The organism is Mesorhizobium zhangyense (assembly GCF_011045115.1).
Taxonomy (GTDB): Bacteria; Pseudomonadota; Alphaproteobacteria; order Rhizobiales; family Rhizobiaceae; genus Mesorhizobium_M; species Mesorhizobium_M zhangyense.
On the sequence record NZ_JAAKZG010000004.1, the window covers coordinates 576,716 to 632,613 of the forward strand.

47 protein-coding genes and 6 pseudogenes (1 of these 53 cut by a window edge) are annotated in these 55,898 nt (G+C 59.5%); 19 read left to right on the top strand and 34 right to left on the bottom strand.

Annotated features, from left to right (window positions below; translation table 11 throughout):
• The 12 genes from G6N74_RS12500 to G6N74_RS31500 form a co-directional block, all read left to right on the top strand.
• Positions 1-1,035 carry the 3' portion of a dipeptide ABC transporter ATP-binding protein gene (locus G6N74_RS12500; protein ID WP_165117732.1) on the top strand. The gene continues 648 nt to the left of window position 1, outside the view, so only the last 1,035 of its 1,683 coding nucleotides appear in the window; its start codon lies off the left edge, out of view; the stop codon is at positions 1,033-1,035.
• A gap of 98 nt (positions 1,036-1,133) precedes the next feature.
• Positions 1,134-2,369 carry a CapA family protein gene (locus G6N74_RS12505; RefSeq protein ID WP_165117734.1) on the top strand — a complete coding sequence of 412 codons (1,236 nt, stop codon included), beginning with the start codon at positions 1,134-1,136 and terminating at the stop codon, positions 2,367-2,369.
• A gap of 118 nt (positions 2,370-2,487) precedes the next feature.
• Complete coding sequence (gene pepT / locus G6N74_RS12510; RefSeq protein ID WP_165117736.1) at positions 2,488-3,702, top strand: peptidase T; 1,215 nt, start codon at positions 2,488-2,490, stop codon at positions 3,700-3,702.
• 505 nt (positions 3,703-4,207) lie between these two features.
• A complete protein-coding gene (locus tag G6N74_RS12515) occupies positions 4,208-5,104 on the top strand; it encodes a LysR family transcriptional regulator (protein WP_165117738.1) in 897 nt (298 codons plus the stop codon).
• Between the two features lie 124 nt (positions 5,105-5,228).
• Positions 5,229-6,272, top strand: coding sequence for an ABC transporter substrate-binding protein (locus G6N74_RS12520; protein WP_165117740.1), 1,044 nt, complete (start codon positions 5,229-5,231; stop codon positions 6,270-6,272).
• A gap of 10 nt (positions 6,273-6,282) precedes the next feature.
• Positions 6,283-7,164: an ABC transporter permease gene (locus G6N74_RS12525; RefSeq protein ID WP_165117742.1), complete on the top strand. Its 882-nt coding sequence runs from the start codon at positions 6,283-6,285 to the stop codon at positions 7,162-7,164.
• Between the two features lie 12 nt (positions 7,165-7,176).
• Positions 7,177-7,980 (top strand): ABC transporter permease, encoded by an 804-nt coding sequence (locus G6N74_RS12530; RefSeq protein WP_165117744.1) that lies wholly within the window; start codon positions 7,177-7,179, stop codon positions 7,978-7,980.
• A complete protein-coding gene (locus G6N74_RS12535) occupies positions 7,977-9,065 on the top strand; it encodes an ABC transporter ATP-binding protein (RefSeq protein ID WP_165117746.1) in 1,089 nt (362 codons plus the stop codon). Before G6N74_RS12530 ends, G6N74_RS12535 begins: the two co-directional genes overlap by 4 nt.
• Before the next feature lie 120 nt (positions 9,066-9,185).
• Positions 9,186-10,052, top strand: coding sequence for a TauD/TfdA dioxygenase family protein (locus G6N74_RS12540; protein WP_165117748.1), 867 nt, complete (start codon positions 9,186-9,188; stop codon positions 10,050-10,052).
• Between the two features lie 43 nt (positions 10,053-10,095).
• The gene (locus G6N74_RS12545; RefSeq protein ID WP_165117750.1) at positions 10,096-10,734 is read left to right on the top strand and encodes an RraA family protein; all 639 of its coding nucleotides are present in this window, start codon (positions 10,096-10,098) and stop codon (positions 10,732-10,734) included.
• Between the two features lie 8 nt (positions 10,735-10,742).
• Positions 10,743-11,621 (top strand): carbon-nitrogen hydrolase family protein, encoded by an 879-nt coding sequence (locus G6N74_RS12550; RefSeq protein ID WP_165117857.1) that lies wholly within the window; start codon positions 10,743-10,745, stop codon positions 11,619-11,621.
• The gene (locus tag G6N74_RS31500; protein WP_165117752.1) at positions 11,611-11,997 is read left to right on the top strand and encodes an MmgE/PrpD family protein; all 387 of its coding nucleotides are present in this window, start codon (positions 11,611-11,613) and stop codon (positions 11,995-11,997) included. The genes G6N74_RS12550 and G6N74_RS31500 overlap by 11 nt, the downstream gene beginning before the upstream one ends.
• Here G6N74_RS31500 and G6N74_RS12560 read toward each other — a convergent pair.
• From G6N74_RS12560 to G6N74_RS12575, 4 genes and pseudogenes are all read right to left on the bottom strand, one after another.
• Positions 11,911-12,519, bottom strand: a pseudogene (locus G6N74_RS12560) (ABC transporter ATP-binding protein); the annotation flags it as partial. The gene G6N74_RS31500 and the pseudogene G6N74_RS12560 sit on opposite strands and share 87 nt — an antisense overlap.
• Positions 12,520-13,071: 552 nt before the next feature.
• Positions 13,072-14,073 (bottom strand): NADP-dependent oxidoreductase, encoded by a 1,002-nt coding sequence (locus G6N74_RS12565; RefSeq protein ID WP_165117754.1) that lies wholly within the window; start codon positions 14,071-14,073, stop codon positions 13,072-13,074.
• Positions 14,074-14,103: 30 nt separating this feature from the next.
• Positions 14,104-15,198, bottom strand: coding sequence for an alkene reductase (locus G6N74_RS12570; protein WP_165117756.1), 1,095 nt, complete (start codon positions 15,196-15,198; stop codon positions 14,104-14,106).
• A gap of 56 nt (positions 15,199-15,254) precedes the next feature.
• On the bottom strand, positions 15,255-16,043 hold the full coding sequence (locus G6N74_RS12575; RefSeq protein ID WP_165117861.1) for an SDR family NAD(P)-dependent oxidoreductase: 789 nt from the start codon (positions 16,041-16,043) through the stop codon (positions 15,255-15,257).
• A 108-nt stretch (positions 16,044-16,151) separates the two neighbouring features.
• On the opposite strand from G6N74_RS12575, the gene G6N74_RS12580 reads away from it, so the two are divergent.
• Positions 16,152-16,712, top strand: a complete 561-nt coding sequence (locus G6N74_RS12580; protein WP_165117863.1) for a TetR/AcrR family transcriptional regulator — start codon at positions 16,152-16,154, stop codon at positions 16,710-16,712.
• Positions 16,713-16,968: 256 nt separating this feature from the next.
• Here G6N74_RS12580 and G6N74_RS12585 read toward each other — a convergent pair whose 3' ends face one another.
• The 10 genes from G6N74_RS12585 to G6N74_RS12630 form a co-directional block, all read right to left on the bottom strand.
• Positions 16,969-17,844, bottom strand: a complete 876-nt coding sequence (locus tag G6N74_RS12585) for a sugar phosphate isomerase/epimerase family protein (RefSeq protein WP_165117758.1) — start codon at positions 17,842-17,844, stop codon at positions 16,969-16,971.
• Positions 17,841-19,550, bottom strand: a complete 1,710-nt coding sequence (locus tag G6N74_RS12590) for a dihydroxyacetone kinase family protein (RefSeq protein WP_165117760.1) — start codon at positions 19,548-19,550, stop codon at positions 17,841-17,843. The genes G6N74_RS12585 and G6N74_RS12590 overlap by 4 nt, the downstream gene beginning before the upstream one ends.
• Before the next feature lie 12 nt (positions 19,551-19,562).
• On the bottom strand, positions 19,563-20,957 hold the full coding sequence (locus G6N74_RS12595; RefSeq protein WP_165117762.1) for an FGGY-family carbohydrate kinase: 1,395 nt from the start codon (positions 20,955-20,957) through the stop codon (positions 19,563-19,565).
• A gap of 9 nt (positions 20,958-20,966) precedes the next feature.
• Positions 20,967-21,761, bottom strand: coding sequence for a class I fructose-bisphosphate aldolase (locus tag G6N74_RS12600; RefSeq protein ID WP_165117764.1), 795 nt, complete (start codon positions 21,759-21,761; stop codon positions 20,967-20,969).
• Positions 21,762-21,805: 44 nt separating this feature from the next.
• Entirely contained in the window at positions 21,806-22,834 is a 1,029-nt protein-coding gene (locus G6N74_RS12605) for an alcohol dehydrogenase catalytic domain-containing protein (RefSeq protein ID WP_205826644.1), read from the bottom strand.
• A gap of 117 nt (positions 22,835-22,951) precedes the next feature.
• Complete coding sequence (locus G6N74_RS12610; protein WP_165117766.1) at positions 22,952-23,917, bottom strand: ABC transporter permease; 966 nt, start codon at positions 23,915-23,917, stop codon at positions 22,952-22,954.
• An 18-nt stretch (positions 23,918-23,935) separates the two neighbouring features.
• A complete protein-coding gene (locus G6N74_RS12615) occupies positions 23,936-25,426 on the bottom strand; it encodes a sugar ABC transporter ATP-binding protein (protein ID WP_165117768.1) in 1,491 nt (496 codons plus the stop codon).
• Between the two features lie 80 nt (positions 25,427-25,506).
• Positions 25,507-26,466 carry a substrate-binding domain-containing protein gene (locus G6N74_RS12620; protein ID WP_165117770.1) on the bottom strand — a complete coding sequence of 320 codons (960 nt, stop codon included), beginning with the start codon at positions 26,464-26,466 and terminating at the stop codon, positions 25,507-25,509.
• Between the two features lie 269 nt (positions 26,467-26,735).
• Positions 26,736-27,503: an SDR family oxidoreductase gene (locus G6N74_RS12625; protein ID WP_165117772.1), complete on the bottom strand. Its 768-nt coding sequence runs from the start codon at positions 27,501-27,503 to the stop codon at positions 26,736-26,738.
• Between the two features lie 114 nt (positions 27,504-27,617).
• Positions 27,618-28,388: a GntR family transcriptional regulator gene (locus G6N74_RS12630; protein WP_165117774.1), complete on the bottom strand. Its 771-nt coding sequence runs from the start codon at positions 28,386-28,388 to the stop codon at positions 27,618-27,620.
• A gap of 234 nt (positions 28,389-28,622) precedes the next feature.
• Between G6N74_RS12630 and G6N74_RS30495 the strand changes: the two genes are divergently transcribed.
• Positions 28,623-29,012, top strand: coding sequence for a TetR/AcrR family transcriptional regulator (locus G6N74_RS30495; RefSeq protein ID WP_205826645.1), 390 nt, complete (start codon positions 28,623-28,625; stop codon positions 29,010-29,012).
• Positions 29,013-29,201: 189 nt separating this feature from the next.
• On the opposite strand, the gene G6N74_RS12640 is transcribed toward G6N74_RS30495, so the two are convergent.
• Positions 29,202-30,242, bottom strand: coding sequence for a nucleotidyltransferase family protein (locus G6N74_RS12640; RefSeq protein WP_165117776.1), 1,041 nt, complete (start codon positions 30,240-30,242; stop codon positions 29,202-29,204).
• A gap of 426 nt (positions 30,243-30,668) precedes the next feature.
• Here G6N74_RS12640 and G6N74_RS12645 point away from each other — a divergent pair, with 426 nt between their 5' ends.
• Positions 30,669-32,897: an adenylate/guanylate cyclase domain-containing protein gene (locus tag G6N74_RS12645; RefSeq protein ID WP_165117778.1), complete on the top strand. Its 2,229-nt coding sequence runs from the start codon at positions 30,669-30,671 to the stop codon at positions 32,895-32,897.
• Positions 32,898-32,919: 22 nt separating this feature from the next.
• On the opposite strand, the gene G6N74_RS12650 is transcribed toward G6N74_RS12645, so the two are convergent.
• The 6 genes from G6N74_RS12650 to G6N74_RS12675 form a co-directional block, all read right to left on the bottom strand.
• Entirely contained in the window at positions 32,920-33,441 is a 522-nt protein-coding gene (locus tag G6N74_RS12650; protein ID WP_165117780.1) for a YHS domain-containing (seleno)protein, read from the bottom strand.
• A gap of 45 nt (positions 33,442-33,486) precedes the next feature.
• On the bottom strand, positions 33,487-34,044 hold the full coding sequence (locus G6N74_RS12655; protein ID WP_165117867.1) for an ankyrin repeat domain-containing protein: 558 nt from the start codon (positions 34,042-34,044) through the stop codon (positions 33,487-33,489).
• Between the two features lie 337 nt (positions 34,045-34,381).
• Positions 34,382-35,719, bottom strand: coding sequence for an HlyD family type I secretion periplasmic adaptor subunit (locus G6N74_RS12660; protein ID WP_165117782.1), 1,338 nt, complete (start codon positions 35,717-35,719; stop codon positions 34,382-34,384).
• Between the two features lie 13 nt (positions 35,720-35,732).
• Positions 35,733-37,835, bottom strand: a complete 2,103-nt coding sequence (locus G6N74_RS12665) for a type I secretion system permease/ATPase (RefSeq protein WP_446685576.1) — start codon at positions 37,833-37,835, stop codon at positions 35,733-35,735.
• Between the two features lie 264 nt (positions 37,836-38,099).
• A complete protein-coding gene (locus G6N74_RS12670; protein ID WP_165117784.1) occupies positions 38,100-40,088 on the bottom strand; it encodes a type I secretion protein in 1,989 nt (662 codons plus the stop codon).
• Positions 40,089-40,216: 128 nt separating this feature from the next.
• Positions 40,217-42,067: a hypothetical protein gene (locus tag G6N74_RS12675; RefSeq protein WP_246245734.1), complete on the bottom strand. Its 1,851-nt coding sequence runs from the start codon at positions 42,065-42,067 to the stop codon at positions 40,217-40,219.
• Positions 42,068-42,961: 894 nt separating this feature from the next.
• On the opposite strand from G6N74_RS12675, the gene G6N74_RS12680 reads away from it, so the two are divergent.
• Entirely contained in the window at positions 42,962-43,456 is a 495-nt protein-coding gene (locus G6N74_RS12680) for a hypothetical protein (protein WP_165117786.1), read from the top strand.
• Positions 43,457-44,269: 813 nt separating this feature from the next.
• On the opposite strand, the gene G6N74_RS30735 is transcribed toward G6N74_RS12680, so the two are convergent.
• Both G6N74_RS30735 and G6N74_RS31505 read right to left on the bottom strand, forming a co-directional pair.
• Positions 44,270-44,764: a nucleotidyl transferase AbiEii/AbiGii toxin family protein gene (locus G6N74_RS30735; protein ID WP_312857867.1), complete on the bottom strand. Its 495-nt coding sequence runs from the start codon at positions 44,762-44,764 to the stop codon at positions 44,270-44,272.
• Positions 44,653-44,907 (bottom strand): hypothetical protein, encoded by a 255-nt coding sequence (locus G6N74_RS31505; protein WP_376767705.1) that lies wholly within the window; start codon positions 44,905-44,907, stop codon positions 44,653-44,655. Before G6N74_RS31505 ends, G6N74_RS30735 begins: the two co-directional genes overlap by 112 nt.
• 296 nt (positions 44,908-45,203) lie before the next feature.
• Here G6N74_RS31505 and G6N74_RS31630 point away from each other — a divergent pair.
• Positions 45,204-45,344, top strand: a pseudogene (locus tag G6N74_RS31630) (IS30 family transposase); the annotation flags it as partial.
• 135 nt (positions 45,345-45,479) lie between these two features.
• Here G6N74_RS31630 and G6N74_RS12695 read toward each other — a convergent pair.
• The 8 genes and pseudogenes from G6N74_RS12695 to G6N74_RS12730 all read right to left on the bottom strand — a co-directional run.
• The gene (locus tag G6N74_RS12695; RefSeq protein WP_165117788.1) at positions 45,480-46,379 is read right to left on the bottom strand and encodes a homocysteine S-methyltransferase family protein; all 900 of its coding nucleotides are present in this window, start codon (positions 46,377-46,379) and stop codon (positions 45,480-45,482) included.
• Positions 46,376-47,068: a GntR family transcriptional regulator gene (locus tag G6N74_RS12700; RefSeq protein ID WP_165117790.1), complete on the bottom strand. Its 693-nt coding sequence runs from the start codon at positions 47,066-47,068 to the stop codon at positions 46,376-46,378. The genes G6N74_RS12695 and G6N74_RS12700 overlap by 4 nt, the downstream gene beginning before the upstream one ends.
• Before the next feature lie 9 nt (positions 47,069-47,077).
• Complete coding sequence (locus tag G6N74_RS12705) at positions 47,078-47,854, bottom strand: ABC transporter ATP-binding protein (RefSeq protein ID WP_165117792.1); 777 nt, start codon at positions 47,852-47,854, stop codon at positions 47,078-47,080.
• The gene (locus G6N74_RS12710; protein WP_165117794.1) at positions 47,851-48,537 is read right to left on the bottom strand and encodes an ABC transporter permease; all 687 of its coding nucleotides are present in this window, start codon (positions 48,535-48,537) and stop codon (positions 47,851-47,853) included. The genes G6N74_RS12705 and G6N74_RS12710 overlap by 4 nt, the downstream gene beginning before the upstream one ends.
• A 1-nt stretch (position 48,538) precedes the next feature.
• Positions 48,539-49,258 (bottom strand): ABC transporter permease, encoded by a 720-nt coding sequence (locus tag G6N74_RS12715; RefSeq protein WP_281353972.1) that lies wholly within the window; start codon positions 49,256-49,258, stop codon positions 48,539-48,541.
• 7 nt (positions 49,259-49,265) lie between these two features.
• Positions 49,266-50,123 carry a transporter substrate-binding domain-containing protein gene (locus G6N74_RS12720; RefSeq protein WP_165117796.1) on the bottom strand — a complete coding sequence of 286 codons (858 nt, stop codon included), beginning with the start codon at positions 50,121-50,123 and terminating at the stop codon, positions 49,266-49,268.
• Positions 50,124-50,171: 48 nt separating this feature from the next.
• Positions 50,172-51,359: a M20 metallopeptidase family protein gene (locus tag G6N74_RS12725; protein ID WP_165117798.1), complete on the bottom strand. Its 1,188-nt coding sequence runs from the start codon at positions 51,357-51,359 to the stop codon at positions 50,172-50,174.
• A 356-nt stretch (positions 51,360-51,715) separates the two neighbouring features.
• Positions 51,716-52,144, bottom strand: a pseudogene (locus G6N74_RS12730) (DUF4189 domain-containing protein); the annotation flags it as partial.
• Positions 52,145-52,223: 79 nt separating this feature from the next.
• Between G6N74_RS12730 and G6N74_RS12735 the strand changes: the two are divergent.
• Positions 52,224-52,499 carry an SDR family NAD(P)-dependent oxidoreductase gene (locus tag G6N74_RS12735; RefSeq protein WP_312857870.1) on the top strand — a complete coding sequence of 92 codons (276 nt, stop codon included), beginning with the start codon at positions 52,224-52,226 and terminating at the stop codon, positions 52,497-52,499.
• Here G6N74_RS12735 and G6N74_RS31635 read toward each other — a convergent pair.
• Positions 52,431-53,123 (bottom strand): annotated as a pseudogene (locus tag G6N74_RS31635) (IS5 family transposase). The gene G6N74_RS12735 and the pseudogene G6N74_RS31635 overlap by 69 nt on opposite strands.
• 315 nt (positions 53,124-53,438) lie before the next feature.
• Between G6N74_RS31635 and fic the strand changes: the two are divergent.
• Positions 53,439-54,530, top strand: coding sequence for a protein adenylyltransferase Fic (gene fic / locus G6N74_RS12745; RefSeq protein ID WP_165117875.1), 1,092 nt, complete (start codon positions 53,439-53,441; stop codon positions 54,528-54,530).
• A 36-nt stretch (positions 54,531-54,566) separates the two neighbouring features.
• Here fic and scpB read toward each other — a convergent pair.
• Together scpB and G6N74_RS30500 are read right to left on the bottom strand one after the other, a co-directional pair.
• Positions 54,567-55,165, bottom strand: a pseudogene (gene scpB, locus G6N74_RS12750) (SMC-Scp complex subunit ScpB).
• Between the two features lie 300 nt (positions 55,166-55,465).
• A pseudogene (locus tag G6N74_RS30500) lies at positions 55,466-55,819 on the bottom strand (LysR family transcriptional regulator); the annotation flags it as partial.
• Between the last annotated feature and the right edge of the window lie 79 nt (positions 55,820-55,898).

A 55,898-nucleotide genomic window follows, 5' to 3' on the forward strand; every position in this document is an offset into this window, starting at 1 on the left:
CTCATCACCCACGACATGAGTGTAATCGCAGAAATTGCCGACAGCGTCCTCGTCATGAAGGACGGCGAAGTGATTGAGCACAACGCAACGGCAGCACTTCTCGACAACCCGCAGAACGCCTATACGCGAAGCCTCCTGTCAGCGGTCCCGCGATTGCGCCTTTCACACGAGGCTCCCGCAATCGGTCAAGGCGGGCCCGATGAAGAAGCCGCACAGTGCGACGAAGCGTCAGAAGCCGACGGGCCGGTCCTTGTTGTCGAGAACCTGTCCAAGACATTTGGCAATCATGGCCTGCAGGCATTGTTCGGCATAGGGTCCGCGACATTCGCCTTGCGGAACGTCAGCCTCCAGTTGCGCCGCGGCGGCGTCCTTGGGATTGTCGGGGAGAGCGGCAGCGGCAAGTCGACGATTGGCCGCATCCTCGCCGGCCTGGAGACCGGCAGCGCCGACAAGGTCGTGATGAACGGGAGGGTCTGCGATGTCGGCAGTCGAGGCCGTAGCGGCGGCCTGCTCGGCCGCATCCAGATGGTCTTTCAAGATCCCGCGTCTTCACTCAATCCGAGGCTGACGGTGGCCGAGACGCTGATGGAGTGCGTCCGGTTCACGGCTAGAACCGAGCATGACCGTCACCCGTCGCGCGTGACCGAGACAGTCGAGAGACTTGGGCTGTCGAAGGTTCTGTTGACTCGCTATCCCCACCAGCTTTCCGGCGGGCAGAAGCAGCGTGTCTGCATCGCGCGCGCACTCCTTGCAGGGCCGGAAATCATGATTGCCGACGAGCCGACGTCAGCTCTCGATGTGTCCGTCCAGGCAGAGATACTGGCGCTGCTCAAGCAGGCCGTGTCCGAGCGCAATCTGTCCATGATCTTCATCTCGCACGATCTCGCGGTGGTTCAGGACATATGTGACGCCGTCTGCGTGATGAAGGATGGCCGGATCGAAGATTACGGAGCGTCGGACTTCATATTCGGCAGATCGGACAACCCCTACACCCGGCATCTGATCAACGCTCGGCCGAAAATATTCACTCTCTGACGGAATGGCGGATGAACGCTCGGCTCTCGCGAGCGCCTCGCGTTTTCCGCAAGCGTGCTTCGAACTGCAACAAAGCCTCTCGAGACAAGGTATTGGAAATGGAAGAAAACTTCACTTTGGCGGTAACCGGCCAATCGCTCATCAAACATGACACGAGAAAACTCGGCAGCCCAGAGTTCGACCACGTAAGCACGATCCTGCGGGGCGCAGACCTTGCATTCACGAACTTTGAGGGCACGATATATGGCGCCCATGGCGGGTGGCCTCTGAAGGGATTTTATTTCGGCAGCAGCAAGCCGTTTGTCCTGGACGCTCTTGGAGAGATCGGCTTCCGAGCCCTTTCTCTCTCTAACAACCATTCATTCGATCTTGGACCCTCCGGGATTCTTTCAACGCTGGAGGAAGTCGAGAAGCGAGGCTTTCTGCACGCGGGTATCGGCCGCAACAAAAGGGAAGCCTCCGGTCCGTCTACCGCAGCATTCGGACAGCGAGCTGTGTCCATGGTGGCGATGGATGGAGGTCCCGGTCCGGATTTCATGTATGCGGCCGATGGCACCGACAACCGTGCCGAACGGCCTGGTGTCAACCGACTTCGGTTGTCGCGCATCCTCGAAGTCGATGAGGCTGCGTTCGAAAAATTGCAGGAAATCCGCGACAAGGCCGAATATTCAGCTCTGGATTTCCTGATGGACAATCAGCCTGACGATGAACCCGCGCTCGGGGTCATGGACATGGGCATCGGTCGCGCCATATTCCAGCGATCAAACCGGTTCAAGCGCACCATCAGAATTGACGAAGACGATCTGGCGAGAAATCTTCAGGCAATAGAGACCGCCGCCAAATCGGGTAGCTTGGTCATCGCCTATCTGCATCATCATCACTGGGCAGCGGATTGGTTGAAATCTCCCGACTGGATCAGCACCTTCGCTCGACAGTGCATCGACGCTGGCGCTACCGTCTTCGTCAGTCATGGGGTGCCGGTGCTTCTGCCGATCGAGATCTATAAGGGCCGGCCGATCTTCCACAGCCTCGGCAACTTCATCTTCCACACCAGGTCTGAAATCTCACTGTGGTCACGAAACGAAGTGTGGGAGAGTGTTGTCGGTCTATGTTCATTTGACCGGGACAATCGGCTGACCTCGTTGAAACTGCATCCGGTGGTCATCGGCGGCGAAGAGGGCCTGAAGGACGACGCTCTGGAACGTCGGCTCGTACCGCATCTCGCGACCGGCGCTGCCGCAGAGCGAATCCTCCACCGGGTTGCCGCTGAGTCCAAGGAATACGGCTCCCGGATCGCAGTCGTCGATGGCACCGGCGTATTCGAGCTGGCCTGATAAATTCGGCGTAGTATGACCATACTACGCCGCAATCATCATCGCCGTCCCTTCGAGAGCCTACGCCTCCTACCAGATGACCGGCAAGCTCTCCACGCGTTGCAATGCAGGAATGAGCATGGATATTCGCAACGAGCTGATCGGGCGGTTTTTCCGCTATCTCGCAATAGACAGCCAGAGTGATGCGAATTCTCAGGTCTTGCCGTCAACGCCCGGCCAGCAGAGCTTGGCCGCGCTGTTGGCGGGCGAGTTACGAGAACTCGGACTGGACGACGTGCTTCTCGACGAGCACGCGACCGTAACGGCGGTGAAACGTGGCAACAGGCCTGATGCCCCGAAGATCGGGTTCATTGCGCATCTCGATACGGTTGACGTTGGCCTTTCTCCCATAATCCGGCCGCAGATCATGCGCTTTGAGGGAGCAGATCTCTGCCTCAATGCGGAAAAAGATATCTGGCTGCGGATTGAAGAGCACCCCGAAATATGCATCTGGAACGGGCAGGATATTATCGTTGGCGATGGCACGAGCGTCCTTGGCGCCGACAACAAGGCGGCGATCGCGGTGATCATGACACTTCTTGCGCGGCTCGACTCCGACGTTGAGCATGGCGATATCTTCGTTGCCTTTGTTCCTGATGAGGAGATCGGGCTCCGAGGTGCAAAGGCGCTCGACCTCGCTCGTTTCCCCTGTGATTTCGCTTACACGATCGACTGCTGCGAGCTCGGCGAAGTCGTCATCGAAAATTTCAACGCTGCCGCAGCCGATATCGAATTCACCGGTGTTAGCGCCCATCCTATGTCTGCAAAGGACGTCCTGGTAAATCCGCTGCTTATGGCGTTCGATTTCGTCGCCACTTTTGACCGGGCAGAGACGCCTGAGCGCACTGAGGGACGCGAGGGATATTTCTGGTTCAAGGATCTCGTCGCAAACGACAGCAACGCACGGCTTAAAGTCTTGATTCGGGATTTCGACAAAACAGGATTCGAGCGTCGCAAAGAGCAATTGGGCAAGGCCGTCGAAGTAATCAGATCACGCTACCCGACGGGGCGCGTCAGCTGCAGCATTGCCGACACCTACGAAAACATTGGAGACCGCTTGGGCAGCGACAGCCGCCCCGTAGAATTGCTCTTCGCCGCACTCGAAACGCTGCACATCGAACCCAAACGCATTCCGATGCGTGGAGGAACAGATGGCGCTGCCTTGTCTGCCAAAGGCATAGCCACGCCGAATTTTTTTACCGGCGCTTATAATTTTCATTCGCGCTTTGAATTTCTTCCCGTTCTCGCATTCGAGAAATCGTATGATGTGGCTCGAAAGATCTGCACTTTGTGAAATGCTTCGTCCGGATGGGCAGTGCGGCGATGTAGTCCGTTTCGATCTCACCGATCTCAGTGTCACCGGGAATACCCAAGCGCCACGTGGCGGCGAGACGGCCAGCAACGTGCGGCGCTATAACTAATCTTGCCGCTGAAGGGCTCACGAAAAGCCCGGACGGTACGCTTGTTGCGACCGGCAATATGCGCGGCACGGCCTTTCCACTGGAGTCGCCCCGCTTCCAGTCGGAGAGGATGGTAACGCTGCTCACCTTCAACTCCGAAACCGGCTCCATAACCAAGTTGGCTGACTATCCGTTCAGCGGCGTGCTCCCGGAGGGAGGAACACTCAATCTCAAGGGGATCATTTCCTGATGAAGGTATTCCATGGCCATGAGGGTGCGCATTGATTGGTGATTCATATTAGTTCGTCCAATTAAGAACTTTGACAGCAAAGTTTCTTCCGTGCAGCTTGACGACGCAAACCCGATCATTCGACCAGTCCCTGTCCGGATCGCCGCGCTATGGAACTACGCCACATCAACTACTTTGTCGCAGTTGCCGAAGAACTCCACTTCGGTCGTGCGGCCAACAGGTTGAGCATCGCTCAGCCGGCTCTGAGTTTACAAATTCAGTCGCTGGAAAAGGAGCTCGGCGTCAAATTGCTTGTCCGCAGTACACGCCGTGTACAGTTGACGCCTGCGGGGTCCGTTTTCTACGCCCGATGTATCGACATACTCAAAGGTATCGAAACCACAAAGGCGTTGACGCAAGCAGCAGCCGGTAAAGACATCAACAAGATTACGATAGGTACAATCTATCCGGCGACATTTGGCATTCTGCCTGGGTTTCTTTCCAGGATCAGCGGGCGCTATCGGGACATCCAGATTCATATCAAGAATGGGACAACCGACAGTATCATCCGAGATCTTGAACGGGGACATATCAATGTCGGGTTCATTCGCCCCTTCGAAAACATTGGCTCACTGAGATACCAGAGTATCGCCGTCGAGCGGTATCTCCTGGCGATATCCAACAAGAATTCTCTTGCCGCCGCCGAGAAGATCAGCCTTGACGATCTTCATGACCAGAAAATCATCTCTTTCTCACGGTCCAATTTGTCTTACACAGAGAAGTATTTCTTTGAGAAATTTCAGAAATATGGGCTTTCGGAGAATATCGCCTACACTTGCGACGACACGATGTCTCTGGTTTCCCTCGTCTCGGCAGGGATCGGCATCGGTTTCGTTCCGGAATGGACGCAGGACCTGCCGAACCGCAATTTCTTCCTGAGGAAAGTGGAAGGCATCGACTTCAACATCGGCTTGGGCATCGCGTGGAACAAGGAGGATCCGACAGCCAACCGCGATGACATCATCCAGATTGCCCGCTCGCTGGCATCGGCAGCGCGGGTCAAGTAACCCGGTGCGTCCGAGCCACCATTGATATGCATGTGTTATCAATAGAGGCCAGATTATATTAGACGACGCGGGCTGAACGCGCGATTTTGTCCCCCGGGAACAATAATGAAAACAGGGACAGACCATGACCACCCTCAAGACTCTCACCGTTGCTGCGGCTGCGCTTTTCACAACGATTGGAGCAGGTCGTGCCGAACAACTGATCGTCAACAGCTATGGCGGCCCGTATGAGGCAATCATCATGGAACGGATCATCAAGCCGTTCGAGGACCGAACCGGCATAACAGTTGTCTATGATCCAGTAGGCTCCGCGTCGCAGGACTATGCCAAGATCAAGGCGACGAAGGGCAGGCCAGGTTTTGACGTGGCAGTCATGACGGCATCCCAGTCCCTCGACGGCTGCAGGGACGGCCTACTCGAGAAGTTCACGACAGATACGGTGCCTAACCTTGCAAAGCTCAACCCAGCAGTCAGCAGGATGGCCGGTGAGTGTGGTGCCGTGCACGAGGTTCAATATCTGTCCCTATTGTGGCGAACCGACAAGCTGAAGGCTGCGCCGACATCCTGGAATGCGCTCTTCGAGCAGGAGCTTAAAGGCAAGATCATTCTTCCGACCTTTCAGAACATCATGGCTGCCAATCTTATGCAGGTGTTGTCGGTCAAGAACGGCGGCGATCTTCTAGAAAATGTCGATCCCGGCTTCAAGGCCATGGCCGTTCTCGCAAAGCAGACGATCGGTTTTGAACAGTCCTCGGCGGTAATGGAGACATATGTGAAGGGTGGCCAGGTGTGGGCAATGCCCTACTGGAATGGGCGGGCGCAGCTCCTCATGGATAGCGGTGTACCTGTCGATTTCGTCAAGCCGACAGAAGGTACCATCCCCCTGATTGCAACCCTGAACGTACCCGTCGGAGCCGAGAACAAAGCGGCCGCGATGAAGTTCGTCGATTTCTTTCTCGAGAAGGCCAGCCAGGAAGCGTGGGTGACGGGTTACAAAGTCGGAAGCGCTCGCAGTGACATTGAAGTTCCAGAAGCTGTGCGGTCAAGGCAGATCACAACAGAAGGCGATCTGGAAAAACTCCTCCTGCCCGATCTCTCGATAACCGCCGCAAAGCTGCCGGAATGGGGCGATCGATGGGAACGCGAAGTCGTTTCCGCAGCGAATTGAGATCATCGCCATGACGATAGCCGAAACGGGTTCGGCCGCGACCCGGTTGCGCCGAAGATTCGCGTTACGCGGATATATTCCGCTAGTTCCTCCCATTACCTTTCTCATGATCTTCTTCGCCGTGCCGATCGGAATGATGATCGGCATCAGCTTTCAGGATTCAAAAACCCTCGCGTTCAGCCTAGGGAGCTACGAGCGGGTTTTTACCGATGATCTGATCCTGGCCGGCATATTTCGAACGATGTTGATGTCTGGCCTGGTCGCAATATGCGTGACCGTGATGGCTTATCCGGTGGCCTACTTTCTGGCCCGTTCCACGTCCCGTTGGCGCACAGTCGTCTTTGCTCTGGCAATCGCGCCCGAACTGGCTGGCGTGGTTTTGCGGACATATGGCTGGCTGATCATTCTGGAAGACAGGGGATTCATCAACGACGCCTTGATCTGGCTCGGAGTGATCTCATCGCCGCTGCCGTTGGCAAAGAACCTCTTCGGCGTCGTCGTGGGCCTCACCCATGTCGTGCTGCCGTTTGGGATTCTGGCGCTTCTCACGAGCATTCAGGGGATCGACCCGAATATTGAAAAGGCCGCACAAATTCTTGGTGCTTCGCGGGCCTCGGTAATCCGCCATATCCTATTGCCACTTTCGATCCCCGGGATTGTCAGCTCCCTGCTGATTTCCTTCACGATGGCGGCCAGCGCCTATGCTACCCCCGCCCTGCTCGGCGGCGCCCGCTTCAAGGTGCTGGCGACAATGATCTACGAGCAGATCATGTTCTACATCAACTGGCCCTTGGCGGCCGTCATGGCGATCGTGATGCTGGTCATGATGCTTGCCATCTCCTTTGCCGGGGCACGGATTGAAACTCGCCTTCACAAGAAACTAAACGTCTAGGAGGCAAGGGACATGAACCGTTTTCTCGCCGGCTTGTTCTGGCTTTCGCTTTGCCTGATCCTGGCCTTCATCACGCTCCCCTTGCTCGTCGTTGTGGCAGCATCCGTGAGCCCGTCATCGACCGTAACCTTTGCTCCAGGGGATTGGACATTAACCTGGTATAGTGCAGTTTGGACGGCAAAATGGCTCGACCCGTTTGTGCTGAGCCTGAAGATCGCGGTGATTGTTTCCTTGGCCAGCGGCGTATTGGGAGCTTTGGGCGCCTATGCCGTTGCATACGAGAAATGTCCAGGCAGTGACGCCATCATGTCGTTTCTGCTGTCACCACTGGCGGTGCCCCAGATCGTCAAGGGCGTCGCAATCGTGCTCTTTCTGTCTTCGGCCGGCTTTTACGTCTTTCTCGGAACTTCGGGCCTCATCGCCGCGCACATCGTCCTGACCCTTCCGTTTGCGGCCAGAATGATCGCGACATCAATCCATAACTTCGACAAGAATCTCGATCGCGCAGCGCAGATCTTGGGCGCCAGCAAATGGCAGAGGATGTGGCATATCCTGTTTCCTTTGATCAAGCCGGGGGTCTTTTCAGGCATGACCTTTGCCTTCATCATATCTTTCAACAACATCCCGCTTTCGGTTTTTCTCGTTCGGCCCGGCCAGACGACACTCCCGATCACGGTCATCAACTACATGGAATACAGCCTCGATCCCGTTCTGGCCGCAGTCAACGTCGCGTCACTGATCTTCATCCTGGCAACCATATTCCTCTTCGAAAAATTTGGCGGCTTTTCCGCCCAAATTCATGGTGGAAGCAAATGAGTGATATCGACATCGAGCTTGTTTCGGTTCGCAAGACCTTTGGCCACAACCTTGTCGTAAATGACGTGAGCCTGTCGATTCCGAAGGGCGAGTTTGTAAGCATTCTCGGGCCTTCCGGCTGCGGCAAGACCACAACGCTGAACATGATCGCCGGTTTTCAAGAGCCAACCGCAGGCCAGATCCGCATCCGCGGAAAAAATCAGAATGGCGTTGCGCCGGAAAGGCGCAACATCGGCCTGGTCTTTCAAAACTATGCTCTCTTTCCCCATATGACGGTCGCCGAAAACGTGGGATTCGGCCTGAAGATGAAGGGCATGCCGCGTTTCGAGATCGAAGAGACTGTAAAAAGCGCACTCAAAAGCGTGCACCTCGAAGGGTTCGATGCGCGCTATCCCAAGGAGCTTTCTGGCGGACAGCAGCAGCGCACAGCGCTTGCACGCGCAATCGCCCCGAGGCCATCTGTGCTCCTGCTCGACGAACCGCTTTCAAATCTCGACCTGAAACTACGAGAGGCCATGCGTATTGAGCTCAAGGAGATTCAGGAACAGCTCGGGATGACTTTTGTCTATGTCACCCACGATCAGGAGGAGGCTATGGCGATGTCTGACCGTATCGTGGTCATGTCCGGCGGGAGTGTCGCGCAGCAGGGCAAGCCAGCCTCGATCTACAACCGTCCGAGCACAAGCTTCGTTGCGGACTTTATCGGCAAGTCCAATATCCTGCCGATAGGTAGCGCAAAATCGGACAACGCCCGAATCGAGATCAGCGTGCGCGGCAGCAATCTTTCTCTCGCGGCCCAAACCGATCCACTTCTTGCGCCGGAAAAAGTAAAATTCTGCTGCATCCGACCGGAAGACGTTCGAATCGTCGAGCGCGAGAAGCCACCGCGCGACGATCTCAACATTCTTGACGGTACGATCTCCAAAATCGTCAATCTGGGTGCGCATCTGGACCTTTGGGTTACCTTGGCCAGCAATGTGGTCATCAAGGCTCTCGTTCGTTCTGCGCGCTCGGGCGCGCTGAAAACCGGTAATCCCGTGACCATCTCGATCGCTCCGGACGCCATTCAGTTGCTCGCCGATTGAGACGTTGGGACTAATAAGCTGCCAATATCAATGCACAGCAACTGATATTTGAGGGCGGCATCCAGACCGACCTAAAGTGCTCCTGACCTCTTGAGGGTCTAAAGCAAAGGAGATCGAGCGATGCTCACCAAGGAAAGAATTACAGCGGTCCAGCATTCAAGCAATGTGTGCGCCGACATCGAAGGTTTCGATTTCGACGACTACGACGCCAACGACATCGCGGAAATACGCAGGCTCTGGCTCCAGTATGGCGTTCTCCGCTTCAAGAAGACGAACATCAGCGACGCGCAGCAGGTCAAGTTCTCCCGCAATTTCGGCGAATTCGTTATCCACCCGAAGCAGTTGCAGGAGGGTGGTCACCCGACACAGCCGGAAATCCTCGTCATCAGCAATGCGATGAAGGATGGTAAACCGAGTGGTGCTATGGGCAACAGCGAAGCTACCTGGCACACCGACACGTGGTTCTATGAAAAGCCGCCGGCAGGCGCCATCCTGCGTGCTGTCCAAGTGCCGCCGTCCGGTGGAGACACCTATTTCCTATCCACCTACATTGCATATGAGACACTGCCCGAAGCCATGCGCAAACAGGTCGACGGCCGGCAGATCTTCTTCCAGAACGTATACGACAAGACCGGCAAGCTTCGTCTTGGCAAGACAGAACCGAAGAGCAAGGACTTCCGCGAGTGGAACGGTATTGCTCACCCGCTCGTGCGTGTGCACGGCGAGACCGGACGCAAGGCGCTTTATCTCGGCGGTACGTCCGAAGGCGCTTGGATCGTTGGCATGACACTTGAGGAGAGCAACGATCTTATCGCAAAGCTTTGGGACCACACCACCGGATCGGACCATGTCTTCGTTCAGAAATGGGATCAGGGCGATATCATGATGTGGGACAATCGCTGCACCATGCATCGGCGCGACTCCTTCGACCCGAATACCATCCGCATCATGCATCGCACGACCACGTCCGGCGAGCGCCCGATCTGATTGCGCAAACCCGCTCGAATCCACCATCGCAGGCAAAAGTCCAATGATCGAGAAATACCGGGTGATGAAGAATTACCCTCCCCTTCCCGCTGACCTTCGCGACCTTCTGGTTGACGTGGAAACCGCAACGATCGGTCACTTCGAGCATTTGGGTTTCGTAAGCGACAACATTCGCCCGGTGGTCCCCTCCAAAGCCGTCGGAAGCGCTGTGACGGTCGCAGCACCTGGCCGAGACGGCGCGATCATCTACAAAGCGATCGACCTTCTTTCGCCGGGCGATTTCCTCATCATATCGCGGGTTGACCGTGACGATGTCGCCTGTGTCGGCGGCGGCGTCGCGGCAGCCGCGAAAGCGCGTGGCGCCGTCGGCATCGTGATCGACGGGCCGTGCACCGACGTCGCGGAAATTGCTGCTGGGGATTTTCCAGTCTGGTGCCGTGGTGTCTCCTCGAAAACGACCAGTCGCGAATTCCAGATCGGCGGCTCGGTTAACGTACCGGTGGCATGCGGCGGTGCAGCCGTCCTTCCGGGATACGCCGTCCTAGCCGACAATGAGGGGGTCTTCGTGGCGGATATCGCACATATGCGCGAGCTGGCCGTGCACGCACTCGAGCGCCAAAAGCGGTCATTGACACTGCGGCCTCATCTCGAGGCTGGCAAATCCATTTTCGATTTCAGGTGACGAAACCAATGAAAATCTCACTGATACAGATGAATTCGCAACCTGATCGTGCCCACAATCTTGCCGAGGCAAAGCGCCTCATGCAGGAAGCTGTCAGTCTCGACCGTCCCGATCTTATCGTTCTTCCCGAACATTTCGACTGGTCCGGCGGGACCCTGGACCAAAAATGCAACGCCGCCGACGCGATCCCCGGCGGCGCGGCCTATCGGATGCTCCAGACTTTTTCTGAGCAAAACCGGGTCGCAATCCATGCAGGCAGCATTCTCGAACGGACTGCAGCGAGCGATCGGATTTACAATAGCACCGTCGTGTTCAATGCCCTCGGCGAGGAAGTCGGCATCTATCGCAAGATTCACCTCTTCGACATCACCGCGCCGGATGGAAAAAAGTATCTTGAATCCGCAACCGTTGCGCCCGGCAAAGACATCCTGATCTATGAGCTCAATGGCCTTCGGATCGGCTGTGCCATTTGTTACGATCTGCGTTTTTCACGCCTCTTCGATCAGCTTGCCACCCATGGCGTGGACATCTTCGTCCTGCCGGCAGCTTTCACCATGCAGACAGGAAAGGACCATTGGGAGGTGCTGTGCCGCGCACGCGCCATCGAGTTTCAGGCCTATTTCGTAGCTTGTGGGCAATGGGGCTCCTACCCGGCGCCTGACGGGGAAACCCGTCAAACCTACGGCAACTCGCTGATTTGCGATCCGTGGGGACAGGTCACAGCACGCGCCTCCGACAAGGTCTGCGTGACGTCGGCGCGTATCGATCCTGAACGGCTTCACGCCGTGCGGGCGCTGATCCCGATGTCAAGTCATCGCGTCGATCTACACGACGTTTCGCTCACCGTCGCGCGGGATAAAACGGAACGGCTTGCGAATGTCCTCTAGCTCGGCGTTGCGGCTGGCGAGCTATCTCGCCGCCGAAAACTATGATTCCTTGCCGGCAGAGGTCATCGAGAAATCGAAGCTTTGCCTTTTGGACGCGCTGGGTTGTCTGATCGGTGCCTATCGATCCTCAGCGTCCACAGTTGTGGAATCCTTCGTGTCCGAACTGGGTAAAAGCGGCGATGTCGCCGGAAGCCATTTGAAGACCGATTGTGCGGCTGCATTTGCCAACGTAACTCTCATCGATAAGCCAACCATCCACTGCGAGTTTGCAAATGAGTCTGCCTGGAAGTTACCTGATTGCCAGTCCTGCCGCATCGAACAAGTGAATCGTCTCAAGATCGAGTCGGACTCGTATGATCGAACCGGCTTTTGCTGAAACGCGTTCGTGGAACACGCAAGTAACGTTTTGAGTACCGAGTCTGCCAAGGACCATAGTTTCGGAACCTGTAGGCTCAACAACGGCCACTTCCAGGGGAATTCCGTTATCGTCAAGGTGAAGGTGCTCTGGGCGCACGCCATAAACGGTTGCCGACGCGGGCGCCGGAGACGGTGCAGGAAGGGAGATGCCCTCCTCGGTCGTAAATCCTGACGACGACATAGAGCCCTTGATGAAGTTCATCGAAGGGGAGCCGATAAAGCCGGCAACGAACATGTTCTTCGGTCGATCGTAAAGCTCCAAGGGCGAGCCGATCTGTTCGATCGATCCGTCACGCATGACGACGATTTTGTCCGCCATGGTCATGGCCTCGACCTGGTCGTGGGTGACATAGATCGTCGTCGTTTTCAGGCGCTGGTGGAGTTCCTTGATTTCGGCTCGCATCTGAACCCTGAGCTTCGCATCGAGATTCGACAAAGGCTCGTCGAAAAGAAACACCTGGGGATCGCGAACGATGGCCCGGATCGTCGAATTGAAGTACAGCAGATATCGCCAAGTAGCGCTTGCGCATGTTTCACGCGGGCTATAGCTCCGGCTTTGATAGCTTTCTGACCCATTCTGCACCCCTTCAAGATCAAAAGAGATGGTTCTTTTTCATGAGTGCAGCCGTAGCGTTTTGTACGCATAAGCCTGTGAACGCTATACTCTAAGACGTCATGCCATGTTGCATGATTGGTGCAAGCAACGCGTCGCTTCATCAAGAGGGTGGTGCGGCTTGCTTCGATGGGACGGTGGGTCGAACCCAATGGTCCTCTTCGTGCTCGATCATCGCAGGATGCAAGCTCCGGAAAACTGAGCGGCGTCATCTCCCAAACCGATTACCGAAAAGTTTGCAACAGAGCCGACGAACGTCGTCCCTGGAGTATTGACGCTCCTGGTCGGCGCGTCTTTCCATTTTTCTATCGATCCGGCTTGCAGACTATTGGGTATGTTCATGACCATTTCCTCGAATATGCGCGACAGACGCGCGCACTCGGCCCCGCCCCGTAATTCCAGGCAAAGGCAGCGCCACCTTCATTTCAACTTGACGACGACCTTGCCTTTCGAGCGTCCCGTTTCGATGTAAGCCAAACCTTCGTTGGTCGCTTCGAACGGGAAGACCCGGTCCATCACAGGGCGAAGGATTCCGGCTTCGATCAGCGATGTGATCTGGCTCAACTGCGCGCCGCTCGCGCGCATGAACAGGAACGAATAGCTGACCTGCCGTCCCTTGGCCTTTCTCCGGATGCCGAAGCTCAGAAAACGCAGGACTTGCCGCAGAAACCAGTTCAGTCCTTGTTCTTTGGCAAAATCAGGGTCCGGCGGACCGGAGATCGAGATCAGCTTGCCGCCGGGCTTCAGCACATTCAGGGATTTTTGAAGCGTATCTCCGGCCAGACTGTTGAGAACCACATCATAGTCTGACAGGATTTTTTCGAAGTCCTGGTTTTTGTAATCGATGACGACATCGGCTCCGAGGTTTTTGACCAGCTCGGCATTCGCCACACTCGTGGTCGTCGCGACGGTCGCGCCGAGATGCTTCGCCAACTGTATGGCGAATGTCCCCACGCCGCCGGAACCGGCATGGATGAGAATCTTCTGCCCTTTCGCCAGCTTGGCTCGATCGACCAGCACCTGCCATGCCGTCAGGCCGACCAGCGGGACGGAAGCCGCGTCCTCCATGGTGAGGTTCTTGGGCTTCAGCGCCACGTCCGCTTCGTTGATGGCAATGAATTCCGCGAACGTCCCGACCCGGCCGTCGCGCGGCCGGGCATAGATTTCGTCGCCCGGCTTGAAGCGTCTGACATTCGCGCCGACACGAACCACAACCCCGGCTACGTCGTGTCCGAGAACGAGAGGCAGTCGATACGGGAGGATGAGCTTGAATTCGCCATCGCGGATCTTGGAGTCCAGAAGATTGAGCCCGGCCGAATGGACCTCGACCAGAACATCGTCTTGTCCCAGCGCCGGCTTCGGCATGTCGCCGAAACGCAGTGCGCTCTTCTTCTTGTATCGATCCAGGATGAAGGCCTTCATGATGATCCGTTCTCCAATCTCCACCAACGCCTACGACTGGGAAACCATTGCGATGGCGGGATAGTCGGTATAGCCCGCAGAGCCGCCGCCATAGAGCGTCGCCTGATCGAAAGCGGCCAGCGGTGCGCTGGTCTTCAGCCGTTCCACAAGGTCGGGATTGGCGATGAACGGGCGTCCGAAGGCGAACAGGTCGGCCTTGTCCTCGGTGAGTCGCGCCGCGGCAAGTTCGAGGTTGTAGCCATTATTGGCGATATAGGTGTTGTTGAAGCGCCGGCGGAGCAATCCGAAGTCGAATGGCGCAACATCGCGCGGTCCGCCCGTGGCGCCCTCGACGACATGGATATAGACGATGCCCAGAGCGTCGAGCTGATCGACGATATAGTCGAACTGTGCCTGGGGGTCGCTGCTCGAGATGCCGTTGGCGGGCGAAACGGGCGAAATCCGGATGCCGGTGCGCTCGGCGCCGATCTCGTCGATGACGGCAGCCGTGACCTCAAGCATCAGCCGGGCGCGGTTCTCGACAGAACCGCCATAGGCATCGTCACGGACATTCGCGCCGTCCCTGGCGAACTGGTCGAGCAGATAGCCGTTGGCTCCATGAATTTCCACGCCATCGAAGCCGGCGGCAATGGCGTTGGCGGCCGCTTTGCGGAAATCGTTGACGATCCCGGGCAGCTCGTCGAGTTCCAGAGCGCGGGGCTCCGACACGTCAATGAAGGCGTTGTTGACGAATGTTTTGGTTTTGGCCCGGATCGCCGAAGGCGCCACAGGCGCGCCGCCGCCCACCTGCAGGTCGACGTGCGAGACGCGACCGACATGCCAGAGCTGCAGGAAGATATGACCGCCCTTGGCGTGCACGGCCTTGGTGACCCTGCGCCAGCCGTCGATCTGCTCCTGAGAGTAGATGCCGGGTGTGTCCTGATAGCCTTGGCCCTGCTGCGAGATCTGCGTGGCTTCGGCAATCAGCAGGCCGGCTGTTGCGCGCTGGCTGTAATACTCAACGGCGAGATCGCCGGGAACGAAGCCTGGGCCGGCGCGATTGCGCGTCAGCGGTGCCATGACGATGCGATTGGAGAGGGTCAGCGAGCCGAGGGTGTAGGGCTCAAACAGCGTCTTGCTGGTCATGGTTCACCTATGTTGTCGCCGCCGCAGCGGGATCAGTTATCGAAATTTGCCGATGTTCAGACGACCGTGCGGTACCGCTCGGCTGGATGCTGGTTGCCATAGTTCGGAAGCATGGCTTGGCGCGCGGCCTGAAGCGCGTCCCACTGCCCGGCATCGGGAAGCGGCGGGATGGTCACCGGTTCGCGGCGGTCGAAGCCAACCAGCGCAGCATCCACCAGATCGTCCACCTCCATCACGTTGGAGAGCGTGTTGACGTCGGCGCCGGCGCGTTCCCAGATCTCCGTTCGCGTCGTTGCGGGAAGCACGGCCTGGACGTAGACACCCTTCGGTCCGAGCTCGAGGCTGAGCCCCTGAGACAGGAACAGGACGAACGCCTTGGTCGCCCCGTAGACCGTCATGCCGAACTCCGGCGCCAGGCCGACCACGGAACCGATATTGACGATCGCCCCTTCGCCCGCCTTCGCAAGTCGCGGGGCGATGGCGCTGGCAAGCCGCAGAAGTGCGGTCGTGTTGAGCGCAACGAGCCGCGCCACATCATCGGTGCCCTGCTCGATGAAGCTTCCTCCGATGGCCGTACCGGCATTGTTGACGAGGATCCCGATGCGGGCGTCGTCGCGTAACCGCGTCTCTATCATTGCAAGCTCGGCAGGCTGCGTGAGATCTGCCTGGATGATATCGATCGCCACGCCGCTTTCGTTGCGGAGACGGGCCGCGAGCGTCTCCATACGCCCTTTGTCGCGAGCGACCAGCACCAGGTCGTGGCCGCGGCAGGCAAAGCGCTCGGCATAGGTGGCACCGATGCCGGTGGAGGCGCCGGTGATGAGGACTGATGGAATGGTGGTCATGGGATTGTTCTCTGTGCTGACGGGAACTATATTCATGATGGTTATCATGATTGATGTCAAATATGATAACCATCATGATTGTCAATGGTCCCGGCGGAGTATTTTGAAATGAAAGTCAGTCGAGAACAGATGGCGGAGAACCGTCGCCGGATTCTGGATGAGGCCAGCCGGCTGTTCCGCGACAAGGGGTTCGATGCGGTCAGCGTGGCGGAGGTGATGAAAGCCGCCGGCCTTACCCATGGCGGCTTCTATGGTCATTTCGACTCCAAGAACGACCTTGTGGCCCAGACTCTTGCCCATGTCCTCGCCTTGGACGCAGGAGGGGGCAATCTTCACGCCTATCTCGACGCCTACCTTTCACCGAAACATCGCGACAACGCTGCCGATGGTTGCCCAACGGCAGGTCTGGCCGCGGACATCCGCCACCAGACCACGGCTGCACGCGTGGCCATGACGGAAGGCCTTCGATCGCAGATCGACCGTATCAGCGCTGCGCTCCCTGGGGTGAAGCCGGCAGATAGGCGCCGCGCGGCAATCGGAACCTGGGCGGCGATGGTAGGGGCGGTGATCCTCGCCCGGGCGATCGACGACCCTGTGCTTTCGGATGAAGTCCTGGAACAGACGCGTGCCTGGATCGATGCCGGGATCAGTTCAGCATCTGTGAGCTAAGGCCATGCCGAGTGGTGGGGCATACGTGAACTATATCCTTAATGGCGCTGTTGAACGCCATCTAATTGATTATCAAAGATGAACAGATCAATTCGTGCGGTAATCGGCGGTGTTTGGCACAGGATCGATGGCTTGGTGACCAGTTCGACCCTGAGAATGGCGAACTTCTCAAAACGACTGATGACAAGAATTCACGTCAAACGGAACGTCCAACCGAAGTTAGCTTGCGAGTTTAGCCTACCTGCGGGGAAGGCATTCACCTCCGCAACAAAGCAATGCCGGCCTTCATATCTGCCATTACCACCTCATCCCGCTCTTCGAACGGGTAGATGATTTCAAGAAAATAGGTTTGCGTCGTCAATCCGCGGCGCTGCCAGAAATCCTCCAGCAGGGCGCGGTCGATCACGCCAGCGCGCGTGAAATTCCAATGCCGGTCGTAAAGGCCATCGGTCTGCTGGATGTGGAAGGAGTCGATGTACGGTCCGACCAAGTCCATCCAATGATCCATGTTGGCGTCGTTACCGAAGAGCGGGGTGAAGATCGCATGACCCCAATCCACAAGGAGCCGCACCGGAACGTCGGTCTGGCCGTCGAGATCTGTCATCAGGCGCAGCGCGTCTTCAGCCGAAGACGGGAACTCGGTCTTGAGCGGTACGGGTTCGATCAGAATGTTGGAAAGTCCAGCGCGCTTGGCATGGCGCGACACCTCGACCATTGCTTCGAGCGCCTGCTTGTAAATCTCCTCGCGCCTTGCCGGATCGACGGCATCCTCGGCAGAGTAGGAGCCGAACGGCATGCCGGCGGCCCGCACGTCCATCGCCGCTGTAAGATCTATGGCGCGCATCAGGTGCTGCTTGCCAAGGTCGCGCAGTTCAGGCGTCGGAGCCAGGAAGTGATTGTAGCTGTAGGAGGCCACCCCGCCGAAGGCACTATCGACTGTAATGCCGGCATCTTCGAAGGCTCGCGCATATTCACGGGCGATCTTGTCGCGTGGCCCTTCCGGCCACCACGGATCGATCAAGTCCCAGGTGAACTGTATCTTGTCAAAGCCGAGTTCGCGGACCACCGCAGCCATTTGCCGCCCGCCGAGCCATCGCTTGACCGCGAAACTGAGATTGAGCCCAAGCTTCATTCGCCGGCATCCTTTTTGGTCGGAAGGCTGTCGGCCATGGCCCGCAGCCAGATCGCGACGGCGACAGCGCCGCCGTCCGGGACGCCTACGGCACGCTCGCCGAGATAGCTGGCGCGGCCGAGCCGTGGCCGCAGCGTTGCGGTATGCTCCGCGCCCTTCTCGGCAGCTTCAGCCGCCGATCTGAGGGCATCCGCCGGTAAGCTTCCCGCCGATAGAGCGTTTCGGAAGGCCACTGCTGCCGGCTCGAGCGCATCGACCATGGTGCGATCGCCAAGCTTGGCACCACCGAGTTCGGTGATGGCATTCACGGCTGCGTCGAACGCATCAGCCAAGCGCGCCGGCGTCGCCTCACCGCCGGCCAATTCGCGCGACGCTCGCAGCAGTGCTGTGGCATAAAAAGGACCGGAGCTTCCGCCGATCGCCCGGCTCAGCGCATTGCCGATCTCGGCCAAGGCGCCGGAAGGCGCGTTCCACGCCGTTTCCGGCAGAGCGCGGATCGCCAGTGCCGCACGCGCCATCGAGGCGCCGAGATCACCATCGCCGGCGCGGGCGTCAAGATCGGTCAGCTTGTCTTCAGCCGTGATCAAGGCCTCGGCGGCCGCCTGCGCCAGGTGCCTCGCGACGTCACCGCCAGGTGCCACTGCTACCGTTGCCGTGCTGTCGGCCCGCTCGGCCATGACCGCCACCGGCATTGCGTTGAGCTTGCCCTTGCCGGGCCAGGCAGGCGCGTCGGTTGCCGCGTCGAGCAAGTCGAGCCGCGCATCGTCCACGGTCATCAGAGATAGCGACATACCCGGCATATCGAGCGCTGACAGAAAGGTGCCGGTCCATGCCCGTTCGACAGTAATGTCGTGTGCTGCGAGAGCCTTCAAAGCCGAACGCGCAACGATTGCCAGCTCCATCGGCGGGGTTGACCCCAGGCCGTTGACGAGCAGGACGACGCGGCTACCCTTGGATAGTCCCCGGTCGGCAATTATCGCTGCAAGCAGCAACTCGACCAGTTCATCGGCCGTGCCCAGTGGAGCCTTCCTGACACCCGGCTCGCCATGGATGCCGAGACCAAGCTCGACCTCGCCGGCCTCCAACACGAAATTGGGTTTGCCAGCGGCAGGCAACGTGCAGGGCCCAAGCGCCACGCCCATCGTGCCGATGGCATCGCAAGCCGAGCGCGCAAGGTCGGCGACCTCGGCCAATGATTTGCCGCGCGCTGCGGCGGCACCGGCGATCTTGTGCACCAGCACCGTGCCGGCGATACCCCGACGCCTGCTCTTTTCGACGGTGTCGCGCAACGCGACATCATCGGCGACAACCGCGACCTCGACAGGAATTCCCTCGCCCCGCGCCAACTCCGCAGCCAGGCCGAAGTTCAGCCGGTCGCCAGTGTAGTTCTTCACAATCAGCAAGGCGCCTGCCGGCCCTGCGACTTCGCGGATAGCGGCCAGCACCGCGTCGGTGGACGGCGAGGTGAACACATCGCCGGCGATCGCCGCCGTCAGCATGCCCTCACCCACATAACCTGCATGGGCCGGCTCGTGCCCGCTGCCACCGCCGGACAGAAGAGCAACCTGGCGTGCGTTCCTGGTCGGCAGGGGCTGCCTGACGACGACGTTCTCGCGGTCGAGCAGCGCCTGGCCCGGGCTCGTTGCGACGGCGCCTTCGAGCATTTCGCGTACAACATGCAGCGGATCGTTGATCAGTTTCTTCATCCGGTTCTCCCTTCAGCTGCCAGGCAGCCTTGTTTCTTCAGCGCAGCACCTGTCCAGTTGCTGCCGCCATTCACCGTAAATATCGTTATAGATCCGGGTCCATTCTTCCACCGGCTCGACGACCCTTCCCAGCATCGTCATGTGCGGCGCAAAAGAACCTCCCGCACCTTCCGACGCAAGAAGGGCCGCACCAAAGGCCGTCAGCTCTTGCTCGTCCACGGTATGCACCGCTTCTCCGAACACCGAAGCGCGCAGTTGCACCAAAGCACGTGAGCGGGCCCATCCGCCTGTTGCAAACAAAGGGCCGTCAACGGCACCGGCCTGCGCCGCTGCTTCCAGCATGGCCCGTCCGTAGAAACTGCAAGCTTCGAGCGCGGCGCGTTCGCCGATATGCTGGCTTTCTCCCTTGGCGGGCACAGGGATCGATTTCGACGGTCCGCTCGGAAGCGAGGGAAGCGTCAGCGTCTTGGCGAGAGCATTTCGATCGATGCCGAAATTCTCCACCGCCATGGAGAATTCGAAGACGCCCAGACAGGCCAGACCTTTGCCACCACGCACCGGCGTGCCAAAGGCAAGCAGCGGCGAGCGATCCTGCAACCGTCCGGCAGGCGCCTCGGCATAGATGAGATTGGCCGTACCCAGCGAGTCGACACGACGCGACTGGTCCTTGGCCAGGATGACCGCCGCGGCGATCGGATGATCGTGCCCGCCGGCAATGACAAGCGTATCCGCATCCGCTGCTCCGCTGCCACGCAGGGCACCGTGGCGAACGGTGCCGACCACCGCTCCGGCAGCAAGCACCGGCGGCAGGGCAGGCGCGCCGGCTGCCGCAAGCAGATCAGGAATGAAGGCGCGCGTCTCCAGGCTGTAGCAGGCCGTGCGAACCGCGAGCGTCTCGCTCATGAACGGCTCGCCGGTCCAGGCGACTGCCGGATAATCGGTAATAGCAACCCAGACGGTTGCGCGGTCTAATTCCGTCGGGCGATGGCGGCGCAGCCAAAGCCATTTCGCCGCCGTGCGCGTCGGATCGATGTCGATCCCGGCTTCTTCGCCATGCATGTTGCCGGCACGCAGTTCCGCAGCCTCCGCTTCAGCCCGAAAATCGAACCACGGAATGGCATGGCCGGTCGGCGCGAGCGACGCGTCGAGACCAATGCCATCCTCGCCGATCCCGGCGCAGGCAATGGCTGCAATTGGCTGTCCGCGGCCGACCGCGCGCCAGCCGCGCATGATCATCTCTTCGATATGACGAAGCAACGCCGGCGCGTCGGTCACGGGACCGATCCCGTCCGACGCGCGCGGCGTTGCCACCGTGTCCAGCCACAGGGTGCGCCCTTCCGCGCCGTCGACCAACGCAACCTTGAGATTGGTCGTGCCGATATCGATGCCGCAGAAGAGATCGCCCATGGCTCGGTCTTACCAGTGACGGGTGTAGTTTTCGCGGGTGATCTTCGCCACCTCAGCTATCAGTTCGGCCGCCTCGGCTTCCGGCCGCTGCCAGATCTTTCGGCCGACAACGACGCCCTGGGCACCGGCAGAGATTGCATCCTTGATGTCCTTAATGGTCGATGCGGCATCGCCCGAGAGCGGACCGCCGGCAACGACGATCGGAATGTCCAATTCATCGACCAGCTTGGCGGTCGCGTCAGGGCCCGGGAAGGTGATCTTGATGATGTCGGCTCCCAGGTCGTACCCAACGCGCGCAACCTCCAGTTCCTTCTCGATGATCTCGGGCGAGCGCGGCGTGTTGAGGAATACCGGCTCCACCATGACCGGGATGTGCCACTTGGAAGCTTCGGAGACGACGATACCGATGCGCTGGCAGTATAGCACCTTCTCCGCGTCGGTGACGTTCCACGGCAGGAGCAGCTTTACGCAGTCTACGCCGAGCCGGGCTGCGTCCTCGACGCTCGCAACCAGCGTGCCGGTGCCGGTCTCGACAGCCGAGGTCGGCCAGAACGCATCGATCGCCAGAACACGGGCCATGGCCGGCGCCTTGGCCAGCATGACTTCGGACTGCTTGACGATGCCGGTCGAGACCATGAAGCCGGTGACGTCTTCCTTCAGGAAGCGCTTCATCACCTTCACCGGCGCTTCCAGCGCCTCGACGCGACCCCATACCAGGCCGTGGTCGATAGGGACGATGAGTGCTGCGCGGTCATCGCTGAAAATCCGGTTCATCCGGTAGTTGGTCGAGTAACGGTTAGCCACGGGTAACTCCTGTTGTGGGTCGTGTTGGAATGGTCTTGGGAGGTTCAGTCGAAGACGAGCTGGGTCTTGATTGCATGGCCAGCCGCCATGCTCTCGACGGCGGCGGCGAAATCCCAGATGTTGAAAGGCTCGCCAATCAGGGTTTCCGCCTCTTTTTGGAGGTCAGGCATCAGTTCGGTAGCGGCGGCGAACTTGTCGGCCAACGAGTTGGAACCGACGATCGTGATCTCCTGCTCGTAGACATTGAAGGGGTTGATCGGCACGGTGACGTCCACGTCGTGGACGCCGACCTGAACGAGCGTGCCAGTCTTGTCGACGCAGGTGAGTGCCTGTTTCAGCGCAGGGACAGCGCCCGCCGCCTCGAACACCACATCGAACAATTCATCGCCCAGTGCTGACGGGTCGACCGCCTTGTCGATCCCGATACGGGTTGCGATGGCGCGCTTGGTGGCGACCGGATCTGCCAGCGTGATTTCGCCTGCGCCCATCTTTCGCGATGCCAGCGCGATCAGCATTCCCATCGTGCCGCCGCCAAGCACGAGGACACGGCGATCGCGCAACCGTCCGGCGGTCTCGACCGCATGAATCGCGCAGGCCAGCGGCTCGATCAGCGCGGCGACGCCGGCACCGATTTTCTCATTGACGGCGAAGGCGTTCCTGGCCGGAACCGCCACATATTCCGCTGCCGCACCGGCGCGGCCAACCCCTATCGGGCTGAGGTGAAGGCACAAATTGGGCCGGCCGGCCCGGCACCAGCGGCACTCGCCGCAGACCACGTTCGGATCAACCGCGACAAAGTCGCCTTCACGGACGCCCTTCGTGCCCTGCCCGACAGCGACCACGTGGCCCGAAAACTCATGGCCCGGTGTGACCGGATAGCAAGTGCCGGGAAAGCCGTGATGCAGGATGTGCAGATCGGTGCCGCAGATGCCGCAGGCGCGCGGCCGAACCAGGATCTCGCCCTGCTTGAGCGCAGGTACCCGTGCCTCGATCACATCGATGGCGTGATCCTCGGTAATGCGGATCGCCCTCATGGTTTTTGCACCGTCGAAAAGCGTATCGAGTGCGGTCATCCGTTTCTCCTTCCATTCTGTCCGGCGTTAGGCATCGTGTCCGTATTGTACGTACATGATGTGACGTGACTAGTCTCTATGGCTGCCGAAAGATACATCCTGGGTTCCTTCGCGGCGCTAGCGCTTGCGCCGCAGCAGATCAATGAGAATGGCGACGAGCACGACCACGCCGACGATGACGCGCTGCCAGTAGCCGGAAATATTAAGAAGCACGATGCCGTTACCCAGCACTGCCATGAGCAGCGCGCCGGCAACGGTGCCGGAGATCGTGCCCTGGCCGCCGCGCAGCGACACGCCACCGATGATCGAGGCCGTGATGGCAGGCATCAGCCAACCCTCACCGACTGACGGCTGACCGGAATCCAGGCGACTGGCGTAGAGGATGCCGGCGAGCGCCGCCAGCATACCCGACAGGCCAAACACCAGCATCTCGATGCGCTTGACCGGAATGCCGACCAGGACGGCTGCAGGGCGATTGCCGCCGATTGCATAGATGTTGCGGCCGAAGCGGGTGCGATTGAGCACGAAAGCAAGCACGATCGCGAGCAGGATGAAGATCAGGACGGGCACCGGAACGCCGAAAATGTCTCCTTTGCCGAACCATCCGAACACTGGCCCCAGCGGACGGATCGGGTTGCCCTGGGTGATTACCAGCGTCGCGCCGGCGAAAATCTCCCAGGAGGCCAGCGTGACGATGAACGGGTTCAGCCGGGCATAGGCGACGAGCGCCCCGTTGATCGTGCCGAGCGCGAAGCCAAACAGGCAGGTCAGCGGAATGACGAGATAGGGATGCACGCCGAGCGAGGTTAGAAGCAGCGCGCCGAAGATCGCAGACAGGCCCGCTCCCGCGCCGACCGAAAGATCGATACCGCCTATCAGCAGCACCAGCGTTTGGCCGAGCGCAATGATGCCGACGAATGAGGCCTGCCGGATCACCACGGTCATGTTGTAGCTGGTTGCGAAAGTGTCGACCGATAGCGTCAGGAAGACGCATAACAGCAGAAGTGCTGCCACGATGCCGATGGCCTCGAAGCGGCCTATCATGCTCGACAGTCTTGCGAAATTACTTTGCGATTGGCTCATGTGATTTCGATTCCCGTATCAGCTCATCGCCACGGCAAGCAGGCTTTCCTGCGTCGCGCCTTCGGTCGGCACGATGCCGCGCACCTTCCCCTCGTGCATCAGCACGACGCGGTCGGATACGTCGATGATTTCTTGGAGTTCGGACGATATGTAGACGACCGACAGGCCGCCCTGCGCAAGTTCGCGCAGCAGTTTCTGGATCTCGCGCTTGGCGTTGACGTCGATACCACGCGTCGGCTCGTCGAGAATGAGGATGCGGCAGTGGCTCATCAGCCAGCGCGACAAGATCGCCTTCTGCTGATTGCCGCCGGACAGGTTCGAGATCAGCTGGTGCGGCGAGTTCACCTTGATCGGGATGCTGCGGATATATTCCTCCGCCGCGCCGACAACCTTCAGCCAGCTTATGCCGGTCCAGTTCGCGAAGGCACCGAGGTTCGGCATCGCGATGTTCTCAGCCACGCTCAGCTGCGGAAAGATGCCATCATGCTTGCGCTCTTCGGGCAGATAAACCAGCCCGGCACGGATCGCGTCAGCGGGTGCGGAGAAATTCTCGACCTTGCCGAACACCTCGACCCGTCCGGCGTCTCGCGGCTTGTCGCCAAACAGGCAGCGCGCCATTTCAGAGCGGCCCGAACCGATCAGCCCGCCAATGGCGAGGATCTCGCCACGCTTCAGGTCGAACGAGATGTTGTCGAACTCGTCGCGGCGGCTCAGGCCTTCGACCTTCAGGACGATCTCGTCAGAAATTTTTGCCGGAATCTGGTGACGCAGATCGAGGTCGGCGACTTCGCGGCCGGCCATGGCCTGGATCATTTCGTCCTTGCTGGTCTTTGCCGGGTCCAGCTCGGTCACGAACCGCCCGTCCCGCAGCACGGTGATACGGTCGGAGAGTTCCAGGATCTCGCCAAGCCGGTGCGAGATGTAGAGGATCAGGCCACCTTCGCTGCGGAAGCGTTTGATGAAGTCAAAGAGACGGGCCGATTCCTTCAGCGTCAGCGCGGCGGTCGGTTCGTCGAAGATCAGCAGCCGCGCGCCGGTTGCAGTGGCGCGCGCGATCTGCACGAGCTGCTGCTGCGCGACGGTCACGTCGCCAGCCCTGGCATCCGGATCGATGTCGGGGTCGAGCGCTTGCAGATGCCTGATGGCCTCAGCGCGCGTCGCCTTCCAGCTGACGACACCGCCGGTCGCACGCTGGCGCCCCAGCATCACGTTCTCGGCGACGGACAGGGCGGGAGCGAGCAGGATTTCCTGCGGCGCGATGGCGATGCCCATATGCTGCGCTTCCATGGGAGAGCCGAAACGCACGGCCTTTCCGTCCACGCGGATCTCGCCGCTACTGACGGAATGGTTGCCGCAGATGATGTTCATCAGCGTCGACTTGCCGGCACCGTTCTCGCCGATCACGGCATGAACTTCGCCAGCCTTGGCGGTCAACGATACGTCACGGAGCGCGACGACCGAGCCGAAGGTCTTCGAAACGTTGCGAACTTCGAGCTGAGAGACGAGCATTGAACTACCAGTGGTCATTCAGATCCGGCCGGCCGGGACAATCGGCCCCGGCCGGCCGCTCCTGGGAGAAACGAACAGCATTACTTGGAGAAGGTTTCCTTGGTCATCACAACCGAACCGGTCGGGTGATCCATCGGAATGGTGTGGTTCTGGTTCATGGCGACCAGATACTTCACCGCCCAGTATCCGATTTCCCACTGACGCTGCGACTTCACGCCAACGACGACACCGTCCTGGATCAGCTGAACGGTTTCCGGCAAGGCGTCCATGCCGACGACGAGAGTCTTGCCCGTCAAGTTGGCTGCCTGAACGGCACGGCCTGCGCCGATCGGAGCCGAAGCATTGGCGCCGAACATGCCGGCAAGATCCGGATTGGCCTGCAATGCGTTCTCGGTCAGCGTGACGGCAGTTTCCAGGCTGTCATTATCAGGCTGTTCGAAGACGATCTGGATATCGGGATGCTTCTTGGCCATCTCGTCCTTGAAGCCGACGACACGGGCAACATGGTTCGGCGCCGTCAGGCTGCCGGAAAGAATGCCGACCTTGCCCTTGCCGCCGAGCTTGTCTGCCAGGAAGTTCGCGAGGTCGCGACCATCCTGCTCGTCGAGCCGGTGACCGACAAACGGGTATTTCGGGTCGCAGGCGGTGTCGAAAGTGATCACATTGAGCTTGTTTGCGATCGCTTCATCGATGAGGGAGATGTTCGTCGCCGGGTCAAGGCAGGATACGGCGAGGCCGTCCGGTGCGCGGCCAATATCGGTCTCTATGCGGCGGTTGTGCTCATCAACGTCAGCCTGGGGCGGAGCGTCCCAGACATACGCGATCTCGATGCCGGCCTTCTTGTATTCCTCCACGGCGAACTTCACGCCGTTCTCCAGCTCTTCGTACCAGGGATGAATGAGTTTCGGGATGAAGATGAAGGTGAGCTTCTTATCGATCGGCTTCACCAGATCGACCTGCTTGTATTCCTGCGCCTGCGCGCCAAAGGCGAGACCAGCAGCGAGCAACGCCGCAGTGACACCCGTTTTCCAGTTTAGCATAGTTCCTCCACTTGGGCGCCGAATGCGCCTTGAGACCACAGCATAAAATCGGGCGAAGCCTGCGGGCACGCGCGGGCCAAGGGGCCGCCCCGGACGAAGCCGGCCGCGCGTCTTGATGCTGCACTCCTCCACCACAAGCCGGACCTGAGCATCGAGCCGAACCTCCCGCCGGCTGTTGTCCATCTTGTAGGTACAAGACCTACCAGACGTACTTTAAACCCGCAAGTATGACTCAACAATTTTGTGACTCCGGGCAGTTCGGCTCCCCATCACCAGACGATGAAGCCGCCGTCGACGATCAGATCGATGCCGGTGACGAAGGAGGACGCCTGCGATGCGAGAAACACAGCCGGGCCGATCATCTCATCCGGGCTCGCGGAGCGCTGCATCGGCGTGTCGCCTTCGAATATCTTCATCTGGTCGGCAACCTCGGGGCGGATGTTCATCGGCGTGCGGGTGTAGCCCGGGCTGATGACGTTGACGCGAATGCCGCGGTCGGCCCATTCCATGGCAAGGCTCTTCGACATCTGGATCACAGCCGACTTGGACGAGTTGTAATGGACCTGGTTGATGCCGCGATTGACGATGGTGCCCGAGATCGACGCGATGTTGATGATCGTGCCCTTGCCCCGAGGCAGCATCACCCTGCCTTCGGCCTGGCAGCAAAGGAAGACGCCGACGACATTGACATCATAGAGGCGGTGCCATTGTTCGAGCGTCAGGTTCTCAGCCTTCTCAGCGAATGCAACACCGGCGTTGTTGACCGCAATCGTTATCGGGCCGAGTTCGGCCTCCACCTGGTCGATTGCACGGTTGATATCGTCCTTCTCGGTCACCGACCCGCTCACCACCAGGGCCCGGCGGCCCATGGCGGTGATCTTTCTGGCCGTTTCGGCGAGTCCACTCGCTTTGCTTTCGCGACCAAACAGCGCCACGTCGGCTCCTGCCTCGGCCATGCCGAGTGCAATGCTCTGGCCAATGCCGCTCCCCGCACCGGTTACGAAGGCAATGTCGCCGTTGAGTTCAAAGAGTTTCATGCTTTCCTCCAGATAAAAGACACGACCGCTTGTTCCGCCGAACCAGATTGGTCGGGCGGCCTTACCGGCCAGATATGAAATTTGGACGCCTCGCCTGCACGAAGCGCCGCAAGGTCAGCCGTCGGCGGCCTTCGCCACGACGCTTACTTTCACCACATCGCTGCGCAGCCATGAGGTGTAGTAATCGAAAACGCGCTCATCCAGCCCCCACGATTCCGAGGTGACCAGCAGCAGTGGCGCACCGCGCTTGACACCAAGCCGCTCCGCCTGCTCCTCGCTTGCAGCCACCGCCTCGACGTTACGCCGCGCGCCATAGACCCGGTAGCCCGCCTCGCGCAGCACCTTGTTGAGGGAGCCGCGGTTCTGCATGACCTCGCTGGCCTCCACGATGGGCTTCAGGTCCGGCAGCAGATAGTTGATCGAATACATAGCCATCTTGCCGTCGAGACGACGCTCGCGACGCAGCTCATAAACCTTCTCGCCGGCGGCCAGGCCAAGCGATTGGCAAACCTCGCGCGGCGCAGGGCGCAGGTCGGAGAACAGAACCCGCGTTTCCACGCTCTCGTGCTCATGATCGACCTTGCCTTCAAAGAAGCCTTCCGCCACCTGCAACAGCCACCCGGACGACTTGGGGCTCGCCACGAAGGCGCCACGACGCGGCACCATCCTGACGATGCCGCGATCCTGCAGGCTGCGAAGCGTCTCGCGGACGGTCGAACGAGCCAGATCGAAGCTGCGGCAAAGTTCGGTTTCGCTCGGCAGCCGGTCGCCGGGGCCGAACCGCCCCGACTCAATTTGCGCTTCCACAAGCCTCGACAGCTGAAGATAGTAAGGCTCAGGTGAGGATCGATCGATCCTCCCAGCGATTCCGACGGATTCGTGCATGGTTTTGTCCGCTATGTAGGTACAAAATCACTAACACCTCTTCTCGTTCTGATCAATCCGCCCCGATCGAGAACCCAAATCCTCCGGCCCGCCGTCTAAAAATGGCAAGCAACTCTCCGGCACCGAACGAGCGAAAGGCGGGCGTCCGTCCAAGCGCGCGGTTGAAGAGCTCAATCGGCGAATTCTTGATACGGCGGCTGGACTCTTCGCATCACAAGGGTTCGCGGCACCTCGATGGAGCAGGTGGCTGCCGCCTGTGGCGCCGGCAAAGATACCATTTACCGTCGCTATCCGTCCAAGACAGCCCTGTTCAAGGTGCTGATGGACGGCTTGCAGTCGCAGGTGCTCGGTGAACTGGATGAAATCATGAGCGCCGGCGGAACATCGTCGCAACGGCTTCGACGCTTCGCGAGAACGCTGCTTTCGATCAATCTGAGGCCACAGATGATTGCTCTCAATCGGGTCACGTTGGGAGAGGCTGTGGCATTTGGGGGCGTACAACCGACGCCGGCACCCCAAGATCCGATAATGATCCGCTTCACAGTCTTGGTGAAGCAGGCCCAAGCGGACCATGCTGGGGGAGCGCCGCTTTTCCGATCTCGCAGAAGAAGAGTGCTATTTTGATCAGGCGCTCGAGTTATTTCTGCAGGGCGCCGCGCAACCCGGAACCGTCTTGATTTCATGCGGCTCACCCGGAGATCGCAGTCTGCAGGGTGCCTATGTCGCAACATGTGGCCGCAGGGTCAGCCATCCTTTGTCACTGCACGGAGGTCTCAGGCGTGGCCATCATCTATCGTTTGGTACCGTGGTTACCTATACAAGACCGTATTCGGCAGGATTCCGCTCTAGTTTCCGAATGCCACTGGCAAGCGCAGACTGAATTTTTTCGCGAATATTATCGTCGATCTGCGACATGCTTTTACGAATCGCTTCCTGCCACGCAGTGCCGCGATCGCAGGCTTCCATGAACCCATCTGCCAGGTCTTCCGATTGCCGTTGCTCAATCATGACTTCCATAATGGTTGCAGCCTGCGCCCGATCCTTGCGGCTCTTGGCCGTACCGTCGTTGTCCGTCCGTCGACGGCTGGCAATAATGAGTTTGTGGATTGCATACCTTTCGGGTGAAGGGATGTTCACGGGTACTTCTGCTCCGTGCAGCAGAACTGCCCGGATCGGCTGATAGGTAAGATAATCGAGGAAACGCAATGGTTGCGCCGAGGCACCTCCGAGCGCTGGCATTGGAGTAGGGCGGCCACCATAATTGTCTGATCCCGTATTCGGGGTCAGGAATTCGACCTTGTAGCCGGAACGTGTTGAAAACTGCGTCGTGAAACGACTGTCAGCCTGATGCGGGATCTCCCGGAAAGTCGGATCGACTGTCCTCAGCGTTTCCAGCACGGGCGGCATTTGATCTCCGACAGCCACGGAGATCGAATGAAACTGTGCGAAGTCGGCATCTCCGGTAACCATTGATGCACTAGGGAGGCGGACACCAAGGACAGCCGGGTAGCACTGATAGGCAACGGTGCCGACCAGGACCCCTCGAAGTCTGAAGAACCCGGCTGCAGCGAGCGCTTGAACGATGTCGCCAGTCTTTCCTTCTGGCCGCGGTAGATATGCCTCACGTACAAGTGTTGAGACCAGTTTCCGCCTTTCGCGGATATCAGCCTTTAAATCCTTGAAGTTTTCGACCCGCTTTGTGATCTCAGGGTCATCGACAGGGCCGACATATGTCCGTTTCTTGCTGCCCTCACCGTCCGGAAGATCAAAATACCAATAACGGCGACGCCGCACTTCTGCCGTGATAAACCGGCCGTTGACATTGAATTCCGAAGAGAACGCAGCATCCAGCATTGTTCGCAGTAACCATTCTGAGTCCCGCGCTGCATCTTATGCGGCCTTTCGGGCACAAAGCACGCATACGACAACGCAATAGCATGGTTTCCATTTCGAACCGAAGTCAGAGTCGTGCCTCTAAGCTGATATCGGAAACGCGTATCATTGAACGACTGAAATGGGCTGTATGCTGACCGGCCGCTGTCGGGCGGACTGCGCGGAGACGATACGCCTTCACCACACGCTTGGCGCGAAGGTGATTGAGACTACCCAGATTACGCGATAGCCCTCGAAGTCGAGGTCACCAGTGAAAGCAATCTTCGGACCCAGCAAGATGAATCTTGTTATTGCGTCGACGAAAACCAGTTTGGAGCCAACGTTCTTGATCGACTGTGTGGATTTTCCACCAACCCTCGGATAATCTCTTCCTAAGGGAGATCAAGCATGGAACGTCGGCTGGCCGCGGTCCTTGCCTTCGACATGGTTGGCTATTCTCGCCTTATGGGCGCGGACGAGCGGGGCACCTTAGCGGCTCAACGGCGGCACCGCAGAAGGCTCTTCAATCCTCGGGCGGGCCAATATCACGGTCGCATTTTCAAGTTTACGGGTGATGGTGCGCTCATAGAGTTCGCCAGTGTGGTCGATTCGGTCTGCTTCGCGGTCGAAATGCAATTGGCGCTTCGCGAAGAGAACGCCGAGGTCCCTGAAGACAGGCAATATCGCTACAGGATCGGCATCAACATCGGCGATATTATCCCCGATGACGGAGACGTATTCGGCGATGGTGTGAACGTCGCGGCGCGGCTTCAGGAACTGGCCGATCCCGGAGGGATATGCCTGTCCGGTTCGGCCTTTGAGCAAGTCCGGGGCAAGCTCGATCTTATCTTCGAACATCTCGGCGAAAAGCAGGTCAAAAACATCGCTGAGCCAGTAACGGTCTATCGGGTTCTGCTCGACGACAAGGCGGCGGCCCTGGCAACCCCGATCGCCCCCGAAACGTCTGCTGTTTTGACGAGCCGCAACAAAGCGGCCGTTACGGTTGCCTTCCTGCTGCTTGCTGTTGCGGGCGCCGCGCTCTGGTGGCAACCGTGGACGCTCACACAACCGTCGAAGCAGACCGAGCGGTTCGCTTATCCGCTGCCGGACAAGCCTTCAATCGCCGTACTGCCCTTTATCAATGTCAGCGGCGACACACAGCATGATCACCTTGCGGAGGGCCTGACAGACGACCTCATAACAGAATTGTCGAAGGTTTCCGGCCTGTTTGTGATTGCGCGTCATTCTGTTTTTGCGGTTCAGGCTACGGACGGCAAGATCCAGGATGTGGCCGCGGAGCTCGGCGTTCACTACGTCTTGGAAGGCACGCTGCAAAGGGCCACGTCAAGGCTGCGGATCAACGTCAAGCTGATCGACGCGCTCACCGGGCTCTCACTTTGGGCCGAGCGCTATGATCGCCAGTACACGGATCTTTTTGCGGTTCAGGACGACGTCATCAGCAAGATCATTTCGGCACTGGCCGTCAAGCTGAGCGAAGGCGAGCGCGATCAACTGGCGCGAATTCCCACCGATAATCTGGAAGCCTACGACTACTTTTTGCGCGCTGAGCAGGAGGGCTTTCTTTACAGCGACGTCGAGACCTATCGTCGGACACTGTCCTACTACCAGAAGGCGATCGATCTGGATCCCGGATTTGCCGACGCACATGCCGGTATCGCCCGGATCGCCGTAGACGTCTGGCGCAACGACTACAATTATCTCTGGTCGGCTGCGGTGGCGCGAAAGATAGCCTATGACGCCGCCGGGCAAGCCTTGAAGCTGGATCCCAACAATGCCCGTGCCCATACGGTCCTGGCGCTGCTTCAACTGGTCGACGGCCGGGGGGCGGAGGCGAGAGATTCCGCGAACCGGGCGGTGGCCGCCCAGCCGAGCGATGCGGAGGCATTCGGCAACCTGGCCCTGATTCTGGCTCACACCGGCAGCCGCGAACAGGCAGTCACGGAAATGGACAAGGCCTTGCGCCTCGATCCTTCACCGCCGCCGAGCTTCCAGTTGCTGGCGGGCGTTGTCTTCTATACAGCGCACGAAAACGGGCGGGCGATCCCCCTGATCGAATCTGCGCGCGATGCGCTGCCCAATGTAGAACCAGCGCGGGAATATCTGGCCGCAGCCTATGTCGACCAGGGCGACCAAAAGCGCGGAGAGCAGGAGGCGCTGGAATTGCTCAAACTGTTTCCGGACAGCAATCTGACCTATTACGGCTACCTGTATGATTACTGGCGCAAGGACGATCTTAGCCATCATCTGACTGGTCTGAGGGCGGCAGGCGTTCCCGAATGGCCGTTCGGGTTTAAGGGAGCAGAGAGCGACCAGGTCGGCGGTACGGAACTTCGCAGCTTTGTGACCGACAAGACGTGGACCGGACGGCACAAGAACGGCACCGAATTCATCCAGTATTTCGACAAAGCCGGAAACACCGCCTATCGTAGCGCCAACACGAACATCACCGGTATCATAGAGGTTCGGGACAACCGTCTCTGCGAGAAGTTCACCGGCTATTTCCTGGATCGCATGGTGTGCGGGTACGTCTACCGCAACACGAGCCAGGAGCAGCGTGACGCCGAATATGTTCACGTCACGCCCCGGGCTCTAATGTACTTTTCTCTTGGCCAGTGACAGGCGGTCGCGGTGTCCGGCGTCAATTGGGGGACTGCTGCCAGTTCTTCTCCAGCTTTTCAGAAACCAGCGTGTTCTCGACCTCTGACCAGTGTTTCTGTGAGTCGACAACCTTGGTTGGGTTCTTTTCAAAACCGTCGGCTGCCCCTGGATCATAGCTTATATAGAGCTTGCCTTCGATGATCCGCCAGGCTTTCGGGTCTATATTGGTCGTGACCGTTCCAAACGAGACGCCGTCGGCGCAATAGCCACCGTATTGCGGGGCATATTTGGCTGGCTCCTTTTCGAAAAGATCGCGATTTTCAGCACTCGCGAAATGCCAGGTCGCGCCCAGCCAGTGGTAGGAATATTTTGCAGACCCTTCCACGGCCTGGTTCTGGGTGAAATAGGCAACAGGGTCGTAACCCTTGATTGCAACGTCACCGAAGTAGCCAGTGTTGACAAAATCTTCGGCCACAGCGGTCTGGGCGAACGAGAGCAGGACTGAAGCGGCACTTGCGGCCGCGGCAATCCGAACCGCTCGTTTCCACCTATGATTAAACATGCCAATTCCTCCGTTTTCCGGGCAGAGCCTTGCCGCAACCGGACGTCATTTTCGCTTGGTGCATTCCTCATAAAGCCATTTGCCGACAAGATCGGCTTTCTGGCAGGAAGCACCCGCTTTCATCAGCAGGCTTGCGGCATCCCAATGCTCGCGCCATCCAGCTTGGGTTAGAGGCGTATAGCCGTTCCTTTCCTTCGCTTCGATCTCTGCCTTGTTGGCCAACAGGAATGCGACAACGTCCGCGTGGCCTTCTTCGGCTGCGGCATGCAGAGCGGACATATGGTAGAAATTCTTTGCGTCGTTGACTGGCGCACCCTTTGCCACCAGCAGTTCAACGACCTCGAGGCTTCCCCCATAAGCTGCTGCGTGCAGCGCAGTCAGTCCGCCTTTGTTGCGAATGTGAATATCGGATCCGTTTTCCAGCAGGAGGGCGACAATTTCGGCATGACCGGCCAGCGACGCAATCAGCAACGCCGGTTCGCCCGCTGTATCGAGTTCTGCGACGTCGGCGCCCTGATCCAGCAGTTGTTTCGTGCGTTCGACATCACCGTCTCTGACTGCATCGTGCATGGCACCGGCCGATGCGACTGCAGTACCCAGCATCAAACAGAAAACAGAAGCGCAAAGATAATTCACTGCAAACTCCCATTGAACAGCGGTTCATCGGCCTTCCGGCCGGTTGCCCTCACAACGTGGTCTTGCAAAATATTGCCAACAGCTTCTTCAAAAGACCCGCTGGCATTGGATGCCGAATGCGTTTTCGCCCCGGGACCAAACGGCGCGCATTGAGCGACCATAGGAAATACCGCAAATCGAATGTGGCGACCCTAATCTATGTAATCAGATTGCCGCGATCTGCCGGTTGGTGCTGCGCGACAAAGCCACCAACGAAGGAGAGTAACGAACATCGCAATTCGTTGCTCTGCCGACGATCCCTGTCTCACTGTTCCATGAAAGCGCGAGACATGCTGTCGGTGACCGGCTTGGCGAGATAGGAGAAAAACGTCCGCTCGGCAGTCTGAATCATTATTTCCACGGGCATACCCGGCGTAGGAGAGAATCCGGGGACCCTCGACAATTCGCTGACGGCAAGTTTGACGCGGGCCAGGTAGACTTCACGGTTTTGATCGCCGCTGGTATCCGGCAAGGAATCCGCCGAGACGTAGTAGACCTCGCCGTTCAGCACCGGCGTCGTGCGGCGATTGAGTGCGATCAGTTGAATGGTGGCTTTCTGTCCAACCCTGACAGTGTCGATCTCGGTGCGCGGAACCTGTGTTTCTATGACGAGAGGAACATCGGCCGGCAATATCTCCAGGATGCTCTTTCCGCTTTCGATGACACCGCCCGACGTATGGTAGAGCATGCGGACTACCGTACCAGCCACCGGCGCGTGGATCGTGGCCCGATCAAGAACGTTCTCAGCCTCGTGGGATTGCTGCCGAACGCTGTCACGCTCCGCCTCGACGCTTTGCAACTCGTCAAGCGCCGCCTGTTTGTATGCGGCGATGGTCTGCACCACCTGCTGATGGTGCTTGGTGATCTGTGCATTGGTTTCCGAAACTTCCGCCGCAAGCCGGCCCATCTGACCTTCCGCGTCCGCCATCGCGCGCTGAACGGCCTTCAGCTCCGTCTTGCGCAGAAGCCCTTGATCGGAAAGAATTTTCTTGCCGGTGTATTCCTCGTTGAGAAGGCTGAGCTGGCGCTCCATCGAATCCCATTGCTGCTGATAGCCAGTCGCGCGAAATTCAAGCGCCTTTATGTTCTGGTCGAGAAGTCCGATCTCACTGTCGAGCTTGCCCCGCGAAGCTTGAAAGTTGAGTTCCTGACTTGCCATGATCGCGGCAACGTCCTCCTCGGCCCGGTTCTCCTGCATGATTTTGGGAAAGCTCACCTTCGTCATGCCAGCGGCCTCGGCCGACAGCCGCGCGACAATCCCCTCAAGCCGCAACCGGCGCAGAAAAAACTGCCGTTCATTGACGCGAGCCGCCGTCTCATCCAGCCTCAGCAGCGGCTGGTTCACTTTCACCACATCGCCCTCGCTGACCAGCAGCTCCTTGATGATGCCGCCTTCCAGATGCTGGACGATCTTGTTCTGACCAGTTGCGACGAAGCTTCCCTGCGTTATCACCGCGGCCGCGAGCGGCGCCGTTGTCGCCCATGTTCCAAACCCTCCGAAACACAGGGCCAGCAGCGCAAGCCCGGCAAGCGTTTGTTTGCGGATCGAGCGCGGAACGTCCGCGTACCATTCCGGGCTGTTGTGGGCAGCGACATCGGTCATCGATAGATCCCGTTCATTCGAATTGCCTGGCCAGCGGGCCGCCGGCGTTCGGTCCCATGCCGCGCGCAGCCAAGGCCTGCAGAACCTCCTGGCGCAAGCCGAACATGGAGACGGTGCCATTGGTGAGCAGGAGGATCTTGTCGACGCTTCGAAGCAGGGCCGGCCGCTGAGTGATCGTTATGACCGTGATCTTTTCCCGCTTGGCATGGGCCAGCGCTCGCGCAAGCGCGGCGTCGCCGGCGCTATCGAGATTGGAGTTCGGCTCATCGAGGATGACCATGCGAGGGTTGCCGAAAAACGCGCGGGCCAGCGCAATACGCTGCTTCTGGCCGCCGGAAAGCGGCGCGCCGTCGGCAGCGACGAAGGTTTCATACCCTTGCGGGAATGTCGCGATCATCTCATGAACGTCGGCGAGCATCGCTGCCTGATAGATGTCGGCGTCGGTGGCATCGTCGCGCATGCGCGCGATATTCTGCTTGATCGTGGCCGGGAACAGCTGAACGTCCTGCGGCAGATAGCCGATGTTCTCGCCGAATTGCCGCTGGTCCCAGTTGCGCAAATCCATCAGGTCAAGCCGCACATTGCCGGAAGTAGGCAGGATCGAGCCAACGAGCATCTTGCCCAGTGTCGTCTTGCCGGCGCCCGAATTGCCGATGATGGCCAGCGAGTCTCCCGGCGCAAGCGAGAAGGTGATGCCGTTCAGAACCACCCGCTTGGTTCCCTGCGGCACGAACAGCAGGCGCTCGACATCGAGACGCCCTTCGGGGCGCGGCAGGTTGAGACGCTCGAAATTGAGCGGAGACGTCTGGAGCAGTGCTGCGATACGCCCATAGGCGGAGCGCGACAGGATGAACTGGTTCCAGCCTTCGATCGCGCCTTCGATCGGAGCGAGCGCCCTGCCCGCGATGATCGACGCGGCAATGACCATGCCGCCGGTGATCTCTCCTTCGATGGCCAGAAACGCACCCCAGCCGAGCAATGCGACCTGCGTCAGAAGTCGTGAGGCCTTGGATGTCGCCGCCGAAACGATGTTGCGGTCCTGCGCGATCACCTGGGCCCTGAGCGAACCGGCGGTATCCCGGCCCCAGATGCGGACAGCCTCCGGTATCATCGCCAGCGCGTTGATGATCTGCGAGTTGCGCGACATCGAATCCAGATGCAGGTTCGCCTTGCTCTGATGAACGTTGGCTTCGGCAAAAGGTCCCGCGGTCGCCCGCTGGTTGATCATGGTGATCCCCAGCAGGACGATCGCCGATCCGCATACGATGAAGCCGAGATGCGGATGGACGAGAAACACCGCCAGGATGAAGAACGGAACCATCGGTGCGTCCAGGAAGGACAGCAACGTTCCCGACACGAGGAACGAACGAAGCTGCTGAAGATCGCCAAGCGTCTGGTATTCGCGGCCGTTGCTGTGAAGTGCTGCACGCGCCGCGGCACTCAGGATCGGTGCGCCGAGCTGTACTGCGATCTCAACTGCTGTTCGCATCAGTATGAAGCGGCGGATCGCATCGAACATCGCCTGCAGCAAAACGGCGCCTACGATGACAGCCGTCAGCATGACCAGCGTGTTGAGGGACCTGCTGGTCAACACGCGGTCCGAAATCTGAAAGAGATAGATCGGAATAGCCAGCACGAGGATGTTGCTGGCAACCGTGAAAATCATCACGACGAGAAGATTGCCCCGCACCGCCTGCAAGCCGGCCTTCAGGTTTTTCCCGAAATCGATAGGCCCCAGGCGCTTGTGGAAGTGTCCGCCGCCTCGACCGCCATTGTCCGCAGTGCCGGGACCGGACGGCTTGGCATCCACCTTGAGCGGCCCGCGATCAGCCTCGATGGTCAGTGCGGCGGGCGGAATATGTTTCGCCTCCAGAATCTCCGCGCTGTCGGGCTGTACTCGTAGCGCCTGCGGTTCCGCGGCTTCAGCTTGGTCCAGAACCTCGACGACGGCGATCGGCTCGATTGGGGCGGTTTCCGGTTGCTGTTCCTCGGCCTCAATCGGCGGCAACGCAGCAACTTCCAAAGACGCAGTAGCTTCGGACAACGAAAGCGACGCCGAAGCATCGTCAGAGGACGGCGCATCATCGGAAAGCGTGAGCTCGCTGGAAGACTTTATTTCATCCGACGGCGACGGGTCATGGGAAGTTGGTTCAGGATCTGCGCGCTTGATGCCGGAGGCTGCATTCAACTGCGCTATGATTTCATCGAGCCTGGCCAGAGACCGCTCAACGACCTCCTCCTGCTTGTGAAGCCGTTGTGAAAGGACAACTGGCGTGCCGGCCTCGCTTTGTCTCGTGAACCCGGGTTCTCCCTCGTCATTGGTGAACGGTCGCCATGGGAGATCATTGTCATCTTTCATCACGATCCTCAGAGTTCGCGCTCAGGCCAGCATCGTCTGCATCACGTCACCATGCGGTGCGTCGAGGGTAGGTTGGAGGGTGGAGGATGCAGCGTCGCCATGATCCGCGACATCGTCATCAAGGAAGGCGATGGCTTCATTGACCAATACGTCCGGGTCCCTGCCACCAAGTTCGGGATGGGCTGAAACCAGTTCCGCCTGGATCAGGATCTCGTCTGAGTACTGGTTGCCGCCGACATAGGTCTTGCCGGTCGAATCGAGGTCCACGATTTCGGCGACATTGATCAATGCGTTCGAACCGGTCGATATGCTCCAGTGCGCTTCGGGGAAGCTGTCTTCGATGCCGTTCATCGCCAGTGCGACTTCGTCGGAATCACCCAAAATGTTGGTTTGCTTTATGTATTGCAGGTCGAAAATACTGCCCGAGACATAGAGGACGCGGAGTGTGCCGATGCCCGCGAATGCAGGATCGTTCAGAATATCGGCGTCCAGTTGTTTGTTGCCGACCTTTAGATTGTCCGCCGTCTGCTTGTAGTGCGAAGGGAGTGCGGCGAAGCGATCCCCTCCACCGACGTTGACTATTCCGGCCTGATTCCAAAGCAGGTTGCCGCTGGAAGAAAGCGAGCCATCCCCGGTGGTGTGAAAACCGTTGACGCCGCCCACAAGGTCGTCATCGAGCATGACATTCATCTGCTGGATGAAATTGGCGTCATAGATGTTTCCGCCGACGATGATGAGATCGTAGTAGAGCCCCAGCTCCGTAAGGGAGACATCGTTGAGCGCGGTGTTGTCACCGGTCGTCACCGTCGTCTTGACGCCCGAGGACGACAGAACATGCACATCATCGTCCGTTACGAAGCTGAATTGCTCGATCCAGTTCATGAAGATCAGATCGCCTTCGATGCTGGTAACGGCCCAATGCTGCGGGAAGCCTCCGGCATCCACCGCTGTATTCGTATCCTCAGTGGGATCGACACGCGCGAATACCGCGATGTTGAAAGCCTCGGTCGCAGCCTCGGGATCAAAGGTCCAGCCGCTGACAAACGAACCGATCGCATCACTGTCGCTCCAGACATTGGTCTGGATGATCGCGTTCACCTCGACATAATCTCCAACCGTCGCCATGACCGGTCCGGTCAGCCAGTTGTTGGTGAGTGCTGCCGAATTGACCAGCGTGTTGCTTCCGGCTTCCAGCGTAACAGAGGCCTCGATCTCGACCGAACCCAGACTGCTGTCGGAGTGAATGGTGCCGGTGTCCTCGGCCTCATCGTCGTCATCATCAGGATCGGGAAGATGGTCTTTCAGCTTGGGCGCATCAGCGGCGATCTCACCATTGACATAGGTGCCTTCGATCACCTGCTGCTTGAGGACAAACATATCGCCGTCGTCTGCATGGTCCTCTACGAAGGTCTTGAGAGCAGTCGTGGTTCCCAGGATGAAGCCTTCAATTGCCTCTTCCGAGCCCGGCGCGTCCAAATCTCCCAATGGCGCGAGCCGTGCGGCTCCGTGCAACAACGCCGCCAGTTCAGCGCCGTGGTCAGAAACCGGACTGAATTTAAGCCCGTGCCCGCCAGCTCCGACATAGTCGTCGTCCGAAAGCCTGATTTCCTGATTGATCAGAACCACAAGCGAGCCGGGCGGATCGATCTGCAATTCGACCCGTGACGCAGCCGCAAGCTTGCCCACTGCCGACACCAGGGGAGCGTCGCGAGGCAGCGCATCCACGCCGGGAACGATACCGTCCAACGCCGGATACTGCGGGTTCAGCCACGGCTCCACAGTGGCAAGGGCGGGCGCAAGCGGCTGATAGCGCAGGCCGGGGTCCATCCCGACGAAATCGTATGGAGCCTTGCCTTCAGCATCTACGTCGCGGAGTTGATTTTGCTCGCGTGCATGAGCGCTCTGCGCCTGAAACTCGTCAAAGTCCTTGCGCGCACGCGCCTCTTCCACCGCGATCTGAAACAGACCGATGAAATGCGCGATGGTCTCGGTAATCTTGTCCATAAGCACGAGGGATCGCTCGCCTCCTTGTTGGCAACATTCCACCCAGACCGGTCAGTTTTTCTTGTTGGAAGTCTGCGCGGGGAAGCTCCCCGCGCAGACCTCAGTTCAAGTCCGCTGGAAGCGGACGTCTGTGATTAGACGTCTTCGCCAGTGAAGGTGCTGGTGAGATCCCCACCAACCACGGTCATATCGATCGTGTTTCCCTGCAGATTGGCGCCCATGACGATGCTCTGGTTGAAGGCAGTCAGATCGATGGATGCTTCGGCATGAGCTTCCGAGATGCCGTTGACGATACCGTCATCGCCATTTCCGGAACCCCATTGTCCGCCTGCACCGCCTGCGCCACCAAATCCGGTCGTCGCAGTGCCGCCATTGCCGCCGGCACCGCCATCGCCGGCCCAGGTCATGCCGCCCGTGGCGTCACCGCCATTGCCGTCGCCACCCAGAGCCGAACTCAGACCATAACCGCCGGTGCCTGCGCCGCCTGTAGCGGCGCCGACCGTGGCCGCACCACCCGTCGCCGCGCCGCCAGCGCCGCCATTGCCGCCGAGGCCATAGCCGAGACCGTAGCCGGTGCCTTCGCCAGTACCCGTACCGGTGCCAGCGCCACCTTCGCCATAGCCGCCGGCTCCGCCGGCACCACCGGCACCACCTGTGCCCCAGCCACCGGCACCGCCGGAACCTGAAGCGCCAGAGCCGCCAGTACCCGTGCCGCCTGCGCCGCCGTCACCAGCAGCACCACCTGCACCGCCTGCAGCCGCCGCAGCAGCTGCCGCGGCATCAGCCGCCGCGCCGCCCAGGGTTGCAGCAGCAGCTTCAGCATCCGCTGCCGAAGAAGCCGCGCCATTGCCACCATTACCTGCCGAGCCGGCATTGCCGCCTGCACCACCCGTTCCGGTACCGCCGTTGCCGCCGGTGCCGTCACCGCCAGCGCCGCCTGTTCCGTCACCACCGTTGCCGCCGGCTGCTCCGTCGCCGCCTGCGCCGTCACCGCCGGTGCCTACGCCGACACCGAGGCCGCCAAGGCCAATGCCAAGACCGGTGCCGCTGGCGCCAGCAGCGCCTGTTCCGCCACCTGCTCCGCCGCCGGTAGCAGTACCGCCGACAGCGCCGCCGCCAGTTCCGGCACCGCCGGTCGCGCCGCTCGACGCCGCACCGCCAATACCCTGTCCGGCGTTGGTCTGACCGCCATTGGCGTAGCCGCCATATGCGCCATCGCCGCCATTGGCTTTGGCATGACCGCCGCCACCGCCGCCGCCACCGCCGGCATCGATGCCTTCGGCACCATAGGCTTCACCGCCATTGGCGTCGCCGTTCTGGTTGAACGGTGCGTTGTTCTGAACATAGGCGTTCTCGAGCGTATCATTGTCTTCGAGATCGGCGACCTGGTTCTGGAGGAAAGCCATGTCGTTGCCGGCGCCGCTCAGGGCACCGTTGAGGATGTCGTCGAAGCTGATGTCGTCGCCCGGATTGTAATGGATTTCCCCATCGCGATTCACGAACAGATTGCCCACCGACGAGCCGTCATAGATATCGATATCGGCGAAGTCGTCGTCCGTGGGCTGCCAACCTTCAAGGTTTACATTGACGCCCACATCGACCGTCGTGGTCGAGGTGTTGGTATTCGAATTGGTGTTGGTGCTGGAATTTTCGTTGAGATTGCCATTGAGGTTCAGGTTGCCGTTGCCATTGAGGTTTCCATTACCATTCAGGTTGCCGTTGTCGTTGTAAGACACGCTTTCCTGATACTGGTCCTGGCCTTGACCTTGGCCCTGATCCTGGCCTTGTCCCTGACCTTGATCCTGGCCCTGTCCTTGGCCCTGCCCCTGGCCTTGTCCCTGACCTTGACCTTGGCCTTGGCCCTGATCCTGGTTCTGGCTTTGATCGCCCGGGTCATAGATGATGTCGTCGAACGCGACGTTGTACTGGTCGTCTCCCAGCAGCTGAACGCCGAGCTGTTGAGTACCGTTGTTCTTGTTGGCCATTTCGATGTCCTCGAGTGAGGCCGCGGGCCGCATGACCACCATTCTTCTGTTACGGGGTCTTGAGCTTGCCGCGGACGGTTGAGTTTCAACTGGAATACACAGGCACGTCGTTCCGGATGCCGGGGGCTGACGCCCTCGGATCTCCGGTACTCCTGATCGCGGACAGAGACGTGCGGACCCACTCCACACGACAACATACGGCGCCGCACGCCTCCGCCTGAGCTAATACGCCTGGTTCAACCGAACCGCTCCGGCACTTAGCTCTCGCCCGCGCCCAGGAACTGAAACTTTGTGCCTCGGCCACCAAAAGTAACAGATACCAATTCGAGCTAGTCCTCTCGCGCTCTATTCTGCTTACAACGATGTAGTTTTAGGAAACGCATTACAAAATCATAAGTAAAGCTGTCAGTTGTATTTCCTTCCAGTTAAAAGAGTTCATGAAGCCGCTGTATCGAGCAGCTCAGCTTCACATCTCCTCCAACACGTTGTCTTTGCAGGCTTATGCATGGCCGCCCTGAGAATTCCGTCTCCTGGTCTCTCGATGCCGACATGACAACAAGACTACGATCCACAATTCCAGGGGAAAGCAAAATACAGCACTTCAACTTATGATTTTCGGCCCAAAAGAAGTAAGCATCCATTTGGCTTAACTCCTATGGCCTATTTAATCTCCCATACTGAGAGGTATTCAATATTAATTTTACAATATAAAATAAATGATGGCGAAGATTAAATCCATTCATGCGCCTTCATCTCGAAGAGAGAGGAAATTTTTGTTGCGGCTCGAAATATATGTCCTTTGGTCATAAGTAGAAAAATGAAGAACACCGAAGCAGAGAAAGCCAACTCCAGAGACGCCGCAGCCGCCATGACAATCATTCCGGAGCGCTTTCGATGAACAAACCCATCCCTCGTTTCCAGGAGATACTGCTGCTCACCGGCCAGCTGAACTATACTTGGACGAACACCGAGAGCCTGCTCATCTATCTCATCGCCGGTCTTGCCCAGGTCGACAAAGAGACCGCAATCGTGATTTTCCTGACGCTGAACACCACACGAGCCCGCATCGAGCTTGTCGAGCGCCTGACCAAGCTGCCCAAAACACCCGCCGAACGCCGGCGCGAGATACTGGCGGTAACCGAGAAAATGACGCAGGAAGCCAAGCTGCGCAACAAATACAGCCACTGCATATATTCCTTTGACGGGGATGGAGAAGCCGGAAGCACACAATTGATGAGAATATTTGATACAAAAAACGAAATTCGATATGGAAAGATTGAAGAAATCAACGGTACTGAAATAAAGAAAATAGAAAATTGCATCGAAAACCTAATCGCCATTAATAAGCAGATATGGAAACTCGTCAAAGATTATTCATATCCGTGCTGATACATTAAATAAATTTCATATTTTTTATGACATTGCTGGCGATAAACCTGGGCATCGGCGCGGTGCTGATGGAACAATGGCGACGCTTGTACCCAACTCGGTCGGTCTGACCGTTCGCCCTACGCCGCGGCCGCACTTAGGTTCTGGTGTCGGCCAGCTTCGGCGATTGAGCCCCGTTCGAGTACGGCAATCAGGGTCTCCAAAAATCGCGTGTCCATGTGCTTTTATCAACGCTTCTTACTTCGCGGTCCAGCATGCGGCACCGTTGGCCCCCGCTTGGATACCGTTATTTTAGGAACTGTGAAAATGCGAGTGCATGATTCTGCACACAATTGAATCTCGATGCGGCGATTTTGGGAGAGCAAACGTAATACGTTTGCGGCTGCGGCCTGACTTTAGCCTACCTTCGGCCAACCGGTAAGCAGCCGTGACGCCAATATTCTTGGCACAAACACAGCAGCATATCTGTTTTCCTCGTGATGAACCAAGCCGTCTGCGGGTCAAATCCTCATGCCAGAGTTCACCTGCGCTCCGAGATTATCAGTGTACAGCCGCATACATTACTGTTTCCTCATTGGCCCGGTCGGCGTCGAATTCTTCAACGATGCGCCCTTGCCGGCAAACCAAGATACGGTCTGAAATTTGCAGAATTTCGGACAGATTAAGACGAGATCACCATTACTACAATGAGTCGATGGAGGCGTCCTGCCCTTCGGGACCTGGCCTGTCTTCAACAAGACCCACCCCTTGCGCGGCTCCCAGTGCCAATTGCCTTCCGCGAACTCAGTCAATGGAAGGAAGAACCGGGCAAGGTCAGCGATAACCACGGCCAGTTCGAGAGGGGCGGCCGCCATATGTTCGCGACCGAGAAACGCCAGCCACTGCCGATCCCAAACTTCGGCATAGGCTTCGCTGAGACCCGTTGCTCTCTTTTGGAATATCCGTCCGTCGCCTCGTGAAAGTCTGCTGCACCGCCTCTGTGAGCGCGGACCGCTCAAGCTCGAAGGTCTCCGCGATCAGCCAGAGATCGTAGAAATCCTTCAACCGACTATTCGCCATGCCGAGCGTCACCATAGCCTCGAATTTCTCCGCAACCACGGCCGCAACCGGATAGGCTCGCAGGTGCGGCGCAGGCGCGTCGAGTAACGACGGGTATTCTATGTCGACTGGCACAGGCGTGACCGCATCACCGAAGCCTATGTCCACCTGGATGGGAATGCGGGCGCCTGCAATGGTGGCAGTCGTGCGCACGCGGACACCGCCATACTCGACTTCCTCACGGATCGGCGCGGCTTCGAGGGCGTCCACGTCGAAAACGACGCCGTCATCGGCGACCGGCTGCGTGCAAATGGAGCCTCAGCGATGGCCTTCGGGCTGTTCTCGCCATAGCCCAGCAGATCGAGGTCACGCGTCGGTCGAAACGGGTCGGCGACCCAGGTCACGAACAGCATCGCGGCCTTCAGGATGAAACGGTCGCGATGCTCAGAAAGGCTCAGCCGGTAAAGGAGTCTTTCGAGCGCATAGCGCGTCAACAGGATCTGAAAGTCCTGACGCTCCGCGCGAGATCTATCCAGCAGCCGGGCGCGCACCGATGCCCGACGTTTTTCCTTGGTTCACGCGTCATCAGCCACCGACGCCTCGACATAGGGCCTCATGGTCCACCAGATTCTGGCCTTTTTCGCATACGCCCAGAGTTCGTAGCTTGTGGTCTTGCGCTGCCGAAGTCCCTCGCGCAGACCCTCCAGCGCAGCATCGAGGCCGACTTTGGCCCGACGGTGTCAGTCTCGTCCGTCTCTGCGCGGAAACGATCTATCGCTTCATTTATGGCAAGGACGATTATGGTCTCGGCCTCTACCGCTATCTTCCAATGTTTAGATCGGGACGGCGATTGATTTATGATGAAAGTGGTTGCGGGGGGCTCGCAACCACCGAGAGCGACATTTACTTCTGATAGCTGCTTGAACGAGTTCTCATGATTTGATCCGGGAGCCCATCGGCCACTGCCTGTGTCAGGCGCGATTCCTCAATGTCCACTGCTGCCCATATGCCCTGCCAGATGGTGGATATGATCGGTGCCTATGCCGCAACAGCCACCGATGATCGAGGCGCCCTTCGCGGCCCAGCCATCGGCCCAGCCGCAGTAGGAGTTCGGGTCGAGATCGGCCCGTATGTCCGAGATCACCTCGTTGGCCGCGCCATCCTCGTCCTGCGAGCCGAAGGCGTTAGCGTAGACGCCGAGCGATAGGCCGGGAGCCGCAGCACGCGCGGCCTCAAGTGCCGCGCCCATCACCTCGGGCATGGAGCAGTTGAAGAGCAGCGCCTCCGCGCGCGCCTCCAGCGCGAAGCGAGCGGCATCGGCCACACTCTCCCCGGATCGCAATTGCGGCTCGGGCATGTCCTGCGGCGCGACATCGTCCCTGAGCGTGAAGGACAGCCAGACCGGCTTGCCGCTGCCGCGCACCGCCGCCACGGCGGCCCGCGCTTCCTCGAGGCTGCTCTGCGTCTCAGCGAGCCAGAGATCGACATGCGGTGCGAGACCTGCGACCAGCACCGAGAGGTAATCCTGCGCGAGATCGGCGAGGAACAGCTCTGGCTGATAGGAGCCGAACACCGGCGGAAGCGAACCCGCGACCTTCACGCCTGCTCCCGTATCGGCGGCCTCGCGGGCGAGACGCCCGGCCAGCGACGCCAGCTCGGCGCCACGTGCGCGAAACCGCTCCTCTCCGATATGGAAAGGCACCAGCGCGTAGGAATTGGTGGTGATGACTTTCGCGCCCGCACGCACATAGTCTTCATGTACGTGCCGAACGAGATCGGGCGCTTCCATCAGCGCCAGCGCGGACCATTCCGGCTGGCGGAAGGGCGCGCCGATGCGCTCGAGTTCGCGGCCCATGCCGCCGTCGAGGATGGTGATGTCGTTCATGCCTGCTCCTGTTGCGGTGGCGTCGCGCCGCGTGCGTGAAGTTCGTGAAAGCCGGTCACATCCAGCTCGATCGATTCCGCGATATGATCGCGGACCGCCTGTTCCGCCGCGTCGGGGCTTCCCGTCATCAGCGTGTCGAACAGGCACTGATGGTCGCTGACCAGCGGCTGGCGGCAAGGCCAGTGCGCCTCGGACCAGCGGTAGAGCCATTCCATCTTGTCGGCCAGCAGCCCGTGGCGGCGAATGAGATGCTGGTGCCCGGTCTGCTCGACGAAGCTCGCATGGAAGCCGAGATCGGCCGCCACCCGCGCATCCGTGCCGGCATCGTTGGCAGCAGGCAGCGCTGCAAAGGCGGCCTCGACCAGCTTGGTGCCGAATTCGGTGCGACGCTCCGCCAGGATGCGCGCGCCAAGCCCCTCGAAGGCCGCGCGCAGCGTATAGATTTCCCAGATCGCCTGCGCGTCGAGCACTGCTACGCGCCAGCTCGAATAAGGCGTGCGGGTCACCAGCTCCTGCGCTTCCATGGCAAAAAGCGCCGAGCGCACCGTGCCACGGCCGAGGCCAATGCGGTCGGTCAGGTCCAGCTCGGTTAGCACCGCGCCCGGCGCGAAATCGCCCCTGACGATGGCTTCGCGCAGCCATTCGGTGGCCTGATCCTGAAGGCTCTTGCGCTGGATGGGTTGACGCATCACGGTCCTCTAGCGGTTGCGGTCGAAATGGCCGCTGAGAAAGGCGCGGCAACGTTCCGACGAAGGATTGCCGAATAGCTGCTCCGGCGTTCCAGCCTCCTCTATCAGCCCTTGATGCAGGAACACCACCTGCGACGAGACCTCGCGCGCAAAACCCATCTCATGGGTGACGATGAGCATGGTACGGCCTTCGTCGGCCAGAGCGCGGATCACCTTCAGCACCTCTCCCACGAGCTCCGGGTCGAGCGCCGAAGTCGGCTCGTCGAACAGGATGGCGCGGGGCCGCTGGGCGAGCGCGCGCGCGATCGCCACGCGTTGCTGCTGACCGCCGGAAAGATGTGCGGGCCAGGCGTCACGCTTTTCTGCGAGCCCGACCTTTTCCAGAAGCGCCGTTGCTTCCTCTTCCGCTTCCGCGCGGGGGCGCTTCTGGACGAAGAGCGGTGCCTCGACCACGTTTTGCAGCACAGTGCGGTGCGGCCAGAGATTGAAATTCTGGAAGACGAAACCGAGATGGCCGCGCATCCGCCGCGCCACGGATTCCTGGCCGCGCGTGAGCCTGCCTCCCTCAGGCGAAAGATTGTCCTCACCCACCGTCACTGTTCCAGCATCGGGTATTTCCAGCATGGGTATGCAGCGCAGGAGGGTGCTCTTGCCCGAGCCGCTCGCCCCGATCAGCGAGATGACGTCGCCGTCCCTGGCGGAAAGGTCGATGCCGCGCAGCACCTCATTGCTGCCGAAGCTCTTGTGCAGACCGGCGATGGAAAGAGCGGTGGAGGGGAGGCTCATGGCGTCACTCCGAACTGCCAGGGCGAAAGACGGCGCTCGACCCAGGCCGAAAGCCGCGTCACGAGAAGGGACAGCGCGAGATAGATCACTGCCGCACATAAGAAAATTTCGACCGCACGCCATGTTTCCGAGACGGCGGCGCGGGCGATGCCCGTCACCTCCATCAGCGTGATTGTGGAAACCAGCGCCGTTGATTTCAGGATCGAGATCACCTCGTTGGAATAGGCCGGCAGTGCCTGCCGGATGGCGATGGGCAGGGTGATGCGGCGCAGAACCGTAAACCGCGTCATACCCGAGACGCGCCCCGCCTCGACCGCCCCTTTTGGAACGGAGCGCAGGCCACCGCGCAGGATTTCGGACGTATAGGCCGCGTCGTTCAGGATCAGCGCCAGCAGCCCGCACCAGTAAGGCTCGCGCAGGAAGGGCCAGAAGAAACTCTGCCGGACGAAGCCGAAGCCCGCCAACCCATAATAGATCATGAATATCTGGATCAGCAGCGGAGTGCCGCGAAACACGAAGACATAGGCCGACGCGACCGCATTGCCTATCCGCGTGGCACGCATGAGGTTCAGAGCCAGCGCGAGGCTGAACCCGCCCAGCAGCGCCAGGATGCCGAGGTTCAACGTCAGCGGCAGGCCCATGAGAAGCTGGGCGAACATGCCCGCGAAGAAGTCAAAATCCATCTCAGACCCCGCCCTGCTCATGCCCGCGCAGGCTGCGCTTTTCCGCGAGGCGGAAGAACTGATCGGAAAGCGTGGTGATGATCAGGTAGATCACACCTCCCGCCGCATAGAAGAGGAAATGCTCCTGCGTGGTGCCCGCCGCGACCGAAACCTGACGCATGGTCTCGACCAGCCCGGTCACGGAAACGAGGGCGGATTCCTTGATCACCGACTGCCACTGGTTGCCCATGCCGGGAACGGCCGTCACCATGGCCTGCGGCGCGATGATGCGGCGGAACAAGGTGAACCGCGTCATGCCCGAGACGCGCCCCGCCTCGATCGTGCCCTTCGGTACCGCCTGATAGGCCCCGCGCAGCACCTCGGACTGGCTGGCGGCCGAGATCAGCCCGATCGCCAGCATTCCGGACACGAAGCCGCTGATGTCGAACGGCCCCGGCAGGCCGAGCGCGGTACCGACGGCAGTGACCACCTGACGGCCGCCGAAATAGAAGAGGTAGATGACCAGGATGTCCGGCACGCCGCGGAAAATCGTGACGTAGATTTCGGCCAGCTTGCGCAGCGGCCAGTTGCCCGCCACCCTCGCCCAGGCGATCAGCGTGCCGAGCATCAGCCCGCAGAAGAAAGCCGAGACCGAGACATAAAGCGTCATGAGGCCGGCGCGCGCAAGCGCCAGCCCCCATCCGTCCGGCCCGAAGCCGATAAGTGTCAGGTCGCCGGGCAATCCCGCCTCAGAGCGTCGGCGTCACGACCATGCCGAACCACTTGTTCGACAGGTCGGCCAGCGTGCCATCGTCCGACATTTCCTTCAGCCCCTTGCTGAGCAGCCCGGCCAGTTCCTTGTCGCCCTTCTGCACGACGATGGCCGCGCCGCGCCCCATGACGCCGCCCATGAAGGATGGGCCGGTGGCCGTGGCGGTCTCGACGTTCTTTTCGAGGAAGGCCGAGATGTTGGTGACGGAGGCCATGCCGGCGTCGAGCCGCCCGTTGGTCAGGTCCTGATAGACCTCGGGGCCAGTCTGGTAGGAGCGGATGGTCACGCCCTTGTCGGCCAGATACTTGTTGAGGAAGTCGAACTGGATGGTCGAGACATGGACGCCCACGGTCTTGCCGTTCAGCACCTTGGCGATTGCCGCAATGGCTGCATCGGTGGCGGCCGCGTCGTCGAGATCGACGAAAGTACCGGCGCCCGGCAGCTCGATGCCGCTTTCCTTCATCACCGCGAAGGTTGAGCCTCCGGTCGTGTAGGGCAGCGAGAAGTCGACCACTTCGAGGCGCTTGTCGGTGACCGAAACGGAGTCGATCACGCCATTGTACTTGCCGTCGATCAGCCCCTGGATCATGCCGTCCCAGGCTTGGGCGATCACTTCGTAGTCGAAGTCGGCGCGCTTCGCGATCTCTGCAAGCATGTCCAGCTCGAAGCCGTACAGTTCGCCGTTCGGGCGCGTCATGTTGAAAGGCGGGAACGCGCCTTCGGTAGCGAAGACATATTTCTTGCGGCCCTGCGCCAGAAGGGCGGAAGGAGCGACGGCAAGCCCGGCGACGGCTGCGAGGCCCATGCGCAGGAAGGTTTTGCGGGTAATGTTCATGCGGAAATCATCCTTGGCAAAAAAGGTTGAGACGGAAGGTTTGATGGATCAGGAAAGCAGGTCCACCGCCATGCGCGTGAGCGCGATGGCGCTTTGCCCGATGCAGGCTTCGTCGGGCTGGTAGTCGGAATTGTGCACGCGGTCGTCGCGGCCGGGCTGGCCCGAGCCGATGAATATCTGCACTGAAGGCATCAGCTCGGAGAAATAGGAGAAGTCCTCCGCTCCGAAGCTCGATCCCTGCTCGACATGCGGGGCCGAACCGAACTGGTGGCCCAGTACGGAGAGAGCGCGGTCGACTAGAGCGTCGTCGTTCATCAGGGGTGGCGCGCCGCGCGCATAGTCGATCTCAACCCTGGCGTTAAGCGCCTGGGCGGTGCCTTCGCAAATGCGACGGAACGCGGCCTCGGCCAGATCGCGCGCCTGCGGCGAACGGCAGCGCACCGTGCCCTCGAACATGCAACTGTCGGGGATGATGTTCTGTGTCGCGCCGCCCTCGATATGGCCGATGGTCAGGACGGCGGACTGCGCCGGGTCCATCTCGCGCGAAATCACGGTCTGGAGCTGGGCGATCATGTGGGCGCTGGCGACGATCGGATCGACGGCGGCATGCGGCCGCGCCGCATGGCCCGACTTGCCGCGCACCACCACCTTGAACTCGTCGCTCGACGCGGTACTCGCGCCGCGATTCAGCAGCACCTGCCCCGCCGCCAACTCCGGGCGATTGTGGAAGGCGACGGCAATATCGGCGCCTTCAGCCGCGCCGTCCGCCACCATCGCGGCCGCGCCACTCTCCTGCGTTTCCTCAGCGGGCTGGAAGACCAGCCGGATCGAGCCGCGCAGGCTTGGCGCGAGCGAGACCAGCGCATGTGCTGCGCCCAGAAGCGAGGCGGTGTGAAGATCATGCCCACAGGCATGCATCCGGCCGAGAACAGTTGAAGCGTACGGCAAACCGGTCTGCTCCTCGATCGGTAAGGCATCCATGTCTGCCCGCAGGATCACGCAAGGTCCGGGAAGGCCGCCCACGATCTCGGCCACCACGCCGGTTCGGCCTATGCCTGTGCGAACGTCGAGCCCCAGCGCGCCCAGTTCCCCCGCGACCAGAGCGGCTGTGCGGATTGTGTCGAAACCGGTTTCGGGATGGGCGTGAATGTCGCGGCGCAGCTCGATCAGCCGGGGCTCGATCTTGCGTATAAGCTCTTCGATTTCGGGCCCGGGGTCGTTGCGACGGTCGGACATCAGCTTTTGCACCTTTGAAAATGGTGCGCCCTGCTTGATGCTACGGCCGTTTATTGTCAAGGATCGACAATCGATGATTGCGCATCGAAATAGAATGGATTTCCAACGGCCGAAGAGGCGCCTCCAAGCACAGAGCCGTAAGCATGACAGGAAGCGGATGTATGCCGCTTGGTATTGGGAACGAGATCGCGACTAGAACAACCGCTTTTAGCGGGGACATGAATTCGCGTTTAACGCCGCAAGACGATCGCAGCTGTTAAACCATTGGGCGAGGCCGGAATGTCATGGCTGTATCGCGAGTTGTCGCAGCCCTTGACGATTGACACCTGCCCGATCTCCATCGTGGCCGCCGCGAGACATACCCATTCAAGAATCTTACATTTCGTCCCAGACCCCTCACAGGCTGTAAGAGCAAGGTCTTTCGGCTTCCCGGCGTGTTGGCGCCGATTTTGCGCTCCATGGCGTAAGACGGCTGCCCTTTTCCTTGCCGATCGCGAGTGCGCCGCAATGGAAATAGGGAAAGCCGGTATTGTCGTCGTCGTCGTCGCAATGTCGATGGTAGCGAAACACCTCAACGACAACGCATCCCTTGCCGTCAGCGTTCTCACAATGCTTGAGCGCAATATCCATTGCCGCTTGTCGGCACCCCAAAAGAAACCATGCTTCTCATCATTCTCGGAATAGGCGATCGCTGCCCAGATGTCGCGCTCCTCTTGAGGTGGCGGAGCCGGTACATCCGGAACCGATGTAAGGAGATCAGCCGCGTGACATCGCAGCTCTCCAATTGACGATAGAACGGGTCAGGCGGAATCTCGGCGATATTTCGTTCTGATCAACAACGATGCCAACGACACTCGACACAAGATTGAAGACGTTACAGTCGAATATTGGGACGACCGAATGGCGATCAATCAACGCCCAATGTTCTTCGCCGCACAAGCCGTCATTCCGCAGCTGAAACGTCTCGGCGGCGGGTCAATTATCAACTTCGGATCAGTAAGCACGCGCATTGGTTCGAACTTTCCAGCCTACATGACCGCCAAAGCTGGTGCGCATGGTTTGACAAAAGGATTAGGTCCTGTTGACAAAGTATGGGAGCCATATCCGTGCAGCGGCGATGGCCAAGAATGCAGCAAATGATGTTTTAGTCTTGTCATAGCGCGTGGCAATTCGTCGGAACTGTTTGATACGATTGAACATGCGCTCGATGCGGTTGCGATTCTTGTATGCCCGGTAATCGCAGTTTGGTGGGTTTTTCCGGGTTGAGCGGTATCCCTTATCGGCGAGCATTTGACGCGGTCGGTTTACCGGCATGGCAAGAAGAGCGAGAACGGCGATGTAGTCGGATGTTTCGCCGCCTGTCAGGACAAAGCCAAGAGGGCGTCCCTGACCATCGGCGCGGGCATGGATTTTTGTGGTAAACTCGCCGCGTGATCGACCAAAAGCTTCCTTATGAGTCCCCCTTTAGCGCCCGCTGCCTGCGAATGGCCGCGAACCGTGGTGCTGTCGAGCATATGCTGCCAGTCGTCAGTGAGCCCCCAGTTCAACGAGGTCGGCCCATCGGCGGAAGCGGACATAGACCGAATTCCACTTTCCATATCGTTCGTGCATGTCCCGCCACGGACACCCGACGCGCAAGACATGAAGCATCCCGTTCATAAAGCGACGGTTATCGTAGAATGGACGGGACTTGCGCCCGCGCTCCGCAGGCAGCAGTTTCTCGATTATCTGCCATTCTTCGTCCGCCAAGTCGCCTCGTGCCAAAGCCGCCTCCAAAATGCAGCTTTGAATCACAATCCGCTGGGATTGGGAATCCACAGGGTAGCGCACGAGGCAAAAACAGCTACTGATCAAACCCATATCGGGCAATAGCGAGAGGCAGATGTCATCAACAGAAACTGATCAGGCTCGGCGTAGTCAGAGACACTCGAAGAAGCGGGCAGGTGGGTAGCTACGCGCGTCGGCATTGACTGGCTACGTATGTGTCGATATATTCTAATTTTATCGACATGTAATCGCGATGTGTCGATGACGACGACATGTGCTGGCAATGTGTCGATTGAGGCGGGGTTAATCGACATGACGTTTCGGCCAGACATTCCCTACAACGACCTACCGCCGTTGCCTCCTGCTACGGATATCGAGACGAAGGCTGTTCTGAAAGCCTGCATTGCCGCGCGCGCAGCCTTGGCTGAACTCAAGGTCTCTGGACAGCTCATTCCAAACCAGGCTGTTCTGATCAACTCCATTCCACTGCTGGAGGCCCAAGCCAGTTCCGAGATCGAGAACATCGTCACGACGACTGACAAACTGTTCCAGTTCGCTAACGAGGCTGGCGTACAGGCCGATCCTGCGACCAAGGAAGCGCTGCGCTATCGCACAGCGTTGAGCGAAGGTTTTGACATGCTGCGCCGCCGCCCTGTATCGACGTCGACGGCAATCGCCGTCTGCAGCACGATCAAAGGTGTCGACCTGGATATTCGGGCGACACCGGGAACGGCTCTGATGAATGAGGCCACCGGCACCGTTATTTATACGCCGCCGGAAGGGCAGAAGCTGCTACGGGATAAACTGGCCAACTGGGAACGCTTCATTCACGAAGCCGAAGACGTTGATCCGCTCATCCGGTTGGCCGTCATGCACTACCAGTTCGAGGCCATCCATCCGTTCGTCGACGGCAACGGTCGAACCGGTCGCGTCCTCAACCTTCTTTACCTCGTCGACAAGGGATTGCTGGACATCCCGGTGCTCTATCTGAGCCGCTACATCATTGCCAACAAGCGTGCCTACTATGACGGACTTCTCGCCGTCACGACCGATGGGGCTTGGGAGAGTTGGATACTGTACATGCTCGAAGCGGTTCGGGAGACAGCTGTCTGGTCTACCGCGCGCATTGGCGCGATCCGTAACCTCCTCGACCAAACTGCCGAGAAAATGAGGGGCGAGTTGTCGAAGATCTATTCGCGCGAGCTGGCCGAGGTGATATTTGTGAATCCCTATTGCCGCATCAGCGATCTGGTCGCGGCCGGCATCGCCAAGCGACAGGCGGCGTCCACCTATCTCCAGGCCATGGCAGAGCACGGGCTGCTTGAGCAGATGAAAGTCGGCCGGGAAAGCCTTTATATCAATCCGGCGTTGCTGGCTCTGCTGAGGGACCGAACCGCAACTTGACCAAGCCACAGAGCAAGGCGTGGTGAGCGCAGACGCTTAAAGCGAGAGATCTTCCTCGAGCCTATCCGCCGAATCAGCTGGGGTCGCGGGAAACATCCCGTGTTCCGTCCCGCCACCTCCCTCCCCTAGCAGGCCGGCATCCTGAAGCATTTCGAGCTTCGGCAGATCGCGCAGCGTCTCCAGGCCAAAGGCCGAGAGGAAGTGTTTTGTGGTGACATAGGTATAGGGCGCGCCGGGCGTCGGGCTGCGCGGTCCGGAGGCGATGAAGCCGACATCGCGCAGGCTGGCTATGGTATCGCGCGAGACCTCCTTGCCAAAAATTTTGCTCAGGTCGCCCCATGTCACCGGCTGATAATACGCAATTGCCATCAGCGCCGTCGCTTCGCCATCGGAGAGACTTGCCGTGGCCGACCGCGTCGGTACCGCCGCAGCGCGAATTGCGGGCGCGTAAGCCAACGGCTTCGGTGCTGCCAGCCGTCGGCGACAGCGACAAGCTCGTAGGGCCGGGAACTGAGTTCCTCGCGCAAATCATCAATGAGCAGGTCGATGCTGCAATCTTTCCCGACCACCCGCGCCAGCGTCTCACGGTCGACGGGCTCGGCAGCAGCAAACAAGACCGCCTCGACGCGTAGCATCCATTCGCGCCAACGCAAGGCCGGCGGCAGATTTTCCAGCTCGCGATCGAAGGAGACGTCGTGTCCGGGTGTTTTGCCTCCGGCCGTCGTTTTGTCAGCGCGCGCTGTCTTCCTGGCTTTGGCTCCGCTCATGGTCACAGTCCAAAAATTCGGAACGAAGAACGGCCGGAGAGTTCGCGCACAGACATACAAGAGTAGCTGCTTCGGGCTATGGCGGGGGACAATTGCAGACATCAAGTTCGGCTCATGGCGTAGGGTAATCCATCCGAGAGACTTGGGTACCGGAAAATGCGGCTGCATAATCAGGGCTGTATCGAGGTCTCCTGCAAGGACGGCGTGATACAGATCGACCGATGAGCCTGGCATCAGAAAATACTCGATCTGCGGAAACCGCATGCTCAGCTTTGCTATGATTTCGGGAATTTGGCCCGTGAGCGCCGTCGCGGTCGTACCAATCCGCACCTGTCCAGCCGGCAAGTCATCCGCCGCGATCGCCCGAAGATCGCAGGCTGCCTTGACCAGATTTGGTCCGTGTCGCTGGACGGCCATCCCGGCTGCCGTCGACCTCACGGTCCGCCCCACACGCGAGACGAGGGTTTGCCCCAATTCAGCTTCGAGAGCGCGTATACGCTGCGCCACGGCGGCTGGAGTCACATTCAACCGTCGGGCAGCCTGAGCGAACGAGCCGCATTCCGCGACCAAGAAAACTTTCCAGAAACCAGGTATCCATAAA

Bases quoted from the DNA above. Each gene is read 5' to 3' on its own strand.
- G6N74_RS12595 (WP_165117762.1), bottom strand. From the start codon at position 20,957: ATGGGCGATCTCTTCTGCGGCATCGATATCGGCACGACCAATCTCAAG.
- G6N74_RS12675 (WP_246245734.1), bottom strand. From the start codon at position 42,067: ATGGCCAACAAGAACAACGGTACTCAACAGCTCGGCGTTCAGCTGCTG.
- G6N74_RS12545 (WP_165117750.1), top strand. From the start codon at position 10,096: ATGATCGAGAAATACCGGGTGATGAAGAATTACCCTCCCCTTCCCGCT.
- G6N74_RS12580 (WP_165117863.1), top strand. From the start codon at position 16,152: ATGAAAGTCAGTCGAGAACAGATGGCGGAGAACCGTCGCCGGATTCTG.
- G6N74_RS12700 (WP_165117790.1), bottom strand. From the start codon at position 47,068: ATGCGTCAACCCATCCAGCGCAAGAGCCTTCAGGATCAGGCCACCGAA.
- G6N74_RS12565 (WP_165117754.1), bottom strand. From the start codon at position 14,073: ATGAAGGCCTTCATCCTGGATCGATACAAGAAGAAGAGCGCACTGCGT.
- G6N74_RS31505 (WP_376767705.1), bottom strand. From the start codon at position 44,907: ATGCTGTTCGTGACCTGGGTCGCCGACCCGTTTCGACCGACGCGTGAC.
- G6N74_RS12520 (WP_165117740.1), top strand. From the start codon at position 5,229: ATGACCACCCTCAAGACTCTCACCGTTGCTGCGGCTGCGCTTTTCACA.
- G6N74_RS12575 (WP_165117861.1), bottom strand. From the start codon at position 16,043: ATGACCACCATTCCATCAGTCCTCATCACCGGCGCCTCCACCGGCATC.
- G6N74_RS12605 (WP_205826644.1), bottom strand. From the start codon at position 22,834: ATGACCGCACTCGATACGCTTTTCGACGGTGCAAAAACCATGAGGGCG.
- G6N74_RS12660 (WP_165117782.1), bottom strand. From the start codon at position 35,719: ATGACCGATGTCGCTGCCCACAACAGCCCGGAATGGTACGCGGACGTT.
- G6N74_RS12630 (WP_165117774.1), bottom strand. From the start codon at position 28,388: ATGCACGAATCCGTCGGAATCGCTGGGAGGATCGATCGATCCTCACCT.
- G6N74_RS12680 (WP_165117786.1), top strand. From the start codon at position 42,962: ATGAACAAACCCATCCCTCGTTTCCAGGAGATACTGCTGCTCACCGGC.
- fic (WP_165117875.1), top strand. From the start codon at position 53,439: ATGACGTTTCGGCCAGACATTCCCTACAACGACCTACCGCCGTTGCCT.
- G6N74_RS12725 (WP_165117798.1), bottom strand. From the start codon at position 51,359: ATGTCCGACCGTCGCAACGACCCCGGGCCCGAAATCGAAGAGCTTATA.
- G6N74_RS12505 (WP_165117734.1), top strand. From the start codon at position 1,134: ATGGAAGAAAACTTCACTTTGGCGGTAACCGGCCAATCGCTCATCAAA.
- G6N74_RS12530 (WP_165117744.1), top strand. From the start codon at position 7,177: ATGAACCGTTTTCTCGCCGGCTTGTTCTGGCTTTCGCTTTGCCTGATC.
- G6N74_RS12615 (WP_165117768.1), bottom strand. From the start codon at position 25,426: ATGCTCGTCTCTCAGCTCGAAGTTCGCAACGTTTCGAAGACCTTCGGC.
- G6N74_RS12645 (WP_165117778.1), top strand. From the start codon at position 30,669: ATGGAACGTCGGCTGGCCGCGGTCCTTGCCTTCGACATGGTTGGCTAT.
- G6N74_RS12525 (WP_165117742.1), top strand. From the start codon at position 6,283: ATGACGATAGCCGAAACGGGTTCGGCCGCGACCCGGTTGCGCCGAAGA.
- G6N74_RS12650 (WP_165117780.1), bottom strand. From the start codon at position 33,441: ATGTTTAATCATAGGTGGAAACGAGCGGTTCGGATTGCCGCGGCCGCA.
- G6N74_RS12625 (WP_165117772.1), bottom strand. From the start codon at position 27,503: ATGAAACTCTTTGAACTCAACGGCGACATTGCCTTCGTAACCGGTGCG.
- G6N74_RS31500 (WP_165117752.1), top strand. From the start codon at position 11,611: ATGTCCTCTAGCTCGGCGTTGCGGCTGGCGAGCTATCTCGCCGCCGAA.
- G6N74_RS12695 (WP_165117788.1), bottom strand. From the start codon at position 46,379: ATGAACGACATCACCATCCTCGACGGCGGCATGGGCCGCGAACTCGAG.
- G6N74_RS12585 (WP_165117758.1), bottom strand. From the start codon at position 17,844: ATGAAGCTTGGGCTCAATCTCAGTTTCGCGGTCAAGCGATGGCTCGGC.
- G6N74_RS12570 (WP_165117756.1), bottom strand. From the start codon at position 15,198: ATGACCAGCAAGACGCTGTTTGAGCCCTACACCCTCGGCTCGCTGACC.
- G6N74_RS30495 (WP_205826645.1), top strand. From the start codon at position 28,623: ATGGAGCAGGTGGCTGCCGCCTGTGGCGCCGGCAAAGATACCATTTAC.
- G6N74_RS12550 (WP_165117857.1), top strand. From the start codon at position 10,743: ATGAAAATCTCACTGATACAGATGAATTCGCAACCTGATCGTGCCCAC.
- pepT (WP_165117736.1), top strand. From the start codon at position 2,488: ATGGATATTCGCAACGAGCTGATCGGGCGGTTTTTCCGCTATCTCGCA.
- G6N74_RS12710 (WP_165117794.1), bottom strand. From the start codon at position 48,537: ATGGATTTTGACTTCTTCGCGGGCATGTTCGCCCAGCTTCTCATGGGC.
- G6N74_RS12705 (WP_165117792.1), bottom strand. From the start codon at position 47,854: ATGAGCCTCCCCTCCACCGCTCTTTCCATCGCCGGTCTGCACAAGAGC.
- G6N74_RS12655 (WP_165117867.1), bottom strand. From the start codon at position 34,044: ATGCTGGGTACTGCAGTCGCATCGGCCGGTGCCATGCACGATGCAGTC.
- G6N74_RS12590 (WP_165117760.1), bottom strand. From the start codon at position 19,550: ATGAAGAAACTGATCAACGATCCGCTGCATGTTGTACGCGAAATGCTC.
- G6N74_RS12640 (WP_165117776.1), bottom strand. From the start codon at position 30,242: ATGCTGGATGCTGCGTTCTCTTCGGAATTCAATGTCAACGGCCGGTTT.
- G6N74_RS12515 (WP_165117738.1), top strand. From the start codon at position 4,208: ATGGAACTACGCCACATCAACTACTTTGTCGCAGTTGCCGAAGAACTC.
- G6N74_RS12620 (WP_165117770.1), bottom strand. From the start codon at position 26,466: ATGCTAAACTGGAAAACGGGTGTCACTGCGGCGTTGCTCGCTGCTGGT.
- G6N74_RS12540 (WP_165117748.1), top strand. From the start codon at position 9,186: ATGCTCACCAAGGAAAGAATTACAGCGGTCCAGCATTCAAGCAATGTG.
- G6N74_RS12610 (WP_165117766.1), bottom strand. From the start codon at position 23,917: ATGAGCCAATCGCAAAGTAATTTCGCAAGACTGTCGAGCATGATAGGC.
- G6N74_RS12720 (WP_165117796.1), bottom strand. From the start codon at position 50,123: ATGAACATTACCCGCAAAACCTTCCTGCGCATGGGCCTCGCAGCCGTC.
- G6N74_RS12535 (WP_165117746.1), top strand. From the start codon at position 7,977: ATGAGTGATATCGACATCGAGCTTGTTTCGGTTCGCAAGACCTTTGGC.